The following is a 57,671-nucleotide window of genomic DNA, read 5'->3' as shown; positions in this document are numbered from 1 at the left end:
CACCGGGAACGGCGGTTTGGTCCTCGGCTCGCCGCGGAAGCCTTCGATCGAGTTGAAGATCGCCGTTTCCTCGCCCTGGAATCCGCGTTCGCGGGCGATGTCGATGGCGTTGCGCGGCACCTTCAGCGCGCGTGGATACTCACCGCGCGGGTAGACGTATCCCTTCCGCGCCCCGATGGCGAACGCGGCGATCGCTGGTCCTCCGTCGCTCCCACCGTGACAAGGTACGGCGGCCAAACTGGCGGCCATGGGCACTGCGGTGCATCGGCACAAGGGGCTATGGATCGTGCCGTTCGCACCGGGCTTCAACGCACGGAAGATCGGTGGCAGGCGAGTGGTCGACCGGAGAGCGGTGAAACGCTGCGGCGCCAGCACACGGCCGCGATCACCTCGTCTCCGGACGCTTTCGGTCTGATCAGCTGGAACGAGTTCAGCGAGAACTCCCACGTCGAGCCCAGCGTCCGGGATGGCGACCGCTACCTGACCGTACTGCGAGACATCACAGGCACACCCGCGCCACGCCTGAGCCCACTCCCCGACCGGGCCGGTCGTGGCGGGCGGAACGATCCTGCTGCTCTGCGTCCCGCTCGTCCTGACGATCCGGCGACGGCACCGACCCGAGCGATCATTTCAGATCTGCCGAACCAGCACTGAACCTGAAGCGGTCAAGCCGCTCGACGTTCCCTGCCCGGAAATCGACTGGCCGATTTCCGTACATCTCCACGGTCATCTTGATCTGCGAAAAATACATGTCGCACGCAGCAGCACAAGCACGACCATATGCTCGAGCCCACGACACGTTCGCCCGGTCAGCCAACGAATTTCAGGCTGAGGACGCTGGAGGTGCCGGTTCGTTGAAGAGCAACCCCATAAATCTGGCCGTGTTCACCGGCACGCTGCTGGGCAGCGGCTTTTTTGCTGGTGTCGGGCGCCCCACCGGGCACACTTCGAAGGCACAGCCGACTGCCTTTCGCAGCGCCTCATGACTGAGTTCGGGCAGGGGTACGCCGTCGAGCAGTACCTGTCCTCGCTCCGGGTCGCGCAATCTCGCCGCCAGCGCGGCCAGCACGGATTTACCCGCGCCGGACCGACCTGCCTCCGGGAACGACCAGATCGATGCCCGCCAACAGCGTCCTATCCCCGGCGAACGCACTCACGCCCCGGAATTCCACCTTCCCAGGGCCGTCGAGCAGAGTGCGCCAGCCGTATTCGATGGGGACGGCAAGGACTTCACCCGTCCGCGCGGCACCGGCGCGGGCCCTTGCGAACCGGCCGAACACCCTGAGGCCGCCGAGACCGCCCCCATGACCGCGCACAGAACATTCTTGCATTCTGATGTCAGGTTGCCGACGAAGGAGTTCGCAATGTCTCTGTCGCGTCGAACACTGCTCGGCTCAGCCCTCGCCGCACCCGCTTTCGGCTTGCTGCCCGCCACCGCCCAGACCGCCTATCCCCTCGGTGACGTCGTCGGCAAGGTTACTGTCGGCTATCAGGGTTGGTTCGCCTGCCGGGGTGATCACTCTCCCATCAATGGCTGGTGGCATTGGAGCGACGACTGGAGTCGACCGCCATCTCCATCCCTCAGTTCGGTCAAGTCGTGGCCCGACGTGCGCAACTACATCAACACCTATCAGACCGCGTTCCCGAACCTGGGCGATGGCCGGCCCGCCACGCTGTTCTCCAACTATGACAGCCAAACCGTGGATATCCACTTCCAATGGATGCGTGAAAACGGCTGCGACACGGCGGCTCTCCAACGCTTCAACCCGACCGGGGGTGAAGGCCCCATCCGGGATGCCGTCACCGCGCACGTACGGGCGGCCGCCGAGACCACGGGTCGAATGTTCTACATCATGTATGACGTGACCAACTGGACGAACATGCAGTCGGAGATCAAGACCGACTGGCTGACGAAGATGTCGGCCTACACCTCGTCCTCAGCTTACGCGCATCAGAACGACAAGCCGGTCGTCGGCATCTGGGGATTCGGGTTCAACGATCCCGCCCGCCCGTGGGGACCTGAACCCTGTCAGGACGTCGTGAACTGGTTCAAGGCGCGAGGCTGCTACGTGATGGGCGGTGTACCGACACACTGGCGCACCGAGATCGAGGATTCCCGGCCCGGTTTCGGCGGTGTCTACCGGTCGTTCGACATGCTGTCGCCGTGGATGGTCGGCCGGATCGCCACAGTCGCCGATTCGGACCGTTTCCACACCGCCGTGAACGTGCCCGACCAGGCCGAATGCGATGCCCACGGCATCGACTACCAGCCGTGTGTGCTGCCCGGCGATCTCAATCAGCGCCAGCGCGTACACGGTGACTTCATGTGGCGCCAGTTCTACAACATGGTCCGGCTCGGAGCGCAAGGCATCTACATCTCGATGTTCGACGAGTACAACGAGGGCAACCAAATCGCCAAGACCGCGGAGACTTCGGCTGACGTTCCCGCGGGTTCGGGTTATCTCGCTCTCGACGAAGACGGGACTCGCTGCTCCGCCGACTACTACCTGCGGCTCACCGCGGACGGCGGCCGCATGCTCAAGGGACAACTCCCCTTGAGCCCCACCAGGCCGACACTTCCGACGGCCGAGTCGCAATCGTCGTTCGGCCCGGCGTAGATCAGCATCGCCGGCACTACCCTCCGCCCGGTTTGTTCGCCGCTACACGGCGCGCGCCTTGTCTCGGAGAGCACGGCGCAAGGCTTTCAAGGTCAAGTTTCAGACCCTGAAGCATGGCCGCATCGCGCCATCGACCAGCAGAGAACATCGCGATCTTCACGATTCCACAAACATCCCCAGCCTCCTCACCTGCGGAAAGTGACCTTGCCCCACCGACGGGTAAGTCAACCCATGTTGACGCCCCGGCGGGTTTCTGCACCACCAGCAGAGCCGCCGGAGAGCTCATCGTTGCTGGAGAGGGAGTCGGTGCCAGGGCAGTCTGCGCGACTTGTGCGCCTCCCGTACCGCGAAGAAAGCCCAGAACAGGAGTGATCCCACACAGAAGGCGGCGAACAGCCAGAACGACCGTAGGACATCCCCCCACGTCGTCCCGCTCCGCCAGTGGATGAGCACCACGGTGAACAGGATTAAGACCGTCGCATACACGGCCAGCCAGATGCGGCGGTTCCACTGGCGCAGGATCGCGCCGTGCAGGAACCGCACCGGCACCAGGCCGATGACCAACGTTTCCAGGCTCAGCACAACGATCTGCGACAGCAGGGTGTCGAGCGCGACCAGCGCCGCGGGTGCACCCGGCATCTCGGCGGCGGCCCTGACGCCGAACTGCCAGAACAGCCACGCGCACGTGGCAAGTGCCACCAGCACGACCACACCACGCAGCACGGCCTCCGCCTTCACCCGGACGTGCCGGGTACCTCGGGCGCGCACGATGGTGTACCCCAGAAGCAGTCCATACACGTAACCCGGTTGAAATGAAAAGAATCGCGACACCGCCGCGCAGACAATGGCGATCACGAGAGCCATACCGATGACCCGCAGCCGGGCCGCGTCGCCGCCGAAGGCGCTCCGCAGCCGCTGCTCGATCGCGTACTCGTAGGCCAGCACCACCAACGGAATCGCGATGAAATAGCCGAACGCGACGGGGGCGAACTGCCGCGGCGATGTGACGTTCACCTGGACCGTGGTCATCAGGAGCGCTGCGACTCCCGCGAAGGCGACCACGACCGGCCACGAGGTTGCGCGCGCCGGGCGTTCCTTCGGCAGGAAGGGCAGCCATCGACGGATGGTGCTCTCGTTCTCACGGTAGGTGGTGTTGAACAGCTCGGCGGGCCATCCGATCAGGAACCATCCCAGCAGCGGAACGATGAACAACGCGAGTGCGCCGCCGCTCGTCAGGAATTCCCACACTTGCCCAGGTGTGGGGATCGCGTCGAGAAACCCGGGCCGCTGCCATGGTTCTTCGGATTCGTCCTCGGCCTTGGTCATGCCTTCCTCGCCCTGTGCCGACTGCCGACCATCGACACCGGGCCCAGGAGTTGAAGGCGAGGCCGAAGGTGCGGGCGGCCGGCCGGAATCGACCGGTGGCGTGGACGGCGGACCGGAACTGGCCGGTGGTATGAAAGGCGTCCCTCCGGGCTGCTGCTGTTGGCCCCTGGCCACGTTAGTCGGCGGTGTGGTGGTCGTGCTGCCCACCGCTGGTACCACGGAGAACGTCGCGCGCGCCCACTCACCACCGTCCACACAGCGCCCGTAGACCAGGTGCTCACCGCCGGCAGCGTCGGCAGGAACCGGCAACGGCGCGGTGAACGTGCCGTTCGCGCCGATCGGCACCGACACCCCGGTGCCGTACCCGTCCCACAACACGTCCGCGCGCCGCGTGCCGTGGTCGGGACACGTGTCGAACCCGCGGCCCCGCACCGTGACCTTGCTGCCTGGCGCACCGGTCGTTGATGACAGGGTCACCGCAAGTGAGACCGGAGCGGTCACCTTGACCACCGCCCGAGCCCAGTCGCCGCCGTCCTGGCATTGCCCGTACACCCAATGGTCTCCGACCGGCGTGCCAGCGGGAACGACGAACGACGTGCTGAACGTGCCGCTGGAGCTGATCGGCGCCGACACTCCCGTGTCTTGCCCGTTCCACAACACGTTGACGGTACGGTTGCCGTAGTCCGGGCAGGCCCCGTATCCGTCTCCCCGCAAGGTGATCGCGGTGCCGGGCAGGCTCCGCGCCGGGTTCGGTTGTATCGAAAGGCCTTGCAGAGTCGAGTTCTGTTCCGCTGCTGTGGGCGTGCCCCACAGCAGCATTCCAGCCATGACAAAAAGCAGGGCGACCAGTCCACGCGCCATACAGACTCCCAAGTGAAGACTCGACAAGACGAGTCTGGTTGGGCCGGGTGGCGTGGCGCGTCATGGAAAACCAGGATGTTTAAGTGTCCGCTCTGAAGTGGTCGCGGAGCATCAGCTCGCGGCGGTTGCGCACACCCAGCTTGGTATAGATCCGTCTGAGGTGGGTCTCCACGGTGGTCACCGCGACTGTCAGGATCGAGGCGATCTCGGCGTTGCTGTGGCCCGCCGCAGCTAGGTCGGCCACGCGCCGTTCCGCGGGCGTCAGCTCCGACGGCGGCCGGCTACGGCGCCGGCCACCCGCCTTCGACAACTGGTGCCTCGCGCGTCGGGCCAACCACGGCGACCCGAACCGCTCCGCAATGTTCAGGGCTTCGGCGAATTGGGCGCGTGCTCGCCGCGGCCGCCCCGCCCGGGACGACCACTCACCGTCAGCCAGCAACGCCTCGACGAGCTCCAACGGCTGCCCGGACTGTTGAAGCGATGCGACAGCCCGGTCCAACCAGGGTTCCGCGGCCTCGGCGCTGGACGCCGTCACCGCCCTGCCGAGGTCTGCAGCGCTGCGTGGCCACACGCACGGGACCCGTTCACAAGCTGCGTCCAGCAAACCCACCACTCGCAGAACATCGCCTCGCCGCCCGGCACGCGCATAACCCAGGATCGCGTCCCGTGCCCACGGCACCACACAAGGTTCACAGAGACCCGCATCACTGGTGGTCTCCTCGACCAGCTCGAACCGTGCGCATGCCCTCGCTAAGTCTCCCTCGTGCAACGCTCGGCGACCCTGGAGCCACCACACGGTCAGCAGGCTGCCCAGGTCCCGAAGCGGACGGGCCTCGGCCTCCAACCGCTCACACAGTTCCTCGTCCCACTCGTCCAGCAGGAGCAACAGCCACACCTGGGAGGTGGTCGTATAGCGCCTCACCAAGGGGGCGAGATCACCTAGTTCCAGTGCTCGCGCCACGTCCGCCCCGGCGGCATCGAGCCGACCGGTTCGGATGTACAGCTCGGTCCGCGAAGCCAGCAGAAATCCCGTTGAGCTGGCCGCTCCGAGCCGGTCCGCCGCGGTCAGCGCTAGTTCGAAACAGCGTTCGCTGTCTTCGAACCGGTCGAACCACTTGGCCGCATAGGCATAACTGCTCAACGCACCCCAGCCCCACGACAAGTCGGCTAGCTGCGCGGCCGGGTCGGCAGCGACCTGCTCGGCTGCCTCCGCCACCGCGGCCAATCCCGCACTGTCGCCATTGATGCACGACAGGTAGCCCCAGGCGGACTGAGCGCGCCTACGCGTCACCGGATCGACGCGATCGATCAGCCCGAGGGCCTGCCGCGCCGGCTCCAACGACGCCGCCACATCGTGCACATGACCCGCCGTGGCCTGGTCGAGCAACGCCTCGACCGCGACGCTGGGCGCCACTACCTGCACCAACTCGACGGCGCGCGCGAAGTACCGCGCCGCGTCGTGCGGCCGGCCCAGCTGGTAGTAAGCGCGTCCCAGCTCCCGCGCAAGCTGTGCCCGCACTAGATCATCACTCGGTTCCTCGGCCGCGGCGAGCACCTCGACGGCATCGTCGGCGCGACCGGCGGCGAGCAACGCCCGACCGGTGAGCAGCAACAGAACGGCGTCCGCCGCATCGCCGGCGAACACGCACGCGGCGTTCAGGTAGCGCACCGCCGTGGACAACGCGCCGGCCTCGAACGCGGCACGCCCGGTCCTGGTCAGCACCGCCACGGCCCGCTCGTCACCAACAAGGTCCCCCAGCACTGCATGCTCGGCCGCCTCATCAGGCCGGTCGCACGCGTCGAGCATCCGAAACGTGTTGCCGTGCAACCGAAGGCGGGACACCGCCGGAAGGTCGTCATACAGCAGTTGACGGATCAACGGATGCGTGAACTCCACCTGGCAGCCGGGGGTCTCCCGCAACACCTGGTGGGCCAGCAACCCGTCGAGAACCGCATCACCGTCCGCGGCCGACAACCCCGCCAGCTCGACCGCCGCCGACGGGCGGAACCGCACCCCCAGCACCGCGGCAGCCCGCGCCAGTCCCATCCCGGCCTCGGAAAGATCGGTAAATCGCCGTAACAGCAGCCGGCGGCGCACCGTTTCGGGCGGCGTGTCGAGCCGCGGCAAGTCCGCACCCTCCGCGAGCACCGAGGACAAGTGCACCAGCAACAGTGGATTGCCAGCGGTCAGGACCTGCGCGGTATGGACGACCGACCCGGGCAACGCTCGCCCGACACGGTCGGCCAGCAGCGCCTCCGCTCCCGCCTTGGTGAGCGGCGGCAACGTCACCGACCGCGCGTGGTCATCATGCACAAGGCCGGCCACGATATCGGCCGCCTCCGGTGGCCACGGCCGCAACGTCGCCACCAAACCGACCGGCAGCTCGGCCAGCCTTCTGGCCAGAAAAGAAAGCACCACCAGCGAGTCACGGTCTGCCCAATGCAGGTCGTCGGTGGCCACCAGGAGGGGCCGGTCGTATCGCCGCAACCATTCCCGCACCCGATACAGATGATCCGCCGCCGTGCCCTCCCCCAACCGTTCGGCAACACCGAGTCCGTCGAGAACCTGTGAGATCAGAGCGAACGGCACACCGCTCTCCACAGGTGCAGCCGCAGCCCGGACCACCTCGACCCCGGCTCCCGCACGCCGCTCCGCGTCCTCGAGCAAGGCGGACTTGCCAACCCCCGCATCACCCACTAGAAACAATGCCCCGCCTCGACCCCCGCGCACGCCCTCGAGAAGCGCGCCAATGGCCTCGATCGCTGGCTGTCTCTCCCACACGCGGTCGATCGTGGCAGAGCCAGCCAACAGCACGAAGAGGCGTCAGCCGAACGGTCGAGTGAAATCTGGAGACACTCACAGAACTCGCGGATCAGCGACTGTGTCCTCCGCGGCACCACCAGCTGGTCGCGGTTGAACGTCAAGATACAGCCATCACGGGATCAGCTCAGCTAATCGCCGACATCCACCAACACGTCGAAAAAATAGCCGGTGTCAGATCAGGAGATACACCTCAGGGACTACCACCCCGGGAACACCGGACAGAGCAGATTCACTGAACCTTCTACTACAACTTGTCGCGCGACAACAATTCCGCACATTCTGCCGAATTCTGCAATGAGAAATGAATCCCATCTCGCCGGTATCGTTCGCATCATCGTCAGTGACCTCGCCCGCTGCGGTGGGCCGTACCGCGGCGCAGGTACGACGTCGTTCACTGCTCGGTGGTCGGCCATGCGCGATACCGGCGTCGGGGTGTCGAGGGCGACCCGGATCCGGCGATCGGTGTGGGCGAGGTCCTCGGCGCGACGCCGTTCGTGGGTGCTGAGCGTGCCGGGCACCGTCAGTACGTCGGCCAGGCCGAGCAGCCGCCGGTCGTTGGCGTAGGGGTCCGGTTCACCGTCCGCGGGCAGCGCGACCCGCTTGGTGCGGCGTCGCGTGCCGCCTCGGCAGCACGCGAGGCCTGGTCGGCCGCGTCGGTGGAAGCGGGCGGAGACTACGGACGCGACGGGACCCGGACTCGATCACTTTCACCGGCGATACCGCCTCGCGGCAAAGCTGCGCAGGCGGGAATGAATGGCAACCTGCGCGAGCGCCCGGACAGGCTCCTGCGGCATGCACGGCAGGAGCCACTCTGACCATCGAAACCAGGGGACACTTTCGAGATGCACATCGATCGAGGGCAGACCGCTGATCATGCGACGCCGGAAGTCTCGCTCGACCGCGACATGACCCTCGAATAGCCAGAACGCGCCAAGCCGGCCAGCACGAACACAGGCGAGGCGTCAGTGACAGGCCCTACTCGAACTTCGAGGACGCGTCGGAGGTCGGTGGCGGGGCCGTCAGCCGGGCATGACTTCGATCGAGATCGCGGCGCGCACTCGCTTCTCCAGTTCATCCAGATCGTCGGGCGTGGCCGCGTCGATGAAGAAGCTGACGGACCGATCGTCGGAACTGGCCAGTGGCACCAGTTTCGCTCCCCGTGGCTGGTGTACCAGGACCGCACGCAGGGTCGGGCCGTCGTCCGGGGTACCGGGCAGGATGTCCGGCCACACGCCGCTGGCGCCGATCCACACGGGTTCGACATCCGGCCATTCGACGGTGACGTCGGCCAGTTTCCCCGGCACATGCTCGAGGTAGACCTGCCGGGCGTAGCGGGTCGGCCGCGGATACGAGGCACGCTCGCCGAGAGCGATCCGAATGATCTCCGGTTCCAGCGGGGCGCCGGTGGCCAGGTGATAGAGCACCAGAAGACCGTCACCGGGAGTCCGGCCGGCGATCTCCATCAACCTGGGCACCCCGTCCTCCCCGACGCGCCATTCGGAGTGCGCGATGCCGTCGGCAAATGCCAGGGCGCCGAGCAGCGCGCGGTTCGCGTCGAGGACGGTATCGCGGACGCTGTCGTCGGCGGTGGGAACGCTGTGCGCGAGTTCGACGAATGTCCGGGCGTGCGAGTCGGTGGTTTCCTTGCCGGTGACCGAGGCGAAGATTGTTTCTCCTCGCTGCACGAGGCTTTCCACCGAGTACTCCGGGCCGTCGACCTTTTCTTCGACCAGGACGACCTCATGGCCGGGATAGCCACTGAGGCGGCGGCGCAGCTCCTCTTCACCGTGCACGGTCTCGACCCCGGAGCTGGACGCGCGACCCGCTGGTTTGACCACCGCCGGGTAGGTGACGCCAGACAGATCCGCGGTTTCCCGGTCTCCCGCGGGGATGGTCAGTGACGCCGGGCCGAGCTCCGGGGCATACCAGCGTTGCAGGAACTTGCTGCGGCAGGCGCGGCTGGCGCGCAGGCCGGGTGACGGGACGCCCAGCGCGTCACAGAGCAGGCCGGTCGGCTCGGCCAGATAGTCACCGACGGCGTAGGCGCCCACGATGTCGTACGTGATCCGCCACACGGTGGCCTGTGCGATCGCCCCCGCGAGAAAGGCGCCCTGCACGGTGAAATCGCCCGAAACGTAGCCGATTTCGGTGATCTGCGAAGCAGGGTTGTCCGGGTCGCCGATCGCGGCGGCCGCCTGCTCGCGGTAGGACTCGGCGGTGATCACCAGGACCCGCAGGTCGCGTCGGGTCACCTCGTCGAGATACAGCGGGTTGCGCCGGATCACCGGGAACGAGCCGGTGAGGATGACGGCGCCGGGCTTACCGGTCCGCTGGGTCATGCTGCCTCCTCTGGTCGGTCTCAGCTGTCGGTGCCGGCGATGCGGATCGGAAGGCCCCAGGAGGCGAGTTTCTCGATCCACTGCCCGGCGGTGGCCGGGTCGGGGGCGCCCTGGACGAGCCCTGCCGGCAGAGCTCCGTCGAGCAGTTCGCCGATGCCGAGGGCGAGCGGCACGGATACGCACCGGGCCATGGCGCTGGCGCCGGGCTCACCGATGAGGTCCAGCGAATATCGGCCGGCCCAGGTGCGTCCGTCCTCGCCGCGGACGGACAGTTCGACCGCGAGCACCACCCGGTCCCTGTCTTCCGCGCGTGTCGGGTAGCGGGTGGCAAGTTCCTCCGCGAGTTCGGTGATCCGGTCGGCGTCGCCCTCGCGCAGCTCGGCGAACACCTTCTCCCAGGCGTCGAGCCAGCCGTTCAGGCGGAGGGTTCCGCGTACGAAGGTGTCCAGCCGCCAGCTCTCCGGTATCCCGTACTGGCGGATGTAAGGCAGGCTGTCCCGATTCGGGTACACCTCGAATCTTTCCCCGTCGAGATCGAGCGGCCGCGCTACCTCCCACGGCTGGTCCGCGATGTGCTTGTCGCCCGCCTCGACGTAGTGCGCCGGGGTGAGCAGGGCGGTCAGCACACCGCGGGGTGCCCAGCTGAACCGGTACCGGAACTCGTTGGGCTCGGCGGGCACTCCGCCGCAGTAGGAGGTGAACGCGGCGGTGGCCGTCGTGTCCGGCCCCAGTGCCCGCGCCGCCCGCTCGACCAGGACGTCGGCGAAGAGGTGGTCGATTCCGGGATCCAGCCCGATTTCGGTGAGCACCGTGAGCCCGGCCGCGGCCGCCTTCCCTGCACCGTTGCGGATCTCGTCCGAGGCGTAGCTGCTGCAGGCGAAGTGCGCGCCGTTGTCCAGGCAGAGACGCAGCAGCCGCGGATGTTCGGTGCCCGGCAGCATCGAGACGACGACGTCTCCTTCGGTGACCTCCGCGGCCAGTGCTTCCGGGGTGAAGCGCCGAGGTTCGCCTTGCGCTCCGAGACGAGCGAGGCAAGCGGCCGCTTTGGCTTCGGTGCGGCCCCAGAGCAATACGCGTGTTCGCTCGGCGAGGGCGGTGAGACCGGGCCCGGTGGACAGGCCGGTGCCGATCCAGTGCACGGTCGGGGTGTCAGGCATGGTCTTCCTTCCGATGGAGGGCGTGGGAGGCGCAGGCGGCGGTGAACGCGGCTTCGGCGCGGCGCCAGACGCCGGAATCGCCGAGGACGGCCAGATGCGGCGCCAGGTCCGCGGCGAAGTCCACGGTCGCTTCACGGGGAAGCAGTGACGGCAGGTTGTCGATCGCGATCACGTCGAGTCCGTCCAGCCGGAGCACCGGGTCCTGCCAGGTTGTGGTCCGGTCGTAGATCGGCAGGGCGTGGCATGGCGATCCGACATCGCAGGTGACGTCGGCGACCACGGACAGCCGCCGGGGGCGCCGGAGCGTCTCGGCGGTCAGGAACGGGGAGACCGGCCCTGTGGCGAGGACCGCGTTGACGAGGACGTCGTGGTCGAGCAAGGCTGCGACGTCGAGGTTTTCGGTCTCCGCGAGATCCCACCGGGCCACTTCCGCGCCCGCCGCGACGAGCGCGTCCCCGGCCCCGCTCCCGCATCGGCCGAGGGCGCCGATGACCAAGGCCCGCAAGGGTTCCTCATCCGCGGCCAGAGCCTTGTCGAGGTTTCCGCGGGTGGTCGGCGTCAAGGGTTCGACCAGGTCACCGCGGTGACGCAGGACGGCGAGCGCGGCGCCGACGTAGCCTGCCCAGTACCCGAAAGCGGCGACCCGGCGACCTCGCTCGTCGACGAGGCTTTCCAGATCCAGCAGCGTTCCGCCGCCCTCGGCGAATCTGCGCAGCAGGTTCGCGGCTCCCGGCTGGTTCTTGTAGGCGTGCCCGAAGAAGACGTGCCGGTGCCGCAAGAGGTCTGGCCGGTCGGGCAGTTCCTTCAGACCCACCACGTGCACGTCTTCCGGGGCGTCCGGCCAGCTCCCCGGCGGGACCAGCGCGCAGCCCACCGCCGCGTACTCCTCGTCGCCGAACACGCGCCGCGATGAGCGCTCCACGCTGACGGCGACGCCCTCGCGGAGCAGCTTCCCGGCTGTTTGCGGAGACAGCGGCGCGCGCCGCTCGGTCGGCCGGGACTCTTCGCGCATCAGCAACGTCAACTCGGTCACAACACCAACTCCGCACTGTCGTCTTCGGTGGATGCGGCCACCGCGACGTCACGAAGCAACGGCTGTTCGAGGAAGTAGGCGAAGGAGGCGTATCCACGCCAGATCCGGCGCCACTCCCCCGCCACAGCCGCTTCGCCGCTGGTGCGCCGCACCCGGTCCAGGTAAGCGACGATGATGTCGGCGGCCTGTTTGGCATGCCCGGCGGAGAAGTTGTCGATGGTCAGGTGCGCCTGCTCGTAGCAGTCGTCGAAACCGTGGTGACGCAGCTTCTGGATCTCGTGCAGCCGCATCTCGCCGGAGCCGAACATCTCGATCGCCAGGTTGTAGCCGAGGATCTCGTTGTAGAACCGGTCGGGGAACAGGCACATCGACAGCTGCTGCAACGCGAAGCCGTACATGTCGTCGGGCAGTTCGTCCTGGTCGGCGAACTCCTCGGTGCGGATGTGCGGCAGGTCCCGGCCCTGGCTGACCATCGCGCGGCGGGTCAGGGTGAGGTGGTTCTTGCGCAGGTCCCCGTTGCCCATCTCGTCGGCGTGGATGCGGAACAGCATGCCGTCGCTTTCGCGTTCCCGGCGGCCCAGCCTGCCGACGCGGTGCAGCCAGGCGCCGTCGATCAGGTAGGTCAGCTGGTAGGTGCTCTGCCGGAACAGGACTTCGTCCACGTCCGGGACCTCGCGCAGTGGCTCGTACGGGTCCACCAGCTTCTCCCAGTAGATCTTCTCCGCGCGCGCGTAGAGCGCGTCGGCGTCGTACTCGAAGAAACTCGCGTCGGTGTAGCGGCCGCCCGCGCCGTGTTCGAACAGCACCTGCGCGTCGGCGAAACAGCGCTCCGCGCGCTCGATGGCCACCGGCATCGTGCTGGCGTGGTTCTCGATGTTGACCAGCCGATGGAAAAGGTCGCGGTCGTCGGCGGGCGGCGAGTCGTCGAACACCACGTCGCCGGGTGCGGCTTCGGCGAACGCGGCCGACCAGCGGGCGGCGAGTTCGTCGCCGACCGTGTTGAGGCGCACGGTGATCGGCGGCCGGTCACCTTTGTGCACGGTGGCGGCCCATTCGGCGAGCACCGCGGCTTCGGCCTCGTCGAAGATGCCGAACATCGGCCCGCCGAACCGGGTCGCGGCGAGGAACCAGCAGTCGCCGTCGTCGCGCTCCACCAGATACGGCGAGTCCCGGAATTCGGTGAGGAACGCGGCGAGTACGCCGGGGTCCGTGTCGCCGGCGGCGCGGCCGAATCCGGCGAACACGTCCACCAGGTGCCGGTCGCCCAGCGAGACCCGGCCGTGCTGGCGGCCGGCCAGCGAGACCCGGCCGTGCTGGCGGCCGGCCAGCGGCGCGTGCCGGGAGATCACCTCGGCGACCCGCGACTCCAGCGTCTGGGTACGGCGGAACTCGGCGAGTTCGGTGAGCAACCGCACGTGCTCGCGTTCGCACGACAGTGTCAGCGCGACGGCGGCCAGCACCCGCTCGCGGTCTTCCGGGCTCGCTTGGGAGGCGTATTCGCCGAGCAGGTCGTCGAGATCGTCCGCCGGGATCGGTGGCGGGGTGCCCAGCAGCAGGTCGTCGACACCCAGCCGGTGGAAGGCGTGGTGCAGGCCGACGACCTCGGGCAGGAAATTGCCCGGCAGCACCGCGAGCGACAGCGGGAGGCAGGCGAGCAGGATCGTCGCGGGACGGGCACCAGCACGGTCGAGGAAATCGGCGGCGGCGATGTCCGGCAGCGCCGCCCCCTCGTCTTCCAGCGCCCGCGCCCGGCGGTGCTGCGCGGATGCGAGCGGCTCGCCGCCTCCCGCCAGGTCGAAGTGATGGGCGAACAAGCGGTTCACCACCACGGCGGGCTGGGTGGCGGGCTGGGAGACCGCGTCGAGCCAGCAGCCGTCGAGCAGGGCGATCACCCCGCGCTGTCGGAGCAGCTCGGCACGGATCCCCGGCTCGGTCGTGGAGAGGGATTCCAGCGCGGGCCCCAGATCGGCTCGAGCCTGCACGATCAGCTCACCGGCGGCGCCGGGCAGATCGTCGACCGGTTCGCGCGAGTGGCCGAGGAAGGCGTGCAGGAGACGGCGGGCGAGGAGCAGAGTAGCTTCGGATTCGCGTTCCTGGAGAAGCGTGCGGAACATCTCGCGCGGGCCGGCGGCGATGATCGCGTCGACGGCGCCGTCGGTGCCGGGCGTGAAGTGGAACGGCCGGCAGGGCAGGGAAGTCGTGGTGTCGTCGGGGACGAGAGTCGGCTCAACGGCCATCGATCGCTCCTTCCGGTGTGCGGACCAGGATCCCGATCCGGGAGCCGGGCACGCTGGAGGCCAGCAGGTAGTGCCCGCCGGGGCGGACGCGGCCCGCCGTTTCGCGGTCGGCGAGATTGATCAGCGGGTCGGCGGCGAAGCAGTGCCCGACGCGGCTGATGTTCGTCGTGTCGAGCTGGCCGGGGCCGAAACCGGCCTGCCGTTCCTTCATCACCAGCAGCGGAAGGTAGATGTTGCTGTGCAGCAAGGCATCCAGCTCACCGACGTCGATTCCCTGGGCACCGAGGAGTTGCTCGTTGACCTGTTTGGCGAGGTCGGAGCTGATCTCGGACGACCAGTCCAGCGACGCCGTCTCCTGGGCGGACGAGCAGCCGAGGACTTCGTAGGCGCCGCCGTCGGCGTCGACGAGGCAGGCGGCGCCACCGTCGCTGAACAGCGCGTAACCGGTGATCCTCGTGTCTTCGTCGAACACCCGGTCCGCCGTGACGACGAGGACGCGCCGGAACCGCCCGGCGGCGACCAGTGCGGTCGCGACGTCCAGACCGGACAGCAGGTTGACACACCGGCCCATGCTCGTGCCGTAGACGGGGATGTCACCGAGACCGAGCCGGGTCAGCACCCCCCGGATGAAGGTGCCGTGTCCTTCCGGCGGTCCCGGCATGTAGGTCGAGCAGAGCACCAGGGCCTCGACCGTTCCCGGGTCGGTCCCGCCGGCGCGCAGTGTTTCCGTGGCCGCGTCCACGGCGAGGTCGTCGAGTCCGCGTTCGGTGCGGAACACGCTTCCCCAGCCCCACAAGGCGGGTTCGAGGGCGAGCCCGTACTGCTCGGCCTTGGTCTCCAGGCCGGGCAGGTCCGCGTGGTCGATCTCCTGCTCTCCGAGGACGTAGCGAGGTTCGCCGAGGTAGACCGGCATCAGATCACCTCCACGTGTGTCACGGATTCGGCGTGCGCGTTCAGCACCGACACGACCGGGCCCGGGTCGGGATCGAAGTAGAAGTGACCACCGGGGACGCGGACGTGCTCCGGCGGCTCGGCGCATTCGATGTCCCACGGGGCGATCTGCGCGGAGCCGACATGCGGATCCTCGGTGCCGACGATGATCGAGACACCGATCTCCAACGGTGGCGCCGTCCGGTAGCGATAGCCCACGGCCAGGTCGAAATCGGCTTTGAGGCCGGGAAGCAGCAGGGCCAGGACGTCCTCGTCCGCGACGACGTCGGGTGGGAACTGGCCGAAGAACACCAGCGCCTCGGCGAATTCGGCGCCGTCCAGCCCGGCGATGCCGCGCACCCGCTCCGAAGGCAGCAGCGAGGGGGCGGAGATGCCGGACGCGGTCAGATGACCGACGGCGGGAACATCCCGTAGCCTGCGGGCGACCTCGAAGGCCAGCAACCCGCCGAAACTGTGGCCGAACAGCTGCGCAGGGCGCGGATCGCGGTCGACCTCATGGGCGATCGCCTCGGCGATCCGGTCGGCGAGTTCGTCGAACACGGGGAGCGGTTCGTGCGCGCGGTGCGCCTTGCCCGGGGGGCAGACCGCGACGACGTCGGCGTGGCCGTCGAGCAGCGGCTGCCAGTCGAGGTAGGTACGCGGGTCTCCGCCGGCGTAGGGGAAACAGAAGACCCTGGCGGGGCGATCACCGCCGCGGGTGAGGAACCAGTCGGGCACCGGGTGTCTCCTCTCGGGTCACAGCGCGAAGGATTCGGTGGACGAGGCGGCCGGGTCGCCGGGGCGCACGTGCAGTTCCCCGCGATCCGGGCGGAGCACCACCGCGGCGACGGTCCGGTCGCGGCGGATGTCACCGTCACCCGCGACGCGCAACGGTTCGCGGGCCAGCAACGCGAAATGGTCCTCTGTGGACGCTCGCGCCGGCAGTCCGGCGAGCCGATCGACGCAGGTTTCGAGCCGTCGGACGGAGAAGTTGCGCGCGAAGACGGTCAGCTCGTCCCGCGGGACGAGGTCCGGATGCAGGAAATGGTTGGTGTGCGCCACTTCCGTTCCTTCGCTCACCCGAACGTCGTCGTCGGCGATCTCCACCCACGCGGTCGTTTCCCTGTCGCACAGGGTCAGCGACCGTGAGCTGGCGAGCCGCAGATCACGCACCGCGTCAACGGCTTCGGTGACGCTGTCGCAGGTGTCGAGCAGATGCCGGATCGCGAGGTAGGGCGACGGCCCGTGCCGCCATTTCCCCGCCAGCACCAGGTTCAGCCCGACTGCGAGCCCGGCGCTGTTGACCCCGAGATAGCCGAGCAGGCCGCCGAAACTGAGCACCAGCGACCGCCGCGGTCCCGCCCGGACGTCGAGTACCGCGATGTGGTCGTCGAGATCGCCGTTGAGGTCGACCGTCTGCGCGAGCACCGGTTCGGATCCTGTCCGGGCGTACGTCGTGCAGTCGCCCATCGTCGGCAGTTTCCGGTAGCCGAGCACCTCACGGCGCATCTGCAGCAGCACCGCTTCGTCGTGGGAGATGCCGGCGCCGTCGGCCAGGCCGCGGATCTCCTCTCCCAGGTCCGGGAGCTGAGCGTCGATCGCGCGGGCGTACTCGGTGAGGTCGGGACGTAACGCGTCGAGGTCCAAAGGATCGGGTGAAAGCGCGTTGAGCCGGGCGAACCGGTCGCCGAGGAACGCCCGCAGTTCCCTCCTCAGTGCCTCGCCGTGGGCGCGGCCGCGGGTGCGGGGGTCACCGTGGGCACGGACCAAAGGGACGGTCACGAGCCACGCTCCTTGCCCTTCTTCCCCGCCAGCAGGGTGGCCGCCACCTCGGGCCATTCGGCGCGCAGGACGCTGTAGTAGACGGCGTCGCGGCGCCGGTTACCCGGCATGGGGTTGAAGCTGCGCAGGATGCCTTCCTCGACCGCGCCGATGTTGCGCAGCCCCTGACGGGCCTGTTTGTTCAGCGCGTCGGTCTTGAACTCGACCCGTTCGGCGCCCAGCCGTTCGAAGGCTTCGCGCATCATGAGGTACTTGGCCCAGTGGTTGACACCCTTGCCGTGGAACTTCGTCCCCAGCCAGGACCAGCCGATCTCGAGCCGCCCCGCGTCCTGGTTGATGCTGCAGAAGCTCATGCTGCCCGCGATCAGCCCGGACGTCCGGTCGGTGATCACGTACACGACCCGGTCGCCGTTGGCCTGGTCGGCGACCGCGGCGTCGAAGAAGGCGTCGAAGTGTTCGTCGGTCTCGATGAGCTGGACGAAGTAGCGCCAAATCGCCGGGTCCAGTGCCTGTGTGCGCAGTGGTTCGCGATCGGTCTCGGCGATCGGCCGCAGCAGCACGTGCTCGTCGGACAGTTCGGTGCGGGCGGCGTCCGCCCAGCGCGGCCCGGTCATTCGGCCACCGCCCCGGCGAGCGCGTCGGTGACGTCGCGGAGCGTCTTCATGGCGGCCACGTCCGGCTCGGTGAACGTCTCCAGCGCGACCCCGGTGTCGTCGCAGGCGGACATCAGGAACATCACCTTCTGCATCGAGGTCAGTCCGTAGCCGTCGGCGAGATCACGGTCCGGGTCGAAGTCGGCGGGTTCGACCGGCTTGCTCAGCACGCGGGACAGGTTGTCCCGCACCGCGTCGTCGATGGTGGACAGGTCAGCAGACATGCACGCTCCCTTGGTCGTCGTGGATCTCGTCGTGATAGCGGTCGGCGATACGCGACCGCAGTGGCTTGAACTGCGAGGTGAGCAGTCCATTGGCGGAGCTGAACGGTTCGGCGGCGACGACCACCTTGCGGATCTGCTCGTCGGCACCGAACGCCGCGTTGGTGCGGGTGAGCTGTTCGGTGATGGCCGCTTCGTCGGCCGGAAGCGAAGCCGGGGACACCACGGCCACCAGATAGCTCTGGGCAGGGCAGAACAGCACGCATTCGGCGATGGCGGGACTGGTGCGCATATGGTCTTCGACCGGGCGCACCACCACCTTCCGGCCGTTCTCGAGCACGATCACGTCGTCGGCCCGCCCCTTGATGTAGAGGAAGCCGTCGTCGTCCACTTCCCCCAGATCACCAGTGCGAACCAGGTCGGGCTCGGGAAACACCCGTTCGGACGCGCCGGGCGGCGCGAACTCGTACCGGTCGCACACCGGGAACCGGCTGCGGACGCTCACCACGCCGTCGTCGCCGATCAGGACTTCTTTGTGCGGGAGCACCTTTCCGACGCTCCCCTGGCGATGCGCGCCGGGATGGTTCTTGGTCACGACGCAGGTCTCGTTGAGGCCGTAACCTTCGTAGATGGGCAGTCCCGCGTCGGTGAAGAACCGCAGGACGTCTTCGGCCGCCGGCGCGGAACCGGTCCACAGGTAGCGGACGCGGTCACCGAACACTCGGCGGGCACCGTGGGCCAGCGCCTCCGACGACGGGGTCTCCGGGCCCGACCTGGCGACCTGGCGCTCGATGAAGGCCTTGGCGGTGGCGAAGAACCCCGGCACACCCATCACCACAGTGGGCGCGACCCTGCGCAGCGTGGGGAAAGCGGCCTCGTAGGTGCTCAGAGTGACGTCGTGTCCGTAACGGAACGCCGAGTAGACCCAGTACCGCTGTTGCAGGACCGCCAACGGAAGGAAGACGAACAGATCGTCGTCCGCGCCATGCCGGAAGATCTCCTGCACGGCGGCGATACCGGCGTCGATGCTGCCGACCGACGCGGTCATGCCCTTGGGCTCGCCGGTGCTGCCCGACGTGAGCTTCAGGGTCGTGACGTCCTCCGGCACGTAGCGCACCGGTTCGGGCGCGACGGCGCCCTGGTCCGTGGCCAGGGCCCGGACGTCCGTCAGCGGATGGACCCGGTCGCCGTCCCCGTCGGCGAAGAGCACCGTCAGGCCGTACCGGACGGCCAGCGCGGGATCGGCGTCGAACTTCGCCGGGTCGAACCCCACGGTCACCGCGCCGACGCGCAGGGCCGCGAGGTCCAGCAGTACCCACTCCAGGCAGTTGGGCGCGAGCACGCCGACACGGTCGCCGCGCCGGACACCGAGGTCGGCGAGGGCGCGGGCGACCCTGCCCGCCATCTCGTACACCTCCCGCAGCTCGAACTCCTCGGTCCTGTCGAGCCGCGCGACCCGCAATCGGTGACCGGGTTCGGGCGGGGCCGCGATGATGGCGTTCAGCAGCCCGTCCGGGATCCTGGATTCGAGGGTGGTCATCAGCGGTCCCCCTTCTTCCTCGGAGCGGCGGCGATCATCGCGGCCATGCGGCGCACGGTGTCCAGTTCGGGCAACCGGTCCAAGGTGAAGCCGACACCGAACCGTTTCCGGACACCGGCGAGGATCCGGGCCGCGACCAGCGAGTCGCCGCCGAGGTCGAACAGGGTCGTGGTGGCGGCCGGCACGTCTGCTTTGAGCACCTTCGCCCACAAGAGCGCGACCTCGTGCTCCAGTTCGGTGTCCGGTGGCGCCTCGGGGGCGGCCGCCTGGCCGGGCTGGTGTTCCTGCAGCTTCGCGCGGTCGACCTTTCCGTTGCGCGTCAAGGGAAACGTGTCATGCCAATAGACTCCGGAGGGAACCATGTACTGCGGCAGCACCTCGCGCAGCCGCGCACCGAGGTCGCGGGCGGTGGGCCGCTCGTCCCCGGCGGGCACGAGATGCGCGACAAGGCGGTCTCCCCGCCCGGCGGACTCGCGGGCCACCACGGCGCGGCGGACCTCCTCCAGTGCGACCAGCCGGGTCTCGACCTCGCCCGCTTCGATGCGGTAGCCGTTGACCTTGATCTGGAAGTCCGTGCGGCCGAGGATCTCGATCTCGCCGGTGGGCAGCCAGCGCCCCAGGTCACCGGTGCGGTAGATCCGTTCGCCGCGGACGGGGTCGTCGGCGAACCGCTCGGCGGTCCGCTCCTCGTCGTTCCAGTAGCCGCGCGCCAGGCCGGTGCCCGCCGCGCAGATCTCGCCGGTGACCCAGTCCGGCAGGTCACGGCCCGCCGCGTCGAGCACGTAGGCCCGGTTGTTGGCGTTCGGCCTGCCGTAGGGGATCGACTCCGAGCCGTCCTCGTGAATGCCGACCGGATGCGAGATGTTCCAGATGGTCGTCTCGGTCGGCCCGCCGAGCGAGATCACATCCACACCGGGGCACACCGCCCGCAGCGCGGCCGGGAGCGCGGGGGGCAGCCGGTCGCCGCTCATCATGACCAGCCGCAGCGTCTTCAGTGCCTCGGCGCCGCCGGCCTCGGCCTGTTCGAGCAGCAGCCCGGCGATGGCGGGGACGGAATTCCACACGGTCACGCCCGTCCGGCCGCACAACCGCAGCCAGTGCCCCGGATCGGCCGCCTGATCGGCGTCCGGCAGCACGACGGCCGCCCCCGCCGACAGCGCGCCGAACACGTCGTAGACCGACAAGTCGAACGAGAACATGCTGATACCGAAGAACCGGTCACCGGGTCCGACGCCGAACCGGCTGTTGCAGTCGGCGACGACGTTGGCGACCGCGCCGTGGGTGACCATGACGCCCTTGGGCCTGCCGGTGGTGCCGGAGGTGTAGAGCACGTAGGCCAGGTCGTCCGGATGGGCGTCGGGCAGGGGCTCCACGGGCCGCACCGACTCCGCGGGACGGGTGAGGTCCAGGTCCAGCACGGCGCGCTCGTCATCGGTGTGGCCGGCGTTGGTGAGGACGAACCTGGTACCACCGTCGGCGAGCATGAGCGCACGTCGTTCCCGGGGCAGCCCGGCGTCGACCGGCAGGTACGCCCCGCCGGCGAGCACGACGGCGAGGATACCGGCGACATGCTCGGGCCCGCGGGTCATCACCAGCCCGACCGGCTCGTCACGACGTACTCCCCGGTCCCGCAGCCAGCGAGCCGCCCGCTGGACATGGGCGAGCAGCTCGCGATAGCTGATCTCGGCCGTTCCGGTGATCACCGCGGGGGCGTCCGGAGCGGACTCGGCCTGCGCCAGAAAGCGTTGCGGTAGAACAGGGTCGGGGATCTCGGTCGCGGTTTCGTTGACTTCCGCGCGGCGGGCGCGCTGGTCGTCCGGGCGCAGGTCGAAAATCCGCCGTGACCAGGCACCGGGATCGAGCAGTTCACCGAGCAGCCGACGGCACCCGTCGACGACGGCGTCGACCAGTCCTTCGGGGAACAGTTCGTCGACACTGTCGAACTGCACCACGAGCCCGCCGTGCTGCTCGTAGGGTGACACGTCCAGCCACACCTGCGGGGTCTGACTTTCGGTGTACACCTCCGGGCCGAACAACTCCATCGCCGAACCGTCGGCGCCTTCGTAGCCGATGGCGCTGTTGAAGGTGTAGGGCATCCGGGCGTCCGTGCCGCCCCTCCTGGCAAGTTCGCGCAGAACTTCGATGCCGGAGAAGTGCCGGTTGTCCAGCGATTCGCGCAGCGACGCCTGGATCGCGCGGGCCCGGTCGGCGAACCCCGCGCCGGCGTCCGGTTCCACCCGCACCAGCATGGTCTCGCCGAAGTTCCCCAGCGCGGTGTGGATCCGCGGGTGGATCGGCGGCCGGTTGGCCACGGTGGTGTTCAGCGTGAACCGGTCCCCCGCGCCCCAGCAGGCCAGCACTTCGCTGTAGACGGCCAGCAGCAATCCGGACGGTGTCAGACCGTATCCGGCGGCCAGTTTCTTCAGCGAAGTCCATTGTGGACGATCAAGGCGGGCGAACCGCGTGGCGAACCGGGCTTCGGTGATCGATGACGGACTGGTGCGCAGGGGCAGATCCGGATGCGGTGCGAGGTCGTCCAGGCGCGCCAGCCAGTACTCACGGGACCGCTTCGCCGGCGCGCGGCCGCGGGCTCGTTCCTGGGCGGCGACGAAGTCGGCGAACGCCGCTTCCTCCCCCGCCTCCGCCGGCTCGCCCAGGTACTCGGCGTGCCACTGCTGGAAGAACAGGAAGATGCTGATCGCGTCGAGGATCAGGCCGTCGTGGTCGACGTGCAGCAGCATCTCTTCATCGGAGAGCCGGGTGACCGCGACGGCCAGCAACGGCGCTTCGTCGGCGGGCAGGCTGCGGTGGGCTCGCTCGGCACGCACCGCTTCCCGGTGCTCGTCCTGCTCTTGGGCGGGTTTACCGCGCAGGTCGTACCGGGAGATCCGGACGGGCGCTGAACGCTGCTCGATCTGGGTCCCGTCCTCGGTGAACCGAGTGCGCAGGATGCCGTGTCGCGCCACCACCGTGTTCAGCGCGCGTTCCAGCCCGTCGATGTCCCAGCAGCCGGAGATCTCGTGGTAGACGTGACTGGCGGAGCCGATTTCCACCTGCCGGTCGCGGCCGATCAGGTAGCCGCGTTGCAACTCCGTCAGGGGCGCGCCGGTCGGGGTGTCCAGGTACCCGACGAGTTCGGCCTTGTGCGCCTTGACCTTCGCGACCAGATCGGCGTCCATCCGCTCACGCGGGCCCTGCAGTTTCAGGTCGGTCCCCGAGAGGCTCACGCTGAGCCCCCGCGAGTGCAGTTCCCGCACCACCTGGGCGGGGGTCTCCCGTTCGGTCGTCGTCATCGGCCCACCTCCGCGTGCTTGCGCACCACGTCTTCGGGCAGATCCTTCACCAGTGTGTCGGCGAGCCCGGCGACGTCGCCGCCGTTGAGCAGCGTCTCCAGGGGGACGTCGGCGTCCAGCCGGTCGGTCAACTGGTACTGCAGCGCGACGGCCTGCATGGACTGCATGCCCAGCTCGGTCAGGGAAAGATGGGCCACCGGTTCGTCGGCGGGCAGCCGGAGCACCTCGCGGACCACGCCGGACAGCCAGGGCAGCAGCGGTGATTCGTCGGCGCTCTCCCGTTTCGCGCCGAAGAAGACACGCCCGGCGAGGGTGACGGCGGTTCCCGCGGGCACCAGTTCCACGGTGTGCGGCCAGGTGCGGTCCGCGGGCAGCCCCAACGCGTCCGCCAGGAGACTCGCGAACCGCGGCATGACCGGCGTGCCGCAGGTGGCCAGCAACCGGGCGGCGGCCAGTTCCAGCGCGAGGGCGGTGCGTGCCTCGTCGGCCCAGTCCCCGACGTGCGCGGCGGCCGACTCCGTGGCCGCGAACGCGCGGGTGTCCTCGACCAGGCCCAGCAGTTCGGCGGCGGCGGAGTTCAGGGAGAACCCGTCGGCGCCCAGTGACCGGGTCAGCGCGGCGAGCCGCTCGGTGAGCCGGGCCAGGAACGCGGTGTGCTCCGGGGTCCAGACACCGGCGTCGGGAACCTCGCCGCCGTGACCGCGGGCGAGTCGCTCTCCCAGGTCCGAGAGCCAGCCCTGCCATTGGGCTTCGAGCGTGTCCCGGGTGAACGCGTCGAACTCGTCGGGGTCGAAGTTGGTGCGCCTGCCCTCCGGGCGGGTCAGCGCCAGGTAGAGCCGGTACGCGTCCGCGGTCTCCGGGCCGAGCACGTCACGCCCCCAGACCGCGTGACGGCGGCTGGTGGAGAACTTGCTTTCCTGAAGCAGGTAGAACTCGTTGATGTGGTAGTCGATGTCGGGCGCCCAGTCCGGATGCGCCGCCTGGTAGAGCGCGGGCACGACGATCGGGTGGAAGAAACTCCCGTCGGCGCCGAGGAAGTGCACGATCTTCCAGTCTGCGTCCGGCTCGCCTGCCCGCCATTCCTCGCCGATACGCGTCCCGAGCGCGCCGACACCGTGCAGGATGCTGTAGGCGTAGTCGATCCACGACCAGATCACCTGTCCGTCCACCGCGGACTCGGCGGGGGTCAGGCCCCAGTCGGCGGGATGGGTCAGCGGGACTTCGACCAAGCCGCGCGACAGGACCCGTGCGGCCAGTTCCTTCACCGAGGACGGCACCCTGCCCTTGCGGTGGTGGTCACGGACGTGGTCTGCGAGTTCGTGCAGGGCCAGCTGGTAACGGCGCACGGTGCCGCGCCGGGGTGCGGCACCGGACTCGGCCGAGACCGGGTCTCCCAAGTCGGCTACCGAGTTGGGCTCCTTACAGCTCTCGCAGATGTTGCCGCCGGTGGTCTCCCCGCACGACGGGCACCTGCCGCTGACCCCGGATTCGAAGAGGTACCTGCCCGATTCCGGGTCGAACAACGCGTCGGCCTCGGCCAGCCGGACGGGATCGGACGCGACCAGCTTGCCGAAGAAGCCACGCAAGCCGTCCGGATAGGTGTCGTCGGCACTGGTCGCGGTGAACTGGTGGACCTCGATGTCCATGGCCGCGAGGGTCTCGCGGATCCGCCCGCTGTAGTGCGCCGCGGTGTCCAGAGGAGAGCGGCCTTCCTTGGCACCGGCCGTCTCGACGTAGTTCTGGTAGTCGTCGCTGCCGCAGAGGTGCCAGGCCAGCACGCCGTTCATCCGCTGGAACCGGGTGTAGGCGTCCGCGGCGAAGAACGGCCCGGCCAGATGTCCCAGATGCAGGTCGCCGTTGGGGGTGGGCGCGGACGAGAACACGAAGACCGGGCGCTCCCCGAAGCGGCGGCGCACCGAACGCCCGGCGGCGGCGGTCGCACGGGCGGTGTCACGCCAGAAGAACGAGGCCAGCACGAGATCGGCTTCGCCGGTGTTGGTGACGTAGTGGGTTTCGAACGGGTCGAAGCGCACGACGGCTCCGGCCTCGATCCGGTGTTCGGCACCGTCGACGACGAGGTCGCCTCCGCCGGCGACCAGTACCCATACCTCGGTCTCGTCGTGTTGATGGGTCAGCGACCGCACGCCGGGGGCCACCCTGCCCCAGGACGCGCCCACGCCCAGGTCACCGGCGGCGCCCGGATCCAGTGCGGCGACGTCGATGCCGAACGCGCGGCTCAGTCCTTCGCCGGTGAACGTACTGATGTCCACGATCAACTTCCTCCCGATTCGAGCAGGTCGGCGGCATGTGCGGCGATGGCGGGCGCGAGCCGGTAGCCGGAGCCGTTCGCCGCGCCGGCGAACACGATCCGCCCGTTGCCGAGTGCACGTACCAAGGGTTCGCCGGTGCCGCTGTAGGCGTCGCAGAAGACCCGGCCGGAGAGGTGGTCCACCGCCATCCCCGGGGCGTGACGCCGCAGGATCTCCCGCGCGTCGTCCAGGTGCCGCCCGGTCAGCCCGGCCGAAGGCGCATCCGGATCGACGTCCCATTCCGGACAGGTGTAGCTGAAGAGCCAGTGCCCGCGGCCGGGCAACGGCAGCAGGAAGGCGTCCTCTCGTTCGAAGATCACCGCCGCGTCGGCCGGACCCGGCCGCCCTCCGACGTGCAGTGCGACGATCTTCTTCACCCTGGCCGCCAAGGGAGCGACCAGGGATCGCCACGCGGGAGCCCCCAGCCACGGGCCGGGCGCGAGCACTACCCGGCCCACGGTCAGTTCCTCACCGGTGCCCAGCCGCAGCCCAACCCCGTCCACGTCCTCGGACACCGCCTCGACCCGGACGGCCTCGCGGACTTCGACCTCGGTACGCAGACCGGCGGTGACGGCACGGGTCACGGCGGCCACGTCGGCGTACTGGGCGCCCTGGACGGACCAGGCGACCGACCCCGCCGGCGGGCGCACCCCGTCCGGCAGGTCCTCGGCGGCGGTGAGGCCGGCTTCGGGCAGGTAGTCCGAGCGCAGACGCGGCTCGTCGGCGAGGGTGCCCACCACGCGCATGGCCACGGGATGGATGGGCAGTCCGGGGTGGCTCCGGAGCAACTCGGTGTAGTACCGCTGGCTGAAGCGAGCCATCTCGCGCACCGCCGGGGTGGCGCCACGCGGGGTGTGCAACCCCGCCGACCGCAGCGAGGCGCCGCCGCCGACCAGATCCCGGTCGATCAGCAGTACCGACGCCTCCGGTGCCCGGCGGGCCACCTCGCGGGCGGTGAGGCAGCCGATGATGCCCCCGCCGAGCACGGCGATGTCCGCCCGGGCCGGGGCACTCCGCGGCGGGACGCCGGAGATCCCGGGTGTCGTCGCCGCCCTCACGCCTGGTCCAGCAGGTCGGTGGTGTGTTTGCCCGCCCAGTCGATGAACGGTTCCAGCTGTTCGTTGGAGTGCACCCCGAGCAGCCGGTCCCTGATCCGCTGACTGCGCCAGGCGACCAGGCTCAGGTTCGGGTCGGCCAGCCCGCGTTGGTCGCGGACCCCGTTCTGCAGGAACACGGAACGGTCGCGGGGGCCGTCCCAGCGGATCGCGAAGTCCTTGTCCACGTCGTACTCCTCGCCTTCGCGGGCGAGCTTGTCCTCCAACGGCGACAGGAAGTCCGCCGTCGCCGGGCGGTAGCCGGTGGCCCAGACGACGAAGTCGGACTCCACGTGCTCGATCAGGCCGGGGTCGTCGTTTCCCTCGACGGTCAGATCCCACGCGTCGTGCTCGGCCGTCACATCGGTGACGGTCCGGTTGGGCAAGAGAGCGAAGAGGTCGTCGGCACCGTCGACGAAGCGGCGCGCGTAGCAACGCTGGTAGATCTCCCGCAGGGTGGATTCGGAAATCCCGTCGCTGGTCAGCACGTTCTGCGCGTTGAGCGCCACCCGGGCGGACCGGTCGAGGTCGAAGAAGTAGTCGGAATAGCTGGGGACGAAATACTCGTTCGTGAACGGCGTGTCGTCGATCGGGAAGTAGTTGTGCCGCCGCGAAATCCAGATGACGCGGCGGGGAAGTCGTTCGTTCGGGCGGGAAATCAGGTCGAGGAAGACTTCGGCGCCGGACTGCCCGCCTCCGACCACCGCGACCCGTTTGCCCGCGAAGTCCCGATCGTGCGAGACGAAATCGCTCACGTGGAACTGCGATCCGCCCAGTTTTCCGCGAACCGGTTCGGGCACCCACGGCCGGGTGCCGATCCCCACCACGACATTGTCCGCCGTGGCCGTCCGTTTACTGGTGCGCACGACGAAGGACGTCCCGTCGAAATCGACTTCACGGACTTCTTCACCGAAGCGGACATTCGTGTTGGTCTGGCTCGCCCATTCGAGGTAGTTGCGGAACTCCTGTCGTGGCACAGCGTCGAACTGGGCGTTGATGAAGTGGTAGATCCTGCCCTGATCATGCAGATAGGACAGGAAAGAGAACCGGTTGGTCGGTTCGGACAGCGTGACCAGGTCCTTCAACAACGACACCTGCAGCGTCGCCCCCGGTATCTGCTGTCCGTCGTGCCAGCCGAACCGTTCCTCCCTGTCCAGGAAGAGGTTGGCGACCTCGTCCCTGTCGTGCAGCAGCGACGCCAAGCTGAGATTGGCGGGCCCCACGCCCACTCCGAGGCACCTGTAGTGGGCGGTCTCGTGCCGTCGCTGTCGCGGCAACGGAGCGTTCACCACTCGCCTCTCCCCTCGTAGCCCGTAGCCGGCCGCCGCCTTGTGGTCGGCTCGTTCTTCTCGCACATCGGGATCCCTTCCCGTACCTCCGCCACCTGTCACGGCCGTGATCGGCCCAGGGCGATTCACCCGACGGACGCTCGACGCCCGCCAGTGCGATTAATCAGGACTTCAACTTGAGGACACGCCGAATTCGCCCTGTTCGCGAAATCCAGCTGAATACGCTCATTTGAGCGGCGTGCCCCAGGTCCCACCGCCACGATTAATCCATCGATAACCAGGACCGAACACCATCAGCACCAAGCGCGCACATCCATTTCGACGCCTTCTCCGGTGCCCCCATCGACGCTAGCACGCGATTCACCGACACCGCACGTCGAGCGGTGATTTTCCGTTATCGCACAACGAAAAAACTGCGGAAGTGCCCGCCCGCTACGCCGTCCGACCGCTTCACGCCGCCACATGGCCGACGATCACCGCGCCCATTCCGACCACATTCCGTCCTTTATGGACGAAAAAGCGAAACGCCTCACCCGGCATTCGTCTTGCGCCGAACGTGTGAAGATTCTTTCCCGGGTTGTCAGTTCCTCACGACCTGACAAGCTGGACCGGTGAGGAAACCGGAGGAGATCATCGATAGCCTGACAGAAAACCGGATGACGACAATCACGGGACTATCACCGTCCGACCGGGCGGACGTGCTCCGCCAGGCGATCCGAGCCGCGGAAGGCATCGCCTCCGACATCACGGTGATCACGGCCGGTCATCTCCCGGACACGTTTCCGCAGGCCGCCGCCGCGGCGCTGAACGTCGTGGAACGACCCGCCGATCCCCTGTCCGACGCGCTGCGCGCGCGGTTGCGGCAGGGCAGCCCCTTGCTCGTCGTTCGAGGTGGCCGGCGCCGGAACGCGGACGTCGGCGGGACGATCGCCGACCTTCTCCGTCATTGCCCGGGCTTGACCGTGCTCGCCGAGGCGCCGGCCCCGCTCGGTGTGCCCGGAGAGCGGGTCGTCGCCCTGCCCACGGCTCCCGCTCCTTTCGACGAGGAGAAGGTCTCGCGGGTGGCGAGGTTCTCCCTCCACAGCCGTACTTTCGACACCCGGATGGCCGCTGCGCTCGCCGGCATCACCCCTGAAGACGCCGAGACCATCCTGACCAGGCTCACGGCGGAAGGCCTGATCCAGCGGGACGAGGACGGCTGGCGTCTCCCACCGGACGTCGTCGAACTCGTCCCCCTGCCGGAAAGCGACGCCATAGAACGGCGCGTCCGCTGGGCTTCCAGGGAAGCCGCCGAGCTCCGCACCCTCGTCGAAACCGGCGGCGCCTGGCGTGATCGCTTCGACTTCGTCGCCGACGACCTCCGGGCCACGGTGCGCGACCGGACCGGCGCGGACGCGGACGTCCGTCAGCACGACATCGCTCGCACACTGGCCGGACTTCTCTACGCACGGCAACTGCTCGCCGAAGCGCGCACCACCTTCGAACTGGCGGCGACGCTGGCCCCCGACGACCGCACCGCGGCCCGTGACCTGCGCTCGGCCGCCGACGTCGCCATGGCCGAGCACCGGGGCGAGCCGGCGTTCGCGCTGCTCCAGCAGGCAGCGGAACGCGCGGAACGGGGCGGCGACCAGGCGGGGGCGGCGATCGCACTCGCGTACGCGGTCTGCGTCGGGAACCGGTTTCCCGCCACGTTCACCGAACTGGTCCCGCATGAACGACTGGTCGAGCTGATGATCGAGGCCGAACGAGTCGCTCCGCAGCATGATCCTGTCGCCGAGGCCTACCTCGCGGCCGCGCGGGCCTGGAACGCCACCGGCGAAAAGACCACACCCGACCTGGACCTGACTTCGATCGCGCTGGACGCCGCACGCGTCACCGATCAGCCGGTGCTGATCTCGGCCGCGCTGGACGCGGTGGCCAGTGCGGACGGAGCCGCCGGCCGCTTCGCCCGCGCGCACCGTTCGTGCGGGGAACGGCTGTCACTTCTGGAAAAGCTTCCCAGACACGAGCCGAACATCGGCGTCGAGATCGTCGACACGCTGCACGTGGTGCCGCTGGTCGCGCTCGCGGCCGGGAGACTTCCGGAGGCGGTACTCGCGGCCGAGGCGTCCTGGAAGGACCCCTTTCGAGGTCTCTACATGCGGGCAGGCAAGTTCGTCGTCCCGCTGCTCCTCAGCGGCCACCTCGACAAAGCTCTGGAATACGCGGAGATCTCCTGGGACGCCTGGCAGCGCCTCGGCAGCCCACCGGCGCGCTGGATGGCCCCCGCCGCCCTCGCGGCGGGTATGGCGCACGCCCTCCGCGGAAACGTCCCCGAGTACGACGCTTGGGCCGCGCGGGCGCTGAACTTGTCGGAACCCGGCGTGCACAGCGGACTCAGGGAAAGTTTCGAGGCCTTCGTCCTCCCCCGGGTCGCTTTGCACCAGGGCGATGTCGAAATCGCGATGTCCATGTCGCTGATACCGAAGAGCGGCTGGTACGACAGCACCCACCAGTTCTACGACGCCTATGCCTGGGCCGTGGCCGCGGAGACCGCGGTCGTCGCGGGCGATCCCCGGGCTGAGGAGCTGCTGGCAGCCGCGGAACCCGCCGCGGCGGAGAACCTCTGGGCGGCGGCGTGTCTCGCCCGCGCTCGCGGCAGAATGCACGACGACCGCGCGGCGCTGGAGGAGGCCGTCATCGGCTGGCGAGCGATCGGTGCCCGTTTCGAACTGGCCTGCACCCTCGGTCTGCTCCCGGATCGGCGGGACGAGGCCGCCTCGCGGCTGGCCGCGCTGGGCTGCCGACTCCCCGTCTCGCCGTTATGATCGAGAACCGGGCCACGCGCGCGGCCGGAGCCGAGGCGCCGGAGCGCGACGAGAAGCGACGGCCCGGGAAGGGCACGAGGGGACCGAAGCCGGACGTGGCCATCACACGCCAGGAAACCGACTATCGAGCGCTCGCCGCGGCAGGCGTCACGATCGTTCTGTGGGCATCGGCGTTCGTGGTGATCCGGGACGCCGGAGAACACATCTCCGCGGGAGCGCTCGCGTTGGGCAGGCTCGCGACCGGGGCGCTGATGCTGGGCGCGTTCCTGGTGATACGCAAGCAAGGTATCCCTCCCAAAGCGGCATGGCCGGGAATTCTGGTCTCGGGTGTGGCGTGGTTCGGCGTGTACATGGTCGCGCTCAACGCCGGTGAACAACGCATCGACGCGGGTACCGCCTCACTCGTGATCAACCTGGGCCCGATCCTGATGGCGGCGCTGGGAGGCTGGCTGCTCAAAGAGGGTTTCCCACCGCAGTTGATGGCCGGCCTGACCTTGGGTTTCGCCGGCGCGGCCCTGGTCGGCTTCGCCTCCTCCGATGGGGGAAGCGCCAGCCTGATCGGCGTGCTTCTGTGCGCCGTCGCCGCGGCGGGGAGCGCCATCGGCGTGATCGCCCAGAAGCCGGCGCTGCGGCACGCGACGGCCTTGCAGGTGACGGCCTTCGGCAACGCGATCGGGGCGCTGGTGTGCCTGCCCTTCGCCGGATCGCTGATCCGGGAAGTGGCGGCGGCTCCCTCGAGCGCCTTGCTGGAGATCGTGTACCTGGGCGTGTTCCCGACCGCTGTGGCCTTCTCCACCTGGGCCTATGCGCTCTCCCGGACAACGGCCGGGAAACTGGGCGCTACCACCTACCTGGTCCCGGTACTGGTGGTCCTCGTGAGCTGGGTCGTGCTCGACGAGGTCCCTGCGGCGCTGTCGTTCGCCGGTGGCGCGCTGTGCCTGATCGGCGTGGCCGTGTCCCGACGCAGATCCCGAGAAAAGGTGAAGGAAACGTGACCGTGGAAGAGGTTCCTGTCGAAGGCTTCGAGCGGGTCGTCATCGACCGGGACGCGGCCGGCGAAGCGCGCTCGATCGTCGCGGTGCACGACACCCGCCTTGGCCCTGCCCTCGGCGGCGTACGGATGCGCCCGTACCCGAACGAGGACGATGGCCTCTCGGAATGTCTCGCACTCGCCCGTGCGATGACGTTGAAGGCTGCCGCGGCCGGACTGGACCTCGGTGGCGGCTGGAGCATCATCCTCGGGGACACTTCCGACAAGACCCAGGAAAGGCTGCTGGCGCACGGACGGGCGATCGCCACGTTCGAGAGCCGGTTCATCCCCGTGAACGACGTGGGCACCGATCAAGCCGACCTGCGCAAGATCGGCGAGGTGACTTCGCCGGTATGCGCGCAGGACGACCCGTCGCCCTGGACCGCGCTGGGTGTCGCCGCCGGAATCCGGGCCTGCGCCGAGTTTTCCGGCCATACCAGCCTGAAGGGGGCACGAATCGGCGTGCAGGGTGCCGGGCATGTGGGCAGCACGCTGGTACGACTGCTCATCCGGGAAGGCGCGGAGGTCACGGTGAGCGACGTGGACGAGGAACGCGCCGTCTCGCTCGCCACCGAGACCGGTGCGACGGTGGTCGACCCCGACACCTTGCCCACGAGCGAACTGGATGTCTTCGCGCCTTGCGCGCTGGGCGGAGTGATCACACCTGACGTGGTGCCCGCGCTTCGTTGCAAGATCATCGCCGGTGGCGCCAACAACGTCCTGGCCACCCCGGAACTCGCGGACGAACTGCGGAGCCGGCACATCATCTACGCACCGGATTTCTGTGTGAACTCAGGCGGCGTGATCTTCCTTCAGTCCCAGCTCCGAGGCCACAGCGAGGAAACGGCACGCAACCAGGTTCAGGGAGTCGGCAAGACGATCTCGGAGCTGCTCGCGCGCGCGAAAAGCGACAGGGTCACGACGAACCAGGCAGCGAACGATCTCGCTCAAACGCGACTCAACGCTGACTGACCACTTACCGACCAGATCGGGCCGGTCGTACTGACCCACTGAGCGAGCGTCGGCCGCGTTGGAGACGATTCCATAAGTTCGCCCGTGGCGATGGTGATCCGTCCGCCCGGACGATGACCGGCACCCCTGCCCGTCCAGCCGGCGGCGACCGGGACGCACCCCAGTGCGCAACAACTCGTCGCGGCCCCGGAGACACCCCTCCGACCCGGCTCAGTACCCGGTCGGGCATCCCCGCCCTCCCTGCGAGCCCGGGTGGACAGCAAACGGTGTCCACGCTGCGCCTCCGTCAGCGCAGTGCCCGCACGACGGACGCGGACAGCCTCCGTAGGCTCCCGTCGTCGAGAACGGTCGCTCGGACCGCCGGAGGTCCACGAATTGTCGGACCCCCTCGTTAGCGTCAGCCGGCATGGACAGCACGCCGTTCCAAGCCCGCATCCCGGAAGCCGATCTCGAAGACCTCCGTGATCGGCTCAGTCGTGCCCGCTGGCCCGAAGACGAGACAGTCGATGACTGGTCACAAGGTGTGCCCGCCGCCTACCTGCGCGAACTGTGCTCGTACTGGGCCGAGCACTACGACTGGCGGGCCGCGGAATCCCGGCTCAACGCGATCCTTCAGTTCAGGACCGAGATCGACGGACTCGGCATCCACTATCTGCACGTCCGATCCCCGCATCCCGGCGCGCTGCCGCTGATCCTCACCCATGGGTGGCCCGGTTCGGTCTTCGAGTTCCTCGACGTACTCGGCCCCCTCACCGATCCGGTCGCCCACGGCGGTGACGCGGCGGACGCCTTCCACGTCGTCGTCCCTTCCTTGCCCGGGTACGGCTTCAGTGACAAACCCGCGCGGGCGGGCTGGTCGATCCAGCGCATAGCCGACGCATGGATCCGCCTCATGGACGGCCTGGGATACGAGCGCTACGGCGCCCAGGGCGGCGATTGGGGCACCAGCATCACCACGCTCATGGGCCGGACAGCACCCGACCGGCTGGCCGGGATCCACCTCAACCCACCACTGGCGGCGCCGGACCCGGCGACCTTCGACGACCTGACCGAATCCGAGCGGAAGTCGCTCGCCGACCTCGAAAGGGCCAAGGCAGACGGTTCGGGTTACGCGATCCAGCAGGCGACGAGACCGCAGACGATCGGCTACGCGCTGGCCGACTCGCCGGTCGCGCTGTGCGCGTGGATCGTCGAGAAGTTCCAGGCGTGGACCGATTGCGGCGGTCATCCAGAGAACGCGCTGAGCCGCGACGCGATGCTCGACGACATCACGCTCTACTGGCTGACGGGCACCGGCGCCTCGTCCGCCCGGCTGTACTGGGAGAGTTTCGCCGAGGTGTCGAGCTGGTTCGCCGAGTCCACTGTGGACACGATCACCGTGCCGACCGGCTGTTCCATCTTCCCGCGCGAGACCCCGCGCCCGTCCCGCCGCTGGGCGGAGCGCCGCTTCACCGACATCCGGTACTGGAACGAGCTAGAGCGGGGCGGTCACTTCGCGGCCTTCGAGCAGCCCGACGTGTTCACCGAGGAGGTGCGGTCGTTCTTCCGGCTCGTGCGATGACCGCTTGACCGTGACACCGTGTCAGGCTGTGTGCTGGGAGGCGTCATGTTCAGTATCGGAGATTTCGCGAAGCACGGCCGGGTGTCGATCCGGATGCTGCGTCACTACGACGCCATCGGGCTACTGCGTCCCGCCCACGTCGATCCGTTCAGCGGCTACCGGTCCTACGCCGGCGAGCAGCTGGCCCGGCTCAACCGGGTGATCGCGCTCAAGGACCTCGGCTTCACCCTCACCCAGGTGCAGGAGATCCTCGACGCGGAGATCGGCGCGGACGAACTGCGCGGCATGCTGAGACTGCGGCGTGCCGAACTCGAAGCGGCCATCGAGGCCGACGAGGCCCGGCTCAAGGCCGTCGAAGCGAGACTCCGGTCGATCGAGAGCGAGGGAACCATGCCTTCCGAAGACGTCGTCGTCAAAAGCCTGCCCGCGGTGCGTGTCGCCGAGCTGACCGGGACGGCGAGCGGTTACGTGAACGACGTGATCGGGCCGGTCGTACAGCGGTTGTACAAGGAACTGTTCGGAGCGCTCGGCCCGATCACGCCGTCCGGACCGCTCGTCGCCTACTACGAAGACGACGCCGACGGCGAACGAGTCCTGGTCCACGCCGCGGCCCCGATCTCGGCCGAAACCGACGGCACCGAAGGATTCTCGACGGTCCGTCTCGCCGAAGTCGCGACCGCTGCGACAATCCTGCACCGAGGTTCGATGGCGACCGTGCTCTCCAGCTACCAGGCACTGGCGAAGTGGGTCGACGCCCACGGGTACCGCGCGAGCGGCCCGGCGCGGGAGTTCTACCTCGAGTGCCCGGAGGACGGGGACAAGTGGGTCACCGAGCTACAGCAGCCGATCACCAAGGCCTGACGCTCACGTGGGTCGTGAGTGGCGATTCGGGTTCTAACCGTCCTTACCACTCACGAGGGGACCTGGACCAGCCTTAACGTGCCGTTGCCGGCGTTCTGGTGTCCGTGAAGGCCTCCTTCCCTACCTTGAGCGTAGGGAAGGAGGCCTTCACGGACCCGCGATCGACCGGCAGTCACCTCCGGTAGGTACGCAAGACACCGTTGGCTCTAACCCGAATCGCCACTCACGACCCCACCGCGGTTGCCCAGGAAGCCGATCACAGCGGAACGGAACTCGTCCGGCGCCTCCAGCCACGGCACGTGCCCGACGTCCTCGATCCGCACCCGCCTCACCAACGGCAGGGCCTGCTCCAACGAGTCGACGGCCCACCGTGGCCGGTTGTCGGCCATGCCGTCCACGATCAGTGTCGGCACCCGCAGCGACTCGCAGGCCGAGACGAGCTCCGACTCCGGCACGGCCCGCATCTCCTCACTGAGCGCCGTGTTCGCCTCGTAGTTGACCGGGAACCAGGGTGTCGCCATCGCTTCGGCGTGGCGCGCGCCGTCGGCCACGAAATCGGCCGTCCACTGCCATATCGCGCGTTCGCGACCCTCGCCGCGAGGCTTCTCCCGCACCACTCGCTCGAAGTTCCGCTCGAACTCCGCGCGCCAATCGTGACCGAGGCCGACACCCGACACGTACACGAGCGCGCTCACTCGTTCCGGTCGCGCCTGCGCGTAGAGGAGGCCGAGATGCGCACCCCACGAATGCCCGAGAACCGGGACACGGTCGAGGCCGTGCCACTCGCGGACGGCGTCGACGTCGGCGACCATCCGTTCGAGTGTGTACGGACCGCGCGCTTCCGAACGCCCGGCACCGCGCTGATCCCACCGGATCAACCGGAACCGCGGACCGAGATCGAGAGTGCCGAACATGTCCCACAGACCGGGACCGCCGTGGCAGCACAGGATCGGCTCGCCCCCGCCGGTCGCCGAGGTCCACAGCTCGCAGCCATCGTCGGTGATCACCACGTGATTATCCGATAGTCCGGGCCGCGGTCGTTGGCTATCTTCCGCGAAATGACGATGTACACGCCGCCGCAGCGGACGGCCACCCTCGCCGACGCGCCCGCCATCGCGGCGCTGATGCGGGCCTCGGTGCTGGAGTTGTTCCCCCGGTTCTACGACGAACGGCAGACCGCGAGCGCGGCGGACCACATCGCGCGCCTCGACCTGCGGTTGATCGAAGACGGCACCTACTTCGTGCACGAGGCGGACGGCGAGATCGTCGCCTGCGGAGGCTGGAGCAGGCGCAACAAAACCCACGCGGGCGCCGGCGACGCGTCGGACGACGACCGTCCGCTCGATCCGGCCACCGAACCCGCGCGCGTGCGCGCCATGTTCGTCCGCGGCGACTGGACACGCCGCGGGCTCGGGCGCGCGATCCTCGAGTCCTGTCGTCTCGCCGCGAAGGCCGAGGGCTTCACGTCGCTGACACTGACCGCGACCCTGCCCGGTGTCCCGCTCTACCGGTCGTTCGGCTTCACCGAAGTCGAACGGGTCACCGTCACGACGCCCGACGGCGTCGACGTACCGGGCGCCGTCATGGCCAGGGACATCGACGAACCGGATAGCATCGAAAAATGATCTCCGGGACCACCGCACTGTCGTTCGTGTTGATCTGCCTGCTCGGCGCCATGGCACCAGGCCCGGATTTCCTGGTGGTGACCCGCAGCGCGATCCTCGGCGGACGCAAGGCCGGGATCGCCGCCGGACTCGGTATCGCGCTCGGCGTCTTCGTCTGGGTGGTCGCGATCGCGCTCGGGGTCGCGGCGATCCTCACCGCGTCGGCGATCGCCTTCACCGTGGTGAAGCTGATCGGTGCCGGGTACCTGATCTTCCTCGGCGTCAAGGCGTGGCTGGCCGTGCGCCGCGGCGACTACAGCGAACTCAAGGACAGGGTGACGCCCGTCGTCGCGCCCAAGGAGGCGTTCCGGCAGGGACTGCTCACCAACCTGCTCAACCCGAAGGTCGCGATGTTCTTTCTCGCGCTGATCCCCCAGTTCCTCCCGCATTCGGCCTCGACAGCGCAAACCCTGCAGCTGGCCGTGCTGGCCACCACGGTGGCCGTCGTCTGGACCTTCGTCCTGGCGACGCTGGTCGGTTCGCTGCGGAGGTTCTTCAGCTCCGGCAGGGTGCGCCGCACGATGGACGCGGTGATGGGCACCTTCCTGGTCGGACTCGGCATCCGGGTCGCGGTGCAGAACTGACCGAAGGCGCCCATCACACGACGTCAGAGGGACTCGGCGGCGAGACGCGTACCTTCGACGCGGGCGGTGATCTTGGCGAACGCCGTGTCCCGCGACGTCGAAGTGTCGTCGGCGAACGGTGAGAAACCGCAGTCGTCACAGGTGCCCAGCCGGTCCGGCGGGATGTACCGCGCGGCCTGCAGAACCCTGTCCCGGACCTCTTCGGCGGTTTCGACGCGCGGGTCGATCGGGTCGGTCACGCCGACGAAGACCCGCTGCTCCGGGCGAGAGTGCTCGGCTATGACCCGCAGTGCCCGCTCGGGATCCGCCTCGCTGGCCAGCTGGACGTAGACGTTGCCCACGTTCAACCGGAACAACGTCGGCAGCAGCCCGGCGTAGTCGACGTCCAGGCTGTGCACGGAGTCCTGGTCCCCGCCGGGACAGGTGTGCACGCCGATCCTCCTCCGCTCCTCCTCGGAGAACCGGTCCAGTACGGTGTTATTCAAGTCCACAAAGGACTTCAGCAGTCCGCCGGACGGATCGAGCTTCAGCGACAACCGGGCTTCGGTGAAGTCGATCTGGACGCTGTCCGCACCCGCGTCGAGACTGCGGCGGATGTCGGCCTCCGCCTCGTTCACCAGGTCGGCGAGGAACTGTTCTTTGCCATATCCGGCCAATTCTTCACCGGGATGGACGAGACTGATCGCCGAAGCCGCGATCACCGCCTGCTTCACCGGTCGAGTCGCGTACTTCTTGGCTTCGCGCAGATAGGCGTCGGCGTAGGTCTGATAGCGGAACGGTCCGGCGGTCAGCCTGGGAAGCTGCCGGGTGTGCCCGTCGGCGAACGGGATGACGACGCCGTCGGGCGCCAGCGAAGTGAGGCCCGCCAAGGGATACGTGGCGAAACTAGGCTTGCCCTGCTCGCCGTCGGTGATAACCGGCGAGCCGGTCTCTTCCAGTCGTTTGATCGTCTCCACGAGAGCTCGTTCCCGCGACTCGCCGAGTCCGTCGGCGTCGAGCCGTCCGGCCGCGTGCTCACCGAGCGCTTCGATGAGATAGCCGGGACGGGGAATACTGCCGATCGGTTCGGTGGGTATGGTCATCGCTCGCGTCCTCCCAGATGGCGCAGCCCGCGGCCGCCCTGGCCACAAGCGTGGAAACTACCGAGCCCTCCCCTCCTTGACGATCTTTCAGCGTGCCGAAACCCCTAATGGCGCAATGGTTAGCTCCTCGAAAGATCTTCGTTCCTCAGCCGTATAGGTCGTTATACAACGGTCGGCGAAATTCGATGCTTATCCGGCCCTTCTCCTGGGTATTCCGTGGATGTCGACGGCCGGGGCGCGCCGAAGGAGAAACCGATGCTGAGCCATCACGATCGGCAAGAACTGGAGAAGATCGAGCGCTGGTTCGAGCTCACCGAGCCGGCTTTGGCCGCCCGGCTCCGGTCCGGCAGGCCCGCCCGGCCCCCCCTGCTCCGGCTGACTCTCCTTCTCAGCCTCGACATCACCGCGGGGCTGTTGATGCTGCTGGGCATCGTCGTGGACAGTCCGACCCTGCTGTTGACCGGGATGATCACCGTGACCGCGGCGGTGATCGTGCACCTGTCCCGGTTCGGGCGTCCCTGATCGTCTTCCCGCCCACCGGTAGAGTCCGGGCGATACGTCCGGTTCACTGGGAGGAAGACGCATGCGGTTCATGATCATCATCAAGGCGGACGAGGATTCCGAAGCCGGGAAGATGCCGCCGATGGAGGCTTTGACCGCCATGGCGAAGTTCAACCAGGAGATGCTCGACGCCGGAGTGCTGGTCGGTGGCGAAGGCCTGCAGGAAAGCTCCAAGGGCGCACGGGTCACGCTGAACGCGGCAGGGGCCACCGTCACCGACGGCCCGTTCACCGAAGCCAAGGAACTCGTCGGCGGCTTCTGGATCGTTGATGTCCCTTCGCGCGCCGAAGCGATCGAGTGGGCGAAGCGCTGCCCCACTCCCCCGACCGGCGACACCGTGCTCGAGGTCCGCAAGATCCTCGAAGCCGAGGACTTCGGCGAGAACTTCACCACCGAGCTGCAGGAGAACGAGCAGCGGATGCGCGACGAGATCGCCGAACGGGCTTAAGGTCTGCTTCATGGCCGTCCGGGAGCGGGTGCCCTGGGTACTCCACGTCGACCTCGACCAGTTCATCGCGGCGGTCGAGGTCGCCCGGCGGCCTGAGCTGCGCGGTAAGCCCGTCATCGTCGGCGGCACGGGCGATCCGGCGGAACGGGCCGTGGTGGCGACGGCGTCGTACGAAGCTCGGGAGTTCGGCATCCGGTCCGGGATGCCCCTGCGAACCGCCGCGAAACGCTGCCCTGAGGCGATCTTCCTCGCCACGGACGCGCCCGCGTACCAAGAGGTCTCCGATCGGGTGATGGCGACACTGCGGGAATTCCCCGTGGTCGTCGAAGTGCTCGGCTGGGACGAAACGTTCCTCGGCGTCACCTCTGACGATCCCGAAGAACTCGCCGCCGACATCCGGCGGGCAGTGGCCGAAGAGACCGGGCTTTCCTGCTCCGTCGGCATCGGGGACAACAAGCTGCGTGCCAAACTCGCCACCGGATTCGCCAAACCGGCGGGGGTCTTCCGACTCGTCCAGGACAACTGGTGGGACGTCATGGCCGAGCGGCCGACGGACGCCCTTTGGGGCATCGGCACCAAGACCACGAAGAAGCTCGCCGAGGCCGGCTATCACACCGTGCTGGAACTGGCCGGCGCCGATGTGGCGGACCTCGCGGCCCGGTTCGGTCCGAAGCTCGGCCCGTGGTATCGGATCCTGGCCGGCGGAATCGGCGACGCCGAGGTCACCGCGACGCCGTACGTCGCGCGATCCCGTAGCCGTGAGACGACTTTTCAACAGAACCTCACCGATCCGGAGGCCATGGCCGCGGAGGTCGTCGCACTGGCGAAACGCGTCTCGCAGGACGTCGCCGAGGAAGGCAGGCCCGCCGCGCGAGTCGCGGTCAAGGTCCGGTTCGCCCCGTTCCAGACCCATACGCACAGCGTGACCCTGCGCGCGCGAACCTCGGATCCCGCCGAAATCGAGAAGGCGGCGCTGGCCGTGCTCGGCATGTTCGACCTCGGCAGACCGGTCCGCCTGCTGGGCGTCCGCGCCGAATTCCTCTCGCCTGCGGAGCGATCCGTGTCGCCTTGACAGCGCTCGCGGCGTTTTGCCATTCTGGTTCCGGGTCGAGAGGCGCTGCGACGGAATTCTTCCGCCACGCTCGGCCCGCTGCGACAGACGTAAGGGCGCCTCCCACTGTGGAGGTGCCTTTGTTGCGTCTGAACCCTTTTCCGGCCCTCGTCGTCGAGGCCGTGCGCTGAACCCCGCAGTGACACAGTCCTTTCCGCCACGGGCGTAAAGGACAGCTCCGCCCTGCCTTCCTTGATGATTGGAGAACCCATGAGCCCGACCCTGTCCAAGGTCAACGGGATCGAATTCGCCGTCGCCGACCTTTCCCTCGCCGAGGCCGGCCGCAAGCAGTTGCGCCTCGCCGAGGTCGAGATGCCCGGCTTGATGGCGCTGCGCCGCGAATACGCCGGCTCCCAGCCGCTGAAGGGCGCGCGGGTCGCGGGTTCACTGCACATGACCGTGCAGACCGCCGTGCTGATCGAGACGCTCGTCGCGCTGGGCGCCGAGGTGCGCTGGGTGTCCTGCAACATCTTTTCCACGCAGGACGAGGCGGCCGCGGCCGTCGTCGTCGGCCCGGAGGGCACCGTCGAGAAGCCGTCGGGTTCGCCGGTGTTCGCGTGGAAGGGCGAGACGCTCGCCGAGTACTGGTGGTGCACCGACCAGCTCTTCGACTTCGGTGACGGCCGCCTCCCGAACATGATCCTGGACGACGGTGGTGACGCGACGCTGTTGATCCACAAGGGCGTCGAGTTCGAGGCCGCCGGCGCCGTTCCGCAGGCGACCGAGGAGGACCCCGAGGAGTACCACCTCGTCCTGGAGACCCTGCGCGAGAGCCTCGACCGCGACACCAGCCGGTTCACCCGCATCGCCAAGGAGGTCCGCGGGGTCACCGAGGAGACCACCAACGGCGTCAAGCGGCTCTACAAGCTCGCCAAGGAAGGCGAACTGCTCTTCCCTGCGATGAACGTGAACGACTCGGTGACGAAGTCGAAGTTCGACAACAAGTACGGCATCCGCCACTCGCTCATCGACGGTCTCAACCGCGGCACCGACGTGATGATCGCGGGCAAGGTCGCGGTCGTCTGCGGCTACGGCGACGTCGGCAAGGGCGCCGTGGAATCGCTGCGCGGCCAGGGCGCCCGCGTGGTCGTCACCGAGATCGACCCGATCTGCGCGCTGCAGGCGGCGATGGAGGGCCTCGACGTCGTGGAGCTCGACGACGTCGTCGGGCGCGGCGACATCTTCATCACCACCACCGGCAACTTCGACATCATCATGGCCGACCAGATGGCCAAGATGAAGCACAACGCGATCGTCGCGAACGTCGGGCACTTCGACAACGAGATCGACATGGCCGGCCTGGCGAAGATCCCGGGCATCCAGAAGATCGAGATCAAGCCGCAGGTGCACGAGTGGGTCTTCCCCGCCACGGCGGACCGCGAGGCGCACTCGATCATCGTGCTGTCCGAGGGCAGGCTGATGAACCTCGGGAACGCGACCGGCCACCCGAGCTTCGTGATGTCGAACTCCTTCACCAACCAGACGATCGCGCAGATCGAGCTGTTCACGAAGCAGGGCGAGTACACCACCGACGTCCACGTGCTGCCGAAGCACCTCGACGAGAAGGTGGCCCGCCTGCACCTCGACGCGCTGGGCGTCCGGCTGACCAAGCTGACCAAGCGCCAGGCCGAGTACATCGGCGTGGACGTCGAGGGTCCGTACAAGCTGGACCACTACCGGTACTGAGTTCGACAGTCTCGTGAGTGGTAAGGACGGTTCTAACCGTCCTTACCACTCACGAGGCCGGGCAGCGACTAGGCCGAATGCGTGAAAACTTCGGCCGGATGGACCTGTTTCTCGCCGATCAGGGCGGGAATTCCCTTGGTAGCCACACCCCGGCAGCACGCGGGCCGGGCGACTACGAAGGAGAAGGTGTTCCCGTGATCATTCTCGGCGTCATCCTGATTGTCGTCGGTGTCATCGCCAGCATCCCCGTCCTGTACTCGATCGGGATCGCGCTGGCGGTCATCGGCATCATCCTTGCCGTTCTCGGGAACACCGGGAAGGCCATCGGCGGTCGCGCCCACTGGTACTGAGCACCGGACCGAACCGGTACCGAGCCCCCCAGGTACCGGCGTCTGAACGGCCCGGGCACCCGGCGTCCCCTCACGCCGGGTGCCCGGGCCGTTTTCGTTCTCCGCTCGCCGGGTATCCGCATCGGACGACGAGAAGGAGGGAAAGCCGATGACAGGGACGGACCCTCGCCCGTACTTGACGGAAGCGAAGTACCCGTGTGGACGCGACGAACTCCTGCGGGCCGCCGCGGCGGCCGGAGCGGGCGACGACGTCCTTGGCCCCTTGGGCACGCTGCCCGCCCGTGACTACGCGGACGGGGACGGTGTTTGGGAGGCCATCCGCTCCTACAACGGGGCGCCGATCCACGACACCGCGAAGGAAGCACCGTGACATGAAGGGGTCCCCCGGCTCCGAGGGGGAGGGAGAGCCGGAGGACCCCGTCATAGTTAACACATTCCAGGCCACGATGTACACGAACGCATACACCTTCGAGTGGCAATCGGGCGCGATCGCCCGAATCGGGCCGGACTGGTGTATTGGCCGCCGGTCAAGAAGCCCGCAGCAGCAGCCGTGCCGCCATCTCCGCGCACGAGCAGCCTCCGTCGACGTCGAAACAGTCGATCGTCAGCGTGTGCCGGGAGAAGTCGAGGTCGACGCAGCCGTCTTCGCTGCATTCGGTGAAACCACCGTCGACGTGGACCACCAGGGTCCCGTGGCAGTGATCGAGCCCATCGGCGCAGAACGCGCACTCCATGGTCATGCCGCCTCCCGCGATCAGGATCGAAGATCGCTTCGGAAAAGTTCTCCTCGATTGCCTTATTACCACCGAGGGGCGACAAATCCTGGCATACGCGCGGCGTGTCGTGGTACCCGGCGGGTGCCACCGGGCACGACAGTTCACAAAGGAGGGTCAGGCGCTCTTCGGAGTTCGCTTGCCCGACGCGGGTTTCTTGGCCGCCGTGGCCTTCTTGGCGGCTGCGGGCTTCCGGCTCTTCTTCGCCTCGCTCACACTGGCCTGCAAGGCCTCCATGAGGTCGACGACGTCGGCCTTCGCGCCGACGACCTTCGGCTTCGTCGTCTGGTTGCCCGCGGCCTTGGCCTCGATCATGGCTTCCAGGGCCTCACGGTAGGAATCGGTGTACTTGTCCTGCTCGAACACCGGCTCCGAGAGCGAGTCGATCAGCGAACCCGCCATCGTCAGCTCCTGCGGCCGCACCTGCGGCGGATCGTCGTGCAGGAACCCGAAGTCCGGGACGCGGACCTCGTCGGGCCACAACATCGTCGTCATCGTCAGGACATCGCTGTGGACCCGCAGGATCGCGAGCGTCTCCCGCTGCCGGATGGCGACCTTCGCGACCGCCACGTGGCTCGCCTTCTGCAGCGCGTCACGCAGGACCACGTACGGTTTGACGGCGTTCTTCTGCGGTTCGAGGTAGTAGGTCTTGTCGAACTGGATCGGGTCGATGGACTCCAGCGGCACGAACTCGAGCACGTCGATCGCCCGCGACGACGCCAGCGGCAGCTCGGACATGTCCTCGTCGGTGAGCACGACCATCTCGCCGTCGGGCAGTTCGTAGCCCTTGGCGATCTCGGCGTAGGGCACTTCCTCACCGTCGATCGTGCAGAACCGCTTGTACTGGATCCGGCCGCCGTCGGCCTCGTGCACCTGGCGCAGCGAGACGTTCTTGTTCTCGGTGGCCGCGTACAGCTGGATCGGGATGCTCACCAGCCCGAAGGACACCGAGCCCTTCCACATCGAACGCATCGAGCCGCACCTCCGCTGCCGTCACCGACCGTACTCACAGACGGTGACCACGGTAGCCCGAAACGGCGCACCGCGACAGCCCCGCGGACCCGATCGCGGGACCGCCGCGGCCCTGGAATCAGACCTCGGCCAGGTATTTCTCCGCTTTCGCGGGGTCCAGGAACCAGTGCTGGAAGTCGGTCGGATCGGAGAACCCGTTCGCGAACCGCTTCGCCACGGCGGGCTTCTCCCCCGCCGCGCCGATGATCTGGAGCACGTGCGGGGGCGGCGGCTGCAGCATCGCGTTGGTCCAGGTCGTCACGTGCTGGGCGTACTCCCAGTACTTCTCGAACGACGCGGACATCCACTCCTCGTCGAACGGCTTGTCGCCGCGTTCGAGGATCGAGTCCAGATAGGACGCCGCGCAGTGGCTCGCGTTGTTGGAACCCTGGCCGGTGATCGGGTCGTTGGCCACCACGACGTCGGCCATGCCGAGCACGGCGGTCCCCGAGTCGAGCTTGCCGACCGCGTTCCGCACGACGGGCGTGTATCCGCCCGCCAGCGTCGCCTTGTCGTCGGTCAGCACGACGTTCCGGGACCGCTCGTACTCCCACGGCAGGAACTGCTTCATCAGCGACAGGATCCGGTCGAGATGCTGCTGCGGCGACGGCCGGTCGTCCCAGCAGTCGAGCGGGCCGCCGGGGACACCCTCGAAGAACAGGATGTCGCAGTTCCCGCTCAGCGTGTACGCGGGGATCATGAACAGCTCACCCGCACCGGGGATGATGTTGAACCGCACCGCCGCCTTGTCCGGGTGCTCGGGCCTGCGCTCCAGTCCGTGCACGTAAGCCAGCGAAAGCGCGCGCTGGGGTTCGGTGTAGGGCGAACGCTCCGGCATCCGGTCGAACAACTGGACCAGCTCACCCTTGCCCGCCGCGATGACGACCAGGTCGTACAGCTTCGCCAGCGGAGCGAGATCCGACGTGGTGACGCCGTGGATGACGACCTTGCCGCCCCGGTCCTCCACCAGTTCGAGCCAGGCGGCCATCTTCACCCGCTGGTCCACCGACTGCGCGTAGTGCTCCAGCGGCCCGAACCAGTCCAGCACCCGGCTGGAGTCCGGTCCCGCGATGGAAACGCCGAGCCCTTCGACCTTGACGGTCTCTTCCTCCCACAGGTTCAGCTTGTGGTCCCGCTCGTGCTGCAGAGCGGAGTGGAACATGCACTGGGTCGACATCACCTTCCCGGACCGGATCTCGTCCGGCGTCCGCGCCGACATCACCGTGACGTCGTAGTCGTGCGCGAGCAAGCTCAAGGCCAGCTGCAACCCCGACTGTCCGGCACCGACGATCAGAACCTTGCGCATCCTCGACGTTCCTCCCAGAACCGTTCAGCTGAGTGCGGCGAACTCGCGACCAGGCCCGGAGACCACCGCGAGGGACAGCGTGTGCGACACCAGTTCCTGCAGCGTCGCGACCGCCGACTTCGGGTCGCGGGCGTCGCAGGTGACCAGCGGGATGTCCGGGGACAGCGCCAGCGCGTCGCGCACCTCTTCGAGGTCGTGCACCGGCATTCCCTCGAACTGGTTGACCGCGACGATGAACGGCAGCTCGGAGTCGTTCTCGAAGTAGTTGATCGCGGCGAACGACTGGTCGATCCGGCTGGTGTCGACCAGCACGACGGCGCCGAGCGCGCCGCGCGAGAGGTCGTCCCAGAGGAACCAGAACCGGGCCTGTCCGGGCGTGCCGAACAAGTACAGGAGCAGGTCCTCACGCAGGGTGATCCGGCCGAAGTCCATCGCGACCGTGGTGGTGGATTTGGTTCCGGGCGGCACCAGCTCGTCGACGCCGGCCCCCGCCTCGGTCATCCAGGCCTCGTTGCTCAGTGGCGGGACCTCGGAGACGGAGCCGACGAAGGTCGTCTTGCCCACGCCGAATCCACCGGCGACCACGATCTTGGCGGAAATCGCCAGCAGACTGGGGTCAGACCGGGAGGCGCTTGAGTCCATCGAGGATCCTCTCGAGCACGTTCGTATCGTGGTTGTAGGCGTGGGCCGTCGGGTGCACGAAAACGGCGCCCTGGGTGGCGAGGTCGCCGATGAGCACCCGGACCACGCCCAGTGGCAGATCCAGTCCCACCGAAAGTTCGGCGATCGACGAACGATCCCGGGCGCGCTCGTACAGCGAGCGCGATTCGGGCATCAGCGCTTCGGCCAGTGACGGGTCGTAACGCGGGACCGAGATCAAGGTCTCCACCAGCAGCAGCTGGCTGCTCTTCGTCCGGCCGCCGGTCAGCGCGTACGGCCGGATTCTGCGGCTGCGCATCTTGACGGGCCGGTCCGGAGATTGGTCGCTGGACACGGTCATCCTTTCCTTCTCCGGATTGTCAGGCCTGCGGCCGTCGGGCGGTCAGGACCTGCCGGAGTCCCGCTCGCACCTCGGGGGTGAGCGCGTGACCGGCGTTGGTGATGAACTGGGTCATCTCGTAGGCGACGACCTTCATGTCGCAGTCCGGTTCGGTGAGCACCGCGAGACCCGCCTCGGCACCGATCCCCATGAACAGGAAGTATCCGCGGGTGAGCCGGATGATGATCTGCTCGCAGTTGCCCTTGCCGAACAGCGCGGCACTGTTGCCCGCGAGGCTGAGCAGACCGCTCGCGATGGCCGCGAGCTGCTCGGCGTCGTCGCTGGACACCGATTCCGACGCGGTCAAAGGGAAGCCGTCGACGGACATGATCAGCGCGTGGCTGGCACCGTGCACCTTGCGCACGAAGTCGTCGAGCAACCACGTGAAATCCGTGGTCGCGTCCTGGGCGGTCACTGGGTGTTTCCTCCGGTCTCACGCTCGTGCCGGTCGTCGAGGGCGGCACGCTCGCCGTCGGTGAAGGCATCGAGGTCGGCCAGCAGCGCCTCGTGCCCGTCCGCCGCGTCGGCGGACGGGGTGGTCGGCGGGGCCGGTTCGTCGGGCAAAGTCCTGATACTGCGGGAAACCCGGCGCGGCAGACCGCTGGCCGTGGTGCCGCCGTCGGCGGGTGGTTCGAAGGCCGTGCGCGGACGCGGGCTGGGCATCCGTTCGGGTTCCGGTGCCGCCGAAGGGGCCAGGCGGCGCCGCGGCAGCCCGGACGGTGTCGCGACCGGGTTCCCCACGGGCGCGCCGTTGGTGATCCTGGCCTGCGGCAGCACGACCGTCTGCGAGCCGGACCACTGCTTTTCGACCAGTTCCGAGACCACTGGGACCGGCAGCAGCACGGTGGCGACCGTGCCGTGCGGGGTGCGGCGGTCGAGCTTCACGGTGATCTCGTGCCGGTCGGCGAGCCTGCCGACGACCGCGAGACCCATATGCCGCACGGAATCGTCGTCGAGCACCGGACCCGCCGCCAGCCGCTCGTTCAACGTGGCGAGGCGTTCGGGCGGCATGCCGATGCCCTCATCCTCGATGCGGATCAGCACGCTTCCCTGTTCGGTCAGATGCGCGCTGACGCTGACCGGCGAACTCGGCGAAGACTGGTTCGCCGCGTTGTCGAACAGCTCCGCGAGGATCCGGCTGACGTCTTCGGCGGCGAAACCGACGACACCAAGCGAAACGACGCGGCCGATCGTGATCCGCGAGTAGTGGTCGATCGACGACATCGCGGCCCGCATCACGTCGAGCACGGACGAGATCCCTGTGGTCGTGTCGTCGGCGTCACGGCCGGCGAGGACACGCAGGTTCTCGGCGTTGCGCCGCAACCGGGTCGCCAGGTGGTCGAGGCGGTAGAGCTCGGCGAGGCGGTCGGAGTTCTCCTCCCCCGCCTCCATCGTCTCCAGCTGCGCGAGCAACTGATCGAGCAGGTTGAGGTCGCGCAGCGCGACATTGGAGCAGACCCCGGCGAGCGCGCCGGCGTCCGGCGCCTCCACCGCCGGGCGCTGTTCCACCGGTTGTTCGACCGGCGGAACCGATGGAGCGTGCCGGGGCGGTGCGGCGAGGAACTGCGCCGCGGCGACCCTGGAACGGTCCAGAAGAACCCGTGAGCGGTCAAGCAAGCCTCGAGCCCGCGTCACCATGTGCTTCCACTTCTTTCTCTTCGCATACCCGGACCCGTGTCGCACTCCCCAGCACAACGACGGCCATGCAAGCAGAAGTCACTATCCGTGTCCACAGTCGGTTTCCGTCTAACCGCTGGCAGTGACGTGGTCACGAACGCATTACGGCTGGTGAGCGGTGCACATTAGGCCATTCGGCTCATCTTGGGTGTCCTGCGCCACGGGGGATGCCCGAAAAGTGCGTAGTGCGCATAAATTTGCGTGCCACGCAACTTTTCTCTAGGCTGACGGCATGACCCCGGACCCGGCCGCGCCCTTGGGGCTGCGCGAACGCAAGAAGCGAGCGGCCCGTCGCGCGATGAGCGAGGCGGCGCTCAAGCTCGCCATGGAGAAAGGCGTCGAACAGGTCCGCGTAGAGGACATCGCCACCGCTGTCGGGGTCTCGCCACGCACGTTCAACAACTACTTCTCCAGCAAGGAGGAGGCGATCTGCTCGTTCATCGTCGAACGACAGGAACTCCTGCGGGAGGCGCTGCGCGAGCGGCCTTCGGGAGAGGCGCTGTGGGAGGCTGTCGGAACCGCGACGCTGGAAGCCTACGGCAGCCTGGGAGAACCGAATCGCGGCTCGGTCGAGCTGGCGCGGTCGCTGCTCTTGCACCCGTCCGTGCAGGGCGAGTTCCTCAAGGCGCACGCCAAGGTCGAACAGGTACTGGCGGACGCCATCCTGGAGCGTGCGGGCGCGGACCCGGAAAACGCGTTGAACGCGCGGCTCATGGCGGCGATCGTGGAGTCCGCGGTGAAGACCGCGTTCTTCAGCTGGCTGATCGACGAGGGCTCCAGGCCGTTCCTGGAGACGCTCGACGTCCTCCTGCACGAGGCCGCGGCGGGCATCCCCTCGCTCACCGGCGCGAACCCGAAGAAGCAGTGACACCCTACCCACCACTGGGGGAGAAACCGTTGTGCTGACGAAGTTGTTGCGCATTCACCTGCGCCCGTACCGGCGAGACCTGTGGCTGATCGTGCTGCTGCAGTTCGTCCAGACCCTCGCCGGGCTCTACCTCCCCACGCTGAACGCCGACATCATCGACGGCGGCGTGGTCAAGGGCGACATCGACTACATCCTCGGTGTCGGCGGCGTCATGCTGCTGGTGTCGCTGGTGCAGATCGCCTGCTCGATCGGCGCCGTCTACTACGGCGCCCGGACCGCGATGGCGGTCGGCCGGGACGTCCGCGGCGCGATCTTCCACCGGGTCCAGGACTTCTCCGCCCGCGAAGTCGGCCAATTCGGGACGCCGTCGCTGATCACCCGCACCACCAACGACGTCCAGCAGGTGCAGATGCTGACGTTGATGGCCTTCACCCTGATGGTCTCCGCGCCGATCATGTGCTTCGGCGGCATCATCATGGCGCTGAACCAGGACGTCACCCTCTCTTGGCTACTCGTGCTCGCGGTGCCGATCCTGGGTGTCTCGGTCGGGGTCATCATCGCGAAGATGCGTCCGGCGTTCCGGCTGATGCAGGAGCGCATCGACAAGATCAACCAGATCCTGCGCGAGCAGATCATGGGGATCCGCGTGATCCGGGCGTTCGTCAAGGACACGCACGAACGGCGGCGGTTCACCAAGGCCGACACCGAACTGCTGGACGTCTCGCTCGTCGTCGGCAGGCTGATGGCCCTGATGTTCCCCATCGTCATGCTCGTGATGAACGCCTCCAGCGTCGCCGTGCTGTGGTTCGGCGGGCTGCGCATCGACGACGGCAGCATGCAGATCGGCGCGCTCACCGCGTTCCTGTCCTACCTGATGCAGATCCTGATGGCGGTCATGATGGCCACCTTCATGTTCATGATGGTGCCCCGCGCCGAGGTCAGCGCCGAGCGCATCACCGAGGTGCTCGACACGCACACCAGCGTCGTCCTCCCCGCGAACCCGGTCAGCCCCGGCGAGGTGCACGGACGGCTCGAACTGTCCGATGTGGAATTCCGTTACCCCGGCGCGGAGAAGCCGGTGCTGCAGGAGATCTCGCTGCTGGCCCTGCCCGGCGAGACCACCGCGATCATCGGCAGCACGGGCAGCGGCAAGACCACGCTGCTCAACCTGATCCCCCGGCTGATGGACGCCACCGAGGGCTCGGTGCGGGTCGACGGCGTCGACGTCCGCGAACTGGATCAGACCGTGCTGTCCGACGCCGTCGGGCTGGTGCCGCAGAAGCCGTACCTGTTCGCCGGGACGGTCGCGAGCAATCTTCGCTACGGCAAGGCCGACGCCACCGACGAAGAGCTCTGGCACGCGCTGGAAGTGGCTCAGGGCAAGGACTTCGTCGAGCGGATGCCGGAGGGGCTGAACTCCCCCATCGCCCAGGGCGGGACCAACGTCTCGGGCGGGCAACGCCAGCGGCTCGCGATCGCGCGAATGCTGGTGCGGCGTCCCGAGATCTACCTCTTCGACGACTCCTTCTCCGCGCTCGACTACGCGACCGACGCCGCGCTGCGGCGGGCGCTCGCGGCGGAGACCGCCGAGGCGACCGTGGTCATCGTCGCGCAGCGGGTCAGCACGATCCGCAACGCCGACCGCATCGTCGTGCTCGACGAAGGCCGCGTCGTCGGCAGCGGAACCCATACCGAACTCATGGACACGAACGAGACCTATCGGGAGATCGTGCTGTCCCAGCTGACCGAGCGGGAGGCCGCCTGATGAGCGCGCCCGAGTCCACTTCGGACACCAAGAACACCCCGGCCGAGCCGGTGGGCGAGCGCGCGAGCGCGGCACGGGGACCCGGCCCCGGAGGAGGCGGTTTCGGGCGCGGCCCCGCCGGCTTCATGGGCGGGCAGTCCGCCGAAAAGGCCCTGGACTTCAAGGGATCCCTGAAACGGCTGCTGCGCCTGCTGCAGCCGCAGCGCGCCGTGCTGTACGGCATCCTGCTCTTCGGCATCGCCAGTGTCACGCTGAGCGTCATCGGCCCGAAGATCCTCGGGATGGCCACGGACCTCATCTTCGCGGGCGTCGTCGCGAAGGACATGCCCGCGGGCGTGAGCAAGGAAGAGGTCATCGCCGGGCTGCGGGCCGCGGGCGACAACACCGTCGCCGACCTGTACTCGGGGATCGATTTCGTCCCCGGCCAGCGCATCGACCTCGACGCCGTCGGCCAGGTCCTGCTGTGGGTCCTGCTGCTCTACATCGTGGCGTCGTTCTTCTCGCTGCTGCAGGCAAGGCTGACCACGAACCTGGTCCAGCGGGCGGTGTTCGACCTGCGTGAGCGGATCGAGGAGAAGTTCGCCAAGCTCCCGTTGAGCTACTTCGACCGCCAGCCGCGCGGCGAGGTGCTGAGCCGGGCGACCAACGACATCGACAATCTCGCGCTGTCCCTGCAGCAGACCCTCGCGCAGATCGTGTCGTCGCTCCTGACGGTCGTCGGCGTGCTCGTGATGATGTTCGTCATCTCGCCCTTGCTGGCGCTCGTCGCGCTGCTTTCGGTTCCGGCGTCGGTGCTCGTCGCGGCCAAGATCGGCAAGAAGGCGCAGCCGCAGTTCATCAAGCAGTGGTCCACCACCGGACGGCTCAACGCGCATATCGAGGAGATGTACACCGGGCACTCGCTGGTCAAGGTGTTCGGCCGCCGCGAGGAGGCCGAAGAGGTCTTCCGTGAGCACAACAACACGCTCTACGGAGCGAGCTTCAAGGCGCAGTTCATCTCGGGCACCATCCAGCCCGCGATGATGTTCATCGGGAACCTGAGCTACGTGCTGGTCGCCGTGATCGGCGCGCTGCGGGTGGCGTCCGGGACGCTGTCGCTCGGCGACGTCCAGGCGTTCATCCAGTACTCGCGGCAGTTCAGCCAGCCGGTCACGCAGATCGCCAGCATGGCGAACCTGCTGCAGTCCGGGATCGCATCCGCGGAGCGGGTCTTCGCACTGCTCGACGCGGACGAGCAGGAACCCGAGCCCGCCGAACCCGCGCGCGTGGAGAACGTGCGGGGCCAGGTCGAGTTCGAGCATGTGTCGTTCCGGTACACCGAGGACACGCCGCTCATCGAGGACCTGTCGCTCACCGTCGAACCGGGGCACACCGTCGCCATCGTCGGCCCGACCGGCGCCGGGAAGACCACGCTGGTCAACCTGCTCATGCGGTTCTACGAACTCGACGGCGGCAGGATCACCCTCGACGGCGTCGACATCGCCAGGATGGACCGCGAGGACCTGCGGGCCAAGACCGGCATGGTGCTGCAGGACGCGTGGCTGTTCGGCGGCACCATCGCGGAGAACATCGCCTACGGTTCGGCGGGCGCCACGCACGACGAGATCGTCGCGGCCGCCAAGGCGACCCACGTCGACCGGTTCGTCCGCACCCTCCCCGACGGGTACGACACGGTGATCGACGACGAGGGCGGCACGGTCAGCACCGGCGAGAAACAGCTGATCACCGTCGCGCGGGCGTTCCTGGCGAAGCCCGCGATACTCATCCTCGACGAGGCCACCAGCTCCGTCGACACGCGGACCGAGGTGCTGATCCAGCGGGCGATGAATTCGCTGCGCGAAGGACGGACCAGTTTCGTCATCGCGCACCGGCTCTCCACCATCCGCGACGCGGACGTCATCCTGGTGATGGAGAACGGATCGATCGTGGAACAGGGCGACCACGAAACACTGCTGCTCACCGGTGGTGCGTACTCCCGGCTCTATGCCGCCCAGTTCGCGGAGGCGCTGGCCGAAACCGACTGAACCGCATCGCGCGAAGGCCTCTTTTCCTGCTGTTACCGTGGGAAAAGGGGCCTTCGACGTACGGAAGGGGCGTGAACGGCGCTAGGCTTTGCGTGACCGGATCCGGAGAGGGGTGCGCTGGCCGACCATGGCGGAGAAACTCGGCGAATACCGCCGTAAGCGCAGACCAGGGCGGACTCCCGAGCCCCTTCCGGATCGCGACGGGAAGACCGGTTCCGACGATCTGTTCGTCATCCAGGAGCACCACGCGAGCAGCCTGCACTGGGACATCCGCCTCGAACGGGACGGAGTACTCGTCTCCTGGGCGGTGCCGAAGGGCCTGCCGATGTCGCCGGATCTCGAACGGCTCGCCGTGCACACCGAAGACCACCCGATGGAATACCTCACCTTCGAAGGCGAGATACCCGCGGGCGAATACGGCGGCGGCACCATGACGATCTGGGACACCGGCCGGTACGAAACGCTGCACTTCAACGACCACAAGGTCGAAGTCGTCTTCCACGGCGAGCGAGCACGCGGGAAATACCTGTTCCTCAACGTGAAGAAGGACGGCAGGGACAACGGCTGGCTGCTCAAGAGGCTCGATCCGGCCGATCCCGGCCGCGCGGAACTCCCCTCGTTCCTCGCCCCGATGCTGGCCAAACCGGGGCGGCTTCCTTCGACGAGCGAAGACGCGGACTGGGCCTACGAATTCGACTGGTCCGGGCGCCGCGCCCTGATCCGGGTGTCCGGGGGACGGATCACCGCCTACGACGATTCGGGGGACGACGTCACCGGGCTGTATCCCGAATTCCGCGGCCTCGGGGAGCAACTCGGCGCCACGGAAGCCTTTCTGGACGGGGAGATCGTGGTCTTCGACGGCGGGAAGCCGAGTCCGGACGGGCTCGGGCATCGCGCGCGGGCGACGAAGAATTCCGCGAAACGGCTCACCTCCCGGTATCCGGCGTTCTATCTGGTGAACGACCTCCTGCATCTCGACGGCCGCTCGTGCCTCGGCTCGTCCTATGTGGAACGACGAGAACTCCTCGACGAACTCGGGCTCGGCGGACCGCATTGGCAGGTCCCGCGGTACTACCTCGGGGATGGCGGCGCGGTCACGCGGGCGGCCCGCGAACACGGGCTCGCCGGCGTCGTCGCCAAACGGGCCGGCTCCGCGTACCACCCGGGACGGCGCACCGGAGAATGGCTTTCCATCACCGGAACCCTGGTGCAGCAAGTGGTTCTGGGCGGCTGGCGGCCGGGCGGCGGCAGCCGGGCGGACACGTTCAGCTCGCTGCTGCTCGGCGTCCCGCACGGGGATGGCCTGCGGTACATCGGTAACGTCGGCGTCGGCTTCGCGGGCGACGAACTGGCGGAGCTCTCCCGGCGGTTGTTCCGCTTGGAGCGCAAGACATCCCCGTTCCACTCCGTCCCGGACAAGCAGGCGCGGGACGCGCGCTGGTCACGGCCGACCATCGTCGGCGAGGTCGTCTTCGGCGGCTGGACCGACGCGGGCTGCCTGCGCAACCCACGCTGGCGCGGTCTGCTGCCGGACGTCACCGCCGACGAGGTCGAGCTCGGCGGGGTCTAACGCCCAGGACACGGCCTAGAGCCGCAAATCCTCCACATCACGTCGAACGTCGAGGTCGGCTCCGACTCCGCTGACGTCCAGGATCCGTGACACCAAAGGGGTCTTCACGATCACCGAGAACCGGGGCGCCACGGCGTTGGCCTCCTCGAGCACGTGCAAACCCGCGCAACTGAGGAAACCGACCCTGGAGAGGTCCAGGATCACCTGCTTACCCGTGACACACGCACCGGTGAGCTCGGTGCGGAACCGTCCGACCGTGGCCGCGTCGATCTCGCCCACCGCGGTAAGGACGAGGACGCCGTCCTTGCGGCGGCTGGTGGTCACGGCCAGGGGCGGGGCTTCGCCGGGTACGCGCTGGCCAGGCAACATTGGGAGCGCCTCTCTCCAGACCACCAAGTCCCCTCGACGGTACTCGGCGAGGGCGAGAGGTCAACCCGGGCTACCTCATTTGAGCCATTTCGGGCGAGAACCTTTACCCATGTCTTGCCATTGCCCGGCGAAGCGCCGGTGCGCGGACTCGGCGGCGGCGATGGAACGTCCGTGCAGGACCCCATAGGTGAAAGCGTTTTCGTTCTCGGCGTACGCGCGCAGGCCCAGGAGCCGCAAGACCTCCCTGGTGACCACGATGTCGTGATGCGTGCCGAGCGTGGACTGCACCGCCTTGACGTTCTTTCGCCATTTTCGAAGCTTCTTGCCGGTCACCGGCCTGACCGTGTCCGCCGCGTACCGGGCTCGCTTGGCCTTCTTGCGCACCTCGTGCAGTGCGGCGTCCTGTTCCGCACCGGGCTCCAGTTCGCTCGCCGCGGCGACGGCCTTGCCCAGCTTCCGGCTCGAACGAGCAACCGCCTTGCGTAGTTCCTTCTTATCGTCCTTGATCTTCCGCGGTTTGCGGACGAGCTTTTCCAATGCCCGCATCAGATCCGTGTACCGCTTGCTGTCGAGCGCCCGGATCGCCCGCGCCTTGGCCTCTTCCGCTTCGCGCGCGAAGTGCCGCGTCATCAGCTGCTCGACATTGCCCAGCACCAGCTCGACCGGCAACGCCCTGACCTCGTCGTGCAGGCGCGCGGACATCACCTCCGTGTCTCTCGCCGGGCCGAGTTCGCCTCCGAGCCAGCGAAGCTCGGCGGCGAGCCCGTCCGCGACGTCCGGATCGAGGGAGCGCCGGAAGGTCCGCAGCGCGCTGCGCAACCGCCTGCTCGCGACCCGCATCTGATGCACCGCGTCCTCGGCGTCCCGGCGGACGCCGATGTCGTTGCGTCGCAACGCGTCCAGCTCCGCGGCGAGATAGTCCGCCAGCACCGAACCCGACGCTCCCCCGGCCGAGGGCACGAGGTCGTCGGTCAAGCGGCGGAGCTTCGACGGCCACCTCGACCGCTCCGCGCCCGCTTCCAGGACAGCCTGGTCCAGGCTGTCGAGCACTTCGGGATCGGCACCGGGCGAGAGCTCGATCTCGATCTCCCGCCAGCGGTCCAGGTGCGCCTTCTCCCCGCCAGCTTCGCCGGTGACGACGTCGTCGGTCAGCGTCGCGAGCTCGCGGCCTTCGGCGTCGAGCAAGGCGTACGAGGTGCGCTCGGTGCGAAGATGCGCGGCCTGGACGAGCTTCGCGCCGAGGGTGTGCGCCCTGACGAGCTTCGCCAGCGCGCCCGGCACCTTGTCCGGCTTGCCCGCCAGCGGGAGGCGGAGCTCCTCTCGCCGGTCTTCGCCGACCGGGAGTTTGAGGTGCCAGCCCTCGTCACTTCCGCCCAGCCTCCGACGCAGCGTGATACCTGCCTGCGCGAGCCGGAAGTCGGAGGTGTCGAAGTACGTGGCGTCGAGGACGTCGACCCTCGGCTCGGCCTGGTTTGTCACGGGACCGACCGGGACCAGCGGCGGGATGGGCCTGCCGGCCGCCAGGTCGTACTTCCGCTCGATCTCCGTCTCGGCGACCGGGGCACCACCCTGCGTCTTCGTCACCACGAACTCCTTCTCCTCGGCTACCAGGAAGGATTACCCCAGTAGGTGACCGCGGGAAACCCCGGACGGCTCACTCCTCCATCCGGTCGTACCGGTCCGCCCATTCGGCGAGCATTTGGCGTGACCTCTCCTCGGTCAGAGTATCGCTTTCAAGCCTCGCGACAAGGGAATAATAGGCCTCGACCGCCACCCGATCGTCGATGAACACCCCGGCCGCATAGGAATCCGTGTACACCACCGCCGGATGTTCCGTGAATTCCATGATGGTGAACGAATTCTCGAGCACCGTGCCCACCCCGTCGCTTTCCGGGACGATACGAATGGAGCAATACGGCAGGTTCGCCGACAGGACGAGGTGGAGCAGTTGCTCGTGCATGATCCGGGGGCCGCCGACGACCGAACGCAGCGCGCGCTCGTGGACGTAGAACCGGCACCTCGGCGGACGATCGCGCCGCAGCAGCCGCTGCCGCTCCATCCTGGCGTTCACGACCTGGTCCAGCTGAGCCTGGTCGCGGTTGCCGATCAGCTCGAAGGCGGTGCGGGCGTACGGTTCGGTCTGGAGCAGCCCGGGGAGGGTCAACGACTCGTAGCGCACCAGGGTGTGCGCGAGATTCTCCTGGATAGCAAGGGATTTCGTCGGATCGACGAGTTCGTCGAAATACGGCCGAACCCAGTACAGGTCACCGCCGGGCTGGGTCAGTTCCAGCAGCAGGTCACGTTCGGGCTCCGCCTCGCCGCAGGTCGCGAGATACAGCGCCGCGTCCACGATGGACAGCTCACGCAGCCCTTGTTCCCACCTCGTGACCTTGCTCTGCAACCAGCCGTTACGGCGGCTGACGTCGGCTCCGCTGAAGTGCCTGCGCTGCCGGAACGCCTTCATGCGGTGGCCCAGTTCCCGGGTCCGCGCCGTCGAATCCTTCTCAACCATGCGGGCCAAAATAGGGCCGAACTCCGGCCGCGCGGTGATAGCCACGCGGTGATTCACCTCAACTGCTGATAACTTGCGCTCGCGCATTTCTGCGAAGGGCTACTTCGCAAGCGAAGCACCTTCGCGAGCGAAGCGTTCTTTAACTTTATAGCGGACGAAAGGAATGCGGGCGAGTTATCCGGAAGTGGATTTCTTGCGGCACGGCAGACCGCCGCTTGTCGCCCTGGCGCCTCCCGCGGGCGGGCAGCCGGGAGCGAGGCGGCACGGTGCGGGTCGGGTGGGTCGTGAGTGTTTCGGGTCGTTAGAACCCGATGTCACGTAGCTTAGGGGTGAGGTTGACAGGTGGGGTGAAGGCTCCCTTCGCTGCGCCTGAAGGGACGAACGGGCACCTTCGGCCTGGTCGTGGGTCGAGGGGGTCGTGGGGGGGGGTTTTGGTTTTCCCCCCCAAAACCCCCCCCCACCCCCCCCCTCACCCCCCCCCCCCCCCCCCCCCGCGAAAAAGGCTCTTTTTTTGGACCCCCAAGGGCAACTCGT

The 57,671-nt window shown here is 68.1% G+C and carries 48 protein-coding genes (1 of these 48 cut by a window edge); 18 read left to right on the top strand and 30 right to left on the bottom strand.

Annotation, left to right across the window (positions count from 1 at the left end; translation table 11 throughout):
- Window positions 1-249 carry the 5' portion of a hypothetical protein gene (locus AC069H_RS20465; RefSeq protein WP_478226002.1) on the bottom strand. 189 nt of this gene lie to the left of the window's left edge, so the window shows 249 of its 438 coding nt (coding positions 1-249); the start codon lies at window positions 247-249; its stop codon lies off the left edge, out of view.
- A gap of 574 nt (window positions 250-823) precedes the next feature.
- Window positions 824-1,153, bottom strand: coding sequence for an ATP-binding cassette domain-containing protein (locus AC069H_RS20460; RefSeq protein ID WP_478233425.1), 330 nt, complete (start codon window positions 1,151-1,153; stop codon window positions 824-826).
- Between the two features lie 211 nt (window positions 1,154-1,364).
- Here AC069H_RS20460 and AC069H_RS20455 point away from each other — a divergent pair, with 211 nt between their 5' ends.
- Complete coding sequence (locus AC069H_RS20455; RefSeq protein WP_478233424.1) at window positions 1,365-2,618, top strand: glycoside hydrolase family 99 protein; 1,254 nt, start codon at window positions 1,365-1,367, stop codon at window positions 2,616-2,618.
- A gap of 282 nt (window positions 2,619-2,900) precedes the next feature.
- Here AC069H_RS20455 and AC069H_RS20450 read toward each other — a convergent pair whose 3' ends face one another.
- The 16 genes from AC069H_RS20450 to AC069H_RS20375 form a co-directional block, all read right to left on the bottom strand.
- Window positions 2,901-4,805 (bottom strand): FGLLP motif-containing membrane protein, encoded by a 1,905-nt coding sequence (locus AC069H_RS20450; protein ID WP_478233423.1) that lies wholly within the window; start codon window positions 4,803-4,805, stop codon window positions 2,901-2,903.
- 79 nt (window positions 4,806-4,884) lie between these two features.
- Window positions 4,885-7,587, bottom strand: a complete 2,703-nt coding sequence (locus tag AC069H_RS20445; protein ID WP_478233422.1) for an AAA family ATPase — start codon at window positions 7,585-7,587, stop codon at window positions 4,885-4,887.
- Between the two features lie 1,061 nt (window positions 7,588-8,648).
- On the bottom strand, window positions 8,649-9,968 hold the full coding sequence (locus AC069H_RS20440; protein WP_478233421.1) for an ATP-grasp domain-containing protein: 1,320 nt from the start codon (window positions 9,966-9,968) through the stop codon (window positions 8,649-8,651).
- 20 nt (window positions 9,969-9,988) lie between these two features.
- A complete protein-coding gene (locus AC069H_RS20435) occupies window positions 9,989-11,125 on the bottom strand; it encodes a saccharopine dehydrogenase family protein (protein ID WP_478233420.1) in 1,137 nt (378 codons plus the stop codon).
- Complete coding sequence (locus tag AC069H_RS20430) at window positions 11,118-12,158, bottom strand: saccharopine dehydrogenase (RefSeq protein ID WP_478233419.1); 1,041 nt, start codon at window positions 12,156-12,158, stop codon at window positions 11,118-11,120. The genes AC069H_RS20435 and AC069H_RS20430 overlap by 8 nt, the downstream gene beginning before the upstream one ends.
- Window positions 12,155-14,395: an iron-containing redox enzyme family protein gene (locus AC069H_RS20425; protein ID WP_478233418.1), complete on the bottom strand. Its 2,241-nt coding sequence runs from the start codon at window positions 14,393-14,395 to the stop codon at window positions 12,155-12,157. The genes AC069H_RS20430 and AC069H_RS20425 overlap by 4 nt, the downstream gene beginning before the upstream one ends.
- Entirely contained in the window at window positions 14,385-15,308 is a 924-nt protein-coding gene (locus tag AC069H_RS20420) for a beta-ketoacyl-[acyl-carrier-protein] synthase family protein (protein WP_478233417.1), read from the bottom strand. The genes AC069H_RS20425 and AC069H_RS20420 overlap by 11 nt, the downstream gene beginning before the upstream one ends.
- Window positions 15,308-16,063 (bottom strand): thioesterase II family protein, encoded by a 756-nt coding sequence (locus tag AC069H_RS20415; RefSeq protein ID WP_478225991.1) that lies wholly within the window; start codon window positions 16,061-16,063, stop codon window positions 15,308-15,310. Before AC069H_RS20415 ends, AC069H_RS20420 begins: the two co-directional genes overlap by 1 nt.
- Window positions 16,064-16,081: 18 nt before the next feature.
- Window positions 16,082-17,107 (bottom strand): C45 family autoproteolytic acyltransferase/hydolase, encoded by a 1,026-nt coding sequence (locus tag AC069H_RS20410; RefSeq protein WP_478225990.1) that lies wholly within the window; start codon window positions 17,105-17,107, stop codon window positions 16,082-16,084.
- Window positions 17,104-17,721, bottom strand: a complete 618-nt coding sequence (locus AC069H_RS20405; RefSeq protein ID WP_478225989.1) for a GNAT family N-acetyltransferase — start codon at window positions 17,719-17,721, stop codon at window positions 17,104-17,106. Before AC069H_RS20405 ends, AC069H_RS20410 begins: the two co-directional genes overlap by 4 nt.
- Window positions 17,718-17,984: a phosphopantetheine-binding protein gene (locus AC069H_RS20400; protein ID WP_478225988.1), complete on the bottom strand. Its 267-nt coding sequence runs from the start codon at window positions 17,982-17,984 to the stop codon at window positions 17,718-17,720. Before AC069H_RS20400 ends, AC069H_RS20405 begins: the two co-directional genes overlap by 4 nt.
- Window positions 17,974-19,521 (bottom strand): AMP-binding protein, encoded by a 1,548-nt coding sequence (locus tag AC069H_RS20395; RefSeq protein WP_478233416.1) that lies wholly within the window; start codon window positions 19,519-19,521, stop codon window positions 17,974-17,976. The genes AC069H_RS20400 and AC069H_RS20395 overlap by 11 nt, the downstream gene beginning before the upstream one ends.
- The gene (locus AC069H_RS20390; protein WP_478233415.1) at window positions 19,521-22,814 is read right to left on the bottom strand and encodes a non-ribosomal peptide synthetase; all 3,294 of its coding nucleotides are present in this window, start codon (window positions 22,812-22,814) and stop codon (window positions 19,521-19,523) included. The genes AC069H_RS20395 and AC069H_RS20390 overlap by 1 nt, the downstream gene beginning before the upstream one ends.
- Window positions 22,811-25,084, bottom strand: a complete 2,274-nt coding sequence (locus AC069H_RS20385) for a class I tRNA ligase family protein (protein ID WP_478233414.1) — start codon at window positions 25,082-25,084, stop codon at window positions 22,811-22,813. Before AC069H_RS20385 ends, AC069H_RS20390 begins: the two co-directional genes overlap by 4 nt.
- 2 nt (window positions 25,085-25,086) lie before the next feature.
- Window positions 25,087-26,181, bottom strand: coding sequence for an NAD(P)/FAD-dependent oxidoreductase (locus tag AC069H_RS20380; RefSeq protein WP_478233413.1), 1,095 nt, complete (start codon window positions 26,179-26,181; stop codon window positions 25,087-25,089).
- Window positions 26,178-27,506 (bottom strand): lysine N(6)-hydroxylase/L-ornithine N(5)-oxygenase family protein, encoded by a 1,329-nt coding sequence (locus AC069H_RS20375; protein ID WP_478233611.1) that lies wholly within the window; start codon window positions 27,504-27,506, stop codon window positions 26,178-26,180. The genes AC069H_RS20380 and AC069H_RS20375 overlap by 4 nt, the downstream gene beginning before the upstream one ends.
- 656 nt (window positions 27,507-28,162) lie before the next feature.
- Between AC069H_RS20375 and AC069H_RS20370 the strand changes: the two genes are divergently transcribed.
- The 5 genes from AC069H_RS20370 (at window position 28,163) to AC069H_RS20350 (ending at window position 34,737) form a co-directional block, all read left to right on the top strand.
- A complete protein-coding gene (locus tag AC069H_RS20370) occupies window positions 28,163-30,313 on the top strand; it encodes a hypothetical protein (RefSeq protein WP_478233412.1) in 2,151 nt (716 codons plus the stop codon).
- On the top strand, window positions 30,310-31,308 hold the full coding sequence (locus tag AC069H_RS20365; RefSeq protein ID WP_478233411.1) for a DMT family transporter: 999 nt from the start codon (window positions 30,310-30,312) through the stop codon (window positions 31,306-31,308). Before AC069H_RS20370 ends, AC069H_RS20365 begins: the two co-directional genes overlap by 4 nt.
- On the top strand, window positions 31,305-32,315 hold the full coding sequence (locus AC069H_RS20360) for a Glu/Leu/Phe/Val dehydrogenase family protein (protein WP_478233410.1): 1,011 nt from the start codon (window positions 31,305-31,307) through the stop codon (window positions 32,313-32,315). Before AC069H_RS20365 ends, AC069H_RS20360 begins: the two co-directional genes overlap by 4 nt.
- Before the next feature lie 406 nt (window positions 32,316-32,721).
- Window positions 32,722-33,876, top strand: coding sequence for an epoxide hydrolase family protein (locus tag AC069H_RS20355; protein ID WP_478233409.1), 1,155 nt, complete (start codon window positions 32,722-32,724; stop codon window positions 33,874-33,876).
- 45 nt (window positions 33,877-33,921) lie between these two features.
- On the top strand, window positions 33,922-34,737 hold the full coding sequence (locus AC069H_RS20350) for a MerR family transcriptional regulator (RefSeq protein WP_478233408.1): 816 nt from the start codon (window positions 33,922-33,924) through the stop codon (window positions 34,735-34,737).
- Window positions 34,738-34,943: 206 nt separating this feature from the next.
- Here AC069H_RS20350 and AC069H_RS20345 read toward each other — a convergent pair whose 3' ends face one another.
- On the bottom strand, window positions 34,944-35,744 hold the full coding sequence (locus AC069H_RS20345) for an alpha/beta fold hydrolase (RefSeq protein ID WP_478233407.1): 801 nt from the start codon (window positions 35,742-35,744) through the stop codon (window positions 34,944-34,946).
- 51 nt (window positions 35,745-35,795) lie between these two features.
- Here AC069H_RS20345 and AC069H_RS20340 point away from each other — a divergent pair, with 51 nt between their 5' ends.
- Together AC069H_RS20340 and AC069H_RS20335 are read left to right on the top strand one after the other, a co-directional pair.
- Window positions 35,796-36,362 carry a GNAT family N-acetyltransferase gene (locus AC069H_RS20340; protein ID WP_478225977.1) on the top strand — a complete coding sequence of 189 codons (567 nt, stop codon included), beginning with the start codon at window positions 35,796-35,798 and terminating at the stop codon, window positions 36,360-36,362.
- A complete protein-coding gene (locus tag AC069H_RS20335; protein ID WP_478233406.1) occupies window positions 36,359-36,985 on the top strand; it encodes a LysE family translocator in 627 nt (208 codons plus the stop codon). Before AC069H_RS20340 ends, AC069H_RS20335 begins: the two co-directional genes overlap by 4 nt.
- A gap of 23 nt (window positions 36,986-37,008) precedes the next feature.
- Here the strand turns inward: AC069H_RS20335 and AC069H_RS20330 are convergent, their stop codons facing one another.
- A complete protein-coding gene (locus tag AC069H_RS20330; protein WP_478225975.1) occupies window positions 37,009-38,067 on the bottom strand; it encodes a cobalamin-independent methionine synthase II family protein in 1,059 nt (352 codons plus the stop codon).
- A gap of 255 nt (window positions 38,068-38,322) precedes the next feature.
- Here AC069H_RS20330 and AC069H_RS20325 point away from each other — a divergent pair, with 255 nt between their 5' ends.
- From AC069H_RS20325 to AC069H_RS20300, 6 genes are all read left to right on the top strand, one after another.
- Window positions 38,323-38,589, top strand: coding sequence for a DUF3040 domain-containing protein (locus AC069H_RS20325; protein WP_478233405.1), 267 nt, complete (start codon window positions 38,323-38,325; stop codon window positions 38,587-38,589).
- 61 nt (window positions 38,590-38,650) lie between these two features.
- Complete coding sequence (locus AC069H_RS20320) at window positions 38,651-39,076, top strand: YciI family protein (protein WP_478233404.1); 426 nt, start codon at window positions 38,651-38,653, stop codon at window positions 39,074-39,076.
- A 10-nt stretch (window positions 39,077-39,086) separates the two neighbouring features.
- Window positions 39,087-40,148, top strand: a complete 1,062-nt coding sequence (locus AC069H_RS20315) for a DNA polymerase IV (protein WP_478233403.1) — start codon at window positions 39,087-39,089, stop codon at window positions 40,146-40,148.
- A 249-nt stretch (window positions 40,149-40,397) separates the two neighbouring features.
- Window positions 40,398-41,873, top strand: a complete 1,476-nt coding sequence (gene ahcY / locus AC069H_RS20310; protein WP_478233402.1) for an adenosylhomocysteinase — start codon at window positions 40,398-40,400, stop codon at window positions 41,871-41,873.
- Window positions 41,874-41,950: 77 nt separating this feature from the next.
- A complete protein-coding gene (locus AC069H_RS20305) occupies window positions 41,951-42,223 on the top strand; it encodes a hypothetical protein (protein WP_478225971.1) in 273 nt (90 codons plus the stop codon).
- 148 nt (window positions 42,224-42,371) lie between these two features.
- Window positions 42,372-42,593 (top strand): DUF2795 domain-containing protein, encoded by a 222-nt coding sequence (locus tag AC069H_RS20300; protein ID WP_478233401.1) that lies wholly within the window; start codon window positions 42,372-42,374, stop codon window positions 42,591-42,593.
- A gap of 157 nt (window positions 42,594-42,750) precedes the next feature.
- Here AC069H_RS20300 and AC069H_RS20295 read toward each other — a convergent pair whose 3' ends face one another.
- The 7 genes from AC069H_RS20295 to AC069H_RS20265 all read right to left on the bottom strand — a co-directional run bounded on the left by AC069H_RS20295 (window position 42,751) and on the right by AC069H_RS20265 (window position 47,990).
- Window positions 42,751-42,963 carry a hypothetical protein gene (locus AC069H_RS20295; protein WP_478225970.1) on the bottom strand — a complete coding sequence of 71 codons (213 nt, stop codon included), beginning with the start codon at window positions 42,961-42,963 and terminating at the stop codon, window positions 42,751-42,753.
- Between the two features lie 150 nt (window positions 42,964-43,113).
- A complete protein-coding gene (gene ku, locus AC069H_RS20290) occupies window positions 43,114-43,968 on the bottom strand; it encodes a non-homologous end joining protein Ku (RefSeq protein ID WP_478225969.1) in 855 nt (284 codons plus the stop codon).
- Window positions 43,969-44,086: 118 nt separating this feature from the next.
- Window positions 44,087-45,313: a styrene monooxygenase/indole monooxygenase family protein gene (locus AC069H_RS20285; RefSeq protein WP_478233400.1), complete on the bottom strand. Its 1,227-nt coding sequence runs from the start codon at window positions 45,311-45,313 to the stop codon at window positions 44,087-44,089.
- A gap of 24 nt (window positions 45,314-45,337) precedes the next feature.
- Complete coding sequence (locus tag AC069H_RS20280) at window positions 45,338-45,955, bottom strand: GTP-binding protein (protein WP_478225967.1); 618 nt, start codon at window positions 45,953-45,955, stop codon at window positions 45,338-45,340.
- Window positions 45,930-46,313: a DUF742 domain-containing protein gene (locus AC069H_RS20275; RefSeq protein ID WP_034307728.1), complete on the bottom strand. Its 384-nt coding sequence runs from the start codon at window positions 46,311-46,313 to the stop codon at window positions 45,930-45,932. Before AC069H_RS20275 ends, AC069H_RS20280 begins: the two co-directional genes overlap by 26 nt.
- Before the next feature lie 19 nt (window positions 46,314-46,332).
- Window positions 46,333-46,767, bottom strand: coding sequence for a roadblock/LC7 domain-containing protein (locus AC069H_RS20270; RefSeq protein ID WP_005159022.1), 435 nt, complete (start codon window positions 46,765-46,767; stop codon window positions 46,333-46,335).
- A complete protein-coding gene (locus AC069H_RS20265; protein WP_478233399.1) occupies window positions 46,764-47,990 on the bottom strand; it encodes a sensor histidine kinase in 1,227 nt (408 codons plus the stop codon). Before AC069H_RS20265 ends, AC069H_RS20270 begins: the two co-directional genes overlap by 4 nt.
- 271 nt (window positions 47,991-48,261) lie before the next feature.
- Here AC069H_RS20265 and AC069H_RS20260 point away from each other — a divergent pair, with 271 nt between their 5' ends.
- The 4 genes from AC069H_RS20260 (at window position 48,262) to AC069H_RS20245 (ending at window position 54,256) form a co-directional block, all read left to right on the top strand.
- Window positions 48,262-48,897 (top strand): TetR/AcrR family transcriptional regulator, encoded by a 636-nt coding sequence (locus AC069H_RS20260; protein WP_478233398.1) that lies wholly within the window; start codon window positions 48,262-48,264, stop codon window positions 48,895-48,897.
- A gap of 31 nt (window positions 48,898-48,928) precedes the next feature.
- On the top strand, window positions 48,929-50,662 hold the full coding sequence (locus AC069H_RS20255) for an ABC transporter ATP-binding protein (protein WP_478233397.1): 1,734 nt from the start codon (window positions 48,929-48,931) through the stop codon (window positions 50,660-50,662).
- Window positions 50,662-52,686: an ABC transporter ATP-binding protein gene (locus tag AC069H_RS20250; protein ID WP_478233396.1), complete on the top strand. Its 2,025-nt coding sequence runs from the start codon at window positions 50,662-50,664 to the stop codon at window positions 52,684-52,686. Before AC069H_RS20255 ends, AC069H_RS20250 begins: the two co-directional genes overlap by 1 nt.
- A gap of 127 nt (window positions 52,687-52,813) precedes the next feature.
- The gene (locus AC069H_RS20245; protein ID WP_478233395.1) at window positions 52,814-54,256 is read left to right on the top strand and encodes a DNA polymerase ligase N-terminal domain-containing protein; all 1,443 of its coding nucleotides are present in this window, start codon (window positions 52,814-52,816) and stop codon (window positions 54,254-54,256) included.
- 15 nt (window positions 54,257-54,271) lie between these two features.
- Here the strand turns inward: AC069H_RS20245 and AC069H_RS20240 are convergent, their stop codons facing one another.
- The 3 genes from AC069H_RS20240 to AC069H_RS20230 all read right to left on the bottom strand — a co-directional run bounded on the left by AC069H_RS20240 (window position 54,272) and on the right by AC069H_RS20230 (window position 57,137).
- Complete coding sequence (locus AC069H_RS20240; protein WP_478233394.1) at window positions 54,272-54,625, bottom strand: STAS domain-containing protein; 354 nt, start codon at window positions 54,623-54,625, stop codon at window positions 54,272-54,274.
- Window positions 54,626-54,700: 75 nt separating this feature from the next.
- Complete coding sequence (locus AC069H_RS20235) at window positions 54,701-56,209, bottom strand: CYTH and CHAD domain-containing protein (RefSeq protein WP_478233393.1); 1,509 nt, start codon at window positions 56,207-56,209, stop codon at window positions 54,701-54,703.
- Between the two features lie 70 nt (window positions 56,210-56,279).
- The gene (locus AC069H_RS20230) at window positions 56,280-57,137 is read right to left on the bottom strand and encodes a helix-turn-helix domain-containing protein (protein WP_478233392.1); all 858 of its coding nucleotides are present in this window, start codon (window positions 57,135-57,137) and stop codon (window positions 56,280-56,282) included.
- Window positions 57,138-57,671: the final 534 nt, after the last annotated feature.

Source organism: Amycolatopsis sp. NPDC043887 (assembly GCF_056435665.1).
The sequence above is the reverse complement of the archived record's forward strand: the minus strand, read 5'-3'. Positions and strand labels throughout refer to the sequence as shown.

Excerpts from the sequence above, each read along its gene's own strand:
- AC069H_RS20455 (WP_478233424.1), top strand. The coding sequence starts at position 1,365 with ATGTCTCTGTCGCGTCGAACACTGCTCGGCTCAGCCCTCGCCGCACCC.
- AC069H_RS20450 (WP_478233423.1), bottom strand. The coding sequence starts at position 4,805 with ATGGCGCGTGGACTGGTCGCCCTGCTTTTTGTCATGGCTGGAATGCTG.
- AC069H_RS20440 (WP_478233421.1), bottom strand. The coding sequence starts at position 9,968 with ATGACCCAGCGGACCGGTAAGCCCGGCGCCGTCATCCTCACCGGCTCG.
- AC069H_RS20435 (WP_478233420.1), bottom strand. The coding sequence starts at position 11,125 with ATGCCTGACACCCCGACCGTGCACTGGATCGGCACCGGCCTGTCCACC.
- AC069H_RS20425 (WP_478233418.1), bottom strand. The coding sequence starts at position 14,395 with ATGGCCGTTGAGCCGACTCTCGTCCCCGACGACACCACGACTTCCCTG.
- AC069H_RS20420 (WP_478233417.1), bottom strand. The coding sequence starts at position 15,308 with ATGCCGGTCTACCTCGGCGAACCTCGCTACGTCCTCGGAGAGCAGGAG.
- AC069H_RS20405 (WP_478225989.1), bottom strand. The coding sequence starts at position 17,721 with ATGACCGGGCCGCGCTGGGCGGACGCCGCCCGCACCGAACTGTCCGAC.
- AC069H_RS20400 (WP_478225988.1), bottom strand. The coding sequence starts at position 17,984 with ATGTCTGCTGACCTGTCCACCATCGACGACGCGGTGCGGGACAACCTG.
- AC069H_RS20395 (WP_478233416.1), bottom strand. The coding sequence starts at position 19,521 with ATGACCACCCTCGAATCCAGGATCCCGGACGGGCTGCTGAACGCCATC.
- AC069H_RS20390 (WP_478233415.1), bottom strand. The coding sequence starts at position 22,814 with ATGACGACGACCGAACGGGAGACCCCCGCCCAGGTGGTGCGGGAACTG.
- AC069H_RS20370 (WP_478233412.1), top strand. The coding sequence starts at position 28,163 with ATGACGACAATCACGGGACTATCACCGTCCGACCGGGCGGACGTGCTC.
- AC069H_RS20365 (WP_478233411.1), top strand. The coding sequence starts at position 30,310 with ATGATCGAGAACCGGGCCACGCGCGCGGCCGGAGCCGAGGCGCCGGAG.
- AC069H_RS20355 (WP_478233409.1), top strand. The coding sequence starts at position 32,722 with ATGGACAGCACGCCGTTCCAAGCCCGCATCCCGGAAGCCGATCTCGAA.
- AC069H_RS20350 (WP_478233408.1), top strand. The coding sequence starts at position 33,922 with ATGTTCAGTATCGGAGATTTCGCGAAGCACGGCCGGGTGTCGATCCGG.
- AC069H_RS20340 (WP_478225977.1), top strand. The coding sequence starts at position 35,796 with ATGACGATGTACACGCCGCCGCAGCGGACGGCCACCCTCGCCGACGCG.
- AC069H_RS20335 (WP_478233406.1), top strand. The coding sequence starts at position 36,359 with ATGATCTCCGGGACCACCGCACTGTCGTTCGTGTTGATCTGCCTGCTC.
- AC069H_RS20330 (WP_478225975.1), bottom strand. The coding sequence starts at position 38,067 with ATGACCATACCCACCGAACCGATCGGCAGTATTCCCCGTCCCGGCTAT.
- AC069H_RS20325 (WP_478233405.1), top strand. The coding sequence starts at position 38,323 with ATGCTGAGCCATCACGATCGGCAAGAACTGGAGAAGATCGAGCGCTGG.
- AC069H_RS20320 (WP_478233404.1), top strand. The coding sequence starts at position 38,651 with ATGCGGTTCATGATCATCATCAAGGCGGACGAGGATTCCGAAGCCGGG.
- AC069H_RS20315 (WP_478233403.1), top strand. The coding sequence starts at position 39,087 with ATGGCCGTCCGGGAGCGGGTGCCCTGGGTACTCCACGTCGACCTCGAC.
- ahcY (WP_478233402.1), top strand. The coding sequence starts at position 40,398 with ATGAGCCCGACCCTGTCCAAGGTCAACGGGATCGAATTCGCCGTCGCC.
- AC069H_RS20305 (WP_478225971.1), top strand. The coding sequence starts at position 41,951 with ATGCGTGAAAACTTCGGCCGGATGGACCTGTTTCTCGCCGATCAGGGC.
- AC069H_RS20300 (WP_478233401.1), top strand. The coding sequence starts at position 42,372 with ATGACAGGGACGGACCCTCGCCCGTACTTGACGGAAGCGAAGTACCCG.
- AC069H_RS20295 (WP_478225970.1), bottom strand. The coding sequence starts at position 42,963 with ATGACCATGGAGTGCGCGTTCTGCGCCGATGGGCTCGATCACTGCCAC.
- ku (WP_478225969.1), bottom strand. The coding sequence starts at position 43,968 with ATGCGTTCGATGTGGAAGGGCTCGGTGTCCTTCGGGCTGGTGAGCATC.
- AC069H_RS20285 (WP_478233400.1), bottom strand. The coding sequence starts at position 45,313 with ATGCGCAAGGTTCTGATCGTCGGTGCCGGACAGTCGGGGTTGCAGCTG.
- AC069H_RS20280 (WP_478225967.1), bottom strand. The coding sequence starts at position 45,955 with ATGGACTCAAGCGCCTCCCGGTCTGACCCCAGTCTGCTGGCGATTTCC.
- AC069H_RS20275 (WP_034307728.1), bottom strand. The coding sequence starts at position 46,313 with ATGACCGTGTCCAGCGACCAATCTCCGGACCGGCCCGTCAAGATGCGC.
- AC069H_RS20265 (WP_478233399.1), bottom strand. The coding sequence starts at position 47,990 with ATGGTGACGCGGGCTCGAGGCTTGCTTGACCGCTCACGGGTTCTTCTG.
- AC069H_RS20260 (WP_478233398.1), top strand. The coding sequence starts at position 48,262 with ATGACCCCGGACCCGGCCGCGCCCTTGGGGCTGCGCGAACGCAAGAAG.
- AC069H_RS20250 (WP_478233396.1), top strand. The coding sequence starts at position 50,662 with ATGAGCGCGCCCGAGTCCACTTCGGACACCAAGAACACCCCGGCCGAG.
- AC069H_RS20245 (WP_478233395.1), top strand. The coding sequence starts at position 52,814 with ATGGCGGAGAAACTCGGCGAATACCGCCGTAAGCGCAGACCAGGGCGG.
- AC069H_RS20240 (WP_478233394.1), bottom strand. The coding sequence starts at position 54,625 with ATGTTGCCTGGCCAGCGCGTACCCGGCGAAGCCCCGCCCCTGGCCGTG.
- AC069H_RS20230 (WP_478233392.1), bottom strand. The coding sequence starts at position 57,137 with ATGGTTGAGAAGGATTCGACGGCGCGGACCCGGGAACTGGGCCACCGC.